At 65.1% G+C, this 57,671-nt stretch carries 42 protein-coding genes and 1 pseudogene (2 of these 43 running past the window's edge); 20 read left to right on the forward strand and 23 right to left on the reverse strand.

Annotated features, from left to right (window positions below; translation table 11 throughout):
* A protein-coding gene (locus tag WBP07_RS25860; protein WP_395397944.1) for a TonB-dependent receptor crosses the window boundary here: on the forward strand, positions 1-2,272 show its 3' portion. Its footprint begins 5 nt before the window's first position; the window shows 2,272 of its 2,277 coding nt (coding positions 6-2,277); its start codon lies off the left edge, out of view; the stop codon is at positions 2,270-2,272.
* A 53-nt stretch (positions 2,273-2,325) separates the two neighbouring features.
* Here the strand turns inward: WBP07_RS25860 and WBP07_RS25865 are convergent, their stop codons facing one another.
* Positions 2,326-3,657 carry an ATP-binding protein gene (locus WBP07_RS25865; RefSeq protein WP_395397945.1) on the reverse strand — a complete coding sequence of 444 codons (1,332 nt, stop codon included), beginning with the start codon at positions 3,655-3,657 and terminating at the stop codon, positions 2,326-2,328.
* Positions 3,650-4,324, reverse strand: a complete 675-nt coding sequence (locus tag WBP07_RS25870) for a response regulator transcription factor (protein ID WP_395397946.1) — start codon at positions 4,322-4,324, stop codon at positions 3,650-3,652. The genes WBP07_RS25865 and WBP07_RS25870 overlap by 8 nt, the downstream gene beginning before the upstream one ends.
* 150 nt (positions 4,325-4,474) lie before the next feature.
* On the opposite strand from WBP07_RS25870, the gene WBP07_RS25875 reads away from it, so the two are divergent.
* Positions 4,475-5,476, forward strand: a complete 1,002-nt coding sequence (locus tag WBP07_RS25875) for a YncE family protein (RefSeq protein ID WP_395397947.1) — start codon at positions 4,475-4,477, stop codon at positions 5,474-5,476.
* 108 nt (positions 5,477-5,584) lie between these two features.
* Positions 5,585-6,445 carry a formyl transferase gene (locus tag WBP07_RS25880; protein ID WP_395397948.1) on the forward strand — a complete coding sequence of 287 codons (861 nt, stop codon included), beginning with the start codon at positions 5,585-5,587 and terminating at the stop codon, positions 6,443-6,445.
* Here WBP07_RS25880 and WBP07_RS25885 read toward each other — a convergent pair.
* The 8 genes from WBP07_RS25885 to WBP07_RS25920 all read right to left on the reverse strand — a co-directional run bounded on the left by WBP07_RS25885 (position 6,411) and on the right by WBP07_RS25920 (position 16,148).
* Positions 6,411-7,511 (reverse strand): glycosyltransferase, encoded by a 1,101-nt coding sequence (locus tag WBP07_RS25885; protein WP_395397949.1) that lies wholly within the window; start codon positions 7,509-7,511, stop codon positions 6,411-6,413. The two genes, WBP07_RS25880 and WBP07_RS25885, sit on opposite strands and share 35 nt — an antisense overlap.
* The gene (locus WBP07_RS25890) at positions 7,508-8,890 is read right to left on the reverse strand and encodes a lipopolysaccharide biosynthesis protein (protein WP_395397950.1); all 1,383 of its coding nucleotides are present in this window, start codon (positions 8,888-8,890) and stop codon (positions 7,508-7,510) included. Before WBP07_RS25890 ends, WBP07_RS25885 begins: the two co-directional genes overlap by 4 nt.
* Entirely contained in the window at positions 8,887-10,080 is a 1,194-nt protein-coding gene (locus WBP07_RS25895; RefSeq protein WP_395397951.1) for a hypothetical protein, read from the reverse strand. The genes WBP07_RS25890 and WBP07_RS25895 overlap by 4 nt, the downstream gene beginning before the upstream one ends.
* Positions 10,081-10,193: 113 nt before the next feature.
* The gene (locus tag WBP07_RS25900; protein ID WP_395397952.1) at positions 10,194-11,360 is read right to left on the reverse strand and encodes a glycosyltransferase; all 1,167 of its coding nucleotides are present in this window, start codon (positions 11,358-11,360) and stop codon (positions 10,194-10,196) included.
* A gap of 54 nt (positions 11,361-11,414) precedes the next feature.
* Positions 11,415-13,796: a TonB-dependent receptor domain-containing protein gene (locus tag WBP07_RS25905; protein ID WP_395397953.1), complete on the reverse strand. Its 2,382-nt coding sequence runs from the start codon at positions 13,794-13,796 to the stop codon at positions 11,415-11,417.
* Positions 13,774-14,772: a FecR family protein gene (locus tag WBP07_RS25910; RefSeq protein WP_395397954.1), complete on the reverse strand. Its 999-nt coding sequence runs from the start codon at positions 14,770-14,772 to the stop codon at positions 13,774-13,776. The genes WBP07_RS25905 and WBP07_RS25910 overlap by 23 nt, the downstream gene beginning before the upstream one ends.
* Positions 14,756-15,349, reverse strand: coding sequence for an RNA polymerase sigma factor (locus WBP07_RS25915; protein ID WP_395397955.1), 594 nt, complete (start codon positions 15,347-15,349; stop codon positions 14,756-14,758). The genes WBP07_RS25910 and WBP07_RS25915 overlap by 17 nt, the downstream gene beginning before the upstream one ends.
* Positions 15,350-15,434: 85 nt before the next feature.
* On the reverse strand, positions 15,435-16,148 hold the full coding sequence (locus WBP07_RS25920; RefSeq protein ID WP_395397956.1) for a hypothetical protein: 714 nt from the start codon (positions 16,146-16,148) through the stop codon (positions 15,435-15,437).
* A gap of 139 nt (positions 16,149-16,287) precedes the next feature.
* On the opposite strand from WBP07_RS25920, the gene WBP07_RS25925 reads away from it, so the two are divergent.
* The gene (locus tag WBP07_RS25925; protein ID WP_395397957.1) at positions 16,288-17,322 is read left to right on the forward strand and encodes an endonuclease/exonuclease/phosphatase family protein; all 1,035 of its coding nucleotides are present in this window, start codon (positions 16,288-16,290) and stop codon (positions 17,320-17,322) included.
* Between the two features lie 18 nt (positions 17,323-17,340).
* On the opposite strand, the gene WBP07_RS25930 is transcribed toward WBP07_RS25925, so the two are convergent.
* From WBP07_RS25930 to WBP07_RS25960, 7 genes are all read right to left on the reverse strand, one after another.
* Positions 17,341-18,699, reverse strand: a complete 1,359-nt coding sequence (locus WBP07_RS25930; RefSeq protein ID WP_395397958.1) for a sensor histidine kinase — start codon at positions 18,697-18,699, stop codon at positions 17,341-17,343.
* Position 18,700: 1 nt separating this feature from the next.
* Positions 18,701-19,375: a response regulator transcription factor gene (locus WBP07_RS25935; RefSeq protein ID WP_395397959.1), complete on the reverse strand. Its 675-nt coding sequence runs from the start codon at positions 19,373-19,375 to the stop codon at positions 18,701-18,703.
* Positions 19,376-19,427: 52 nt separating this feature from the next.
* On the reverse strand, positions 19,428-20,813 hold the full coding sequence (locus WBP07_RS25940; protein ID WP_395397960.1) for an efflux transporter outer membrane subunit: 1,386 nt from the start codon (positions 20,811-20,813) through the stop codon (positions 19,428-19,430).
* Positions 20,810-23,914, reverse strand: coding sequence for an efflux RND transporter permease subunit (locus tag WBP07_RS25945; protein ID WP_395397961.1), 3,105 nt, complete (start codon positions 23,912-23,914; stop codon positions 20,810-20,812). The genes WBP07_RS25940 and WBP07_RS25945 overlap by 4 nt, the downstream gene beginning before the upstream one ends.
* Entirely contained in the window at positions 23,914-24,903 is a 990-nt protein-coding gene (locus WBP07_RS25950; RefSeq protein ID WP_395397962.1) for an efflux RND transporter periplasmic adaptor subunit, read from the reverse strand. Before WBP07_RS25950 ends, WBP07_RS25945 begins: the two co-directional genes overlap by 1 nt.
* 261 nt (positions 24,904-25,164) lie before the next feature.
* Entirely contained in the window at positions 25,165-26,673 is a 1,509-nt protein-coding gene (locus WBP07_RS25955; protein WP_395397963.1) for an arylsulfatase, read from the reverse strand.
* 200 nt (positions 26,674-26,873) lie between these two features.
* On the reverse strand, positions 26,874-28,166 hold the full coding sequence (locus tag WBP07_RS25960; RefSeq protein WP_395397964.1) for a dicarboxylate/amino acid:cation symporter: 1,293 nt from the start codon (positions 28,164-28,166) through the stop codon (positions 26,874-26,876).
* A gap of 427 nt (positions 28,167-28,593) precedes the next feature.
* Here WBP07_RS25960 and WBP07_RS25965 point away from each other — a divergent pair, with 427 nt between their 5' ends.
* The 3 genes from WBP07_RS25965 to WBP07_RS25975 all read left to right on the forward strand — a co-directional run bounded on the left by WBP07_RS25965 (position 28,594) and on the right by WBP07_RS25975 (position 30,397).
* Positions 28,594-29,247, forward strand: a complete 654-nt coding sequence (locus WBP07_RS25965) for a peroxiredoxin (RefSeq protein WP_395397965.1) — start codon at positions 28,594-28,596, stop codon at positions 29,245-29,247.
* Positions 29,248-29,272: 25 nt separating this feature from the next.
* Positions 29,273-29,998, forward strand: a complete 726-nt coding sequence (locus WBP07_RS25970; RefSeq protein ID WP_395397966.1) for a glutathione binding-like protein — start codon at positions 29,273-29,275, stop codon at positions 29,996-29,998.
* A 123-nt stretch (positions 29,999-30,121) separates the two neighbouring features.
* Positions 30,122-30,397, forward strand: coding sequence for a hypothetical protein (locus WBP07_RS25975; protein WP_395397967.1), 276 nt, complete (start codon positions 30,122-30,124; stop codon positions 30,395-30,397).
* Between the two features lie 55 nt (positions 30,398-30,452).
* Here WBP07_RS25975 and WBP07_RS25980 read toward each other — a convergent pair whose 3' ends face one another.
* The gene (locus tag WBP07_RS25980; protein WP_395397968.1) at positions 30,453-31,628 is read right to left on the reverse strand and encodes an ROK family protein; all 1,176 of its coding nucleotides are present in this window, start codon (positions 31,626-31,628) and stop codon (positions 30,453-30,455) included.
* 210 nt (positions 31,629-31,838) lie between these two features.
* Here WBP07_RS25980 and WBP07_RS25985 point away from each other — a divergent pair, with 210 nt between their 5' ends.
* The 6 genes from WBP07_RS25985 to WBP07_RS26010 all read left to right on the forward strand — a co-directional run bounded on the left by WBP07_RS25985 (position 31,839) and on the right by WBP07_RS26010 (position 42,349).
* Positions 31,839-34,523, forward strand: a complete 2,685-nt coding sequence (locus WBP07_RS25985; RefSeq protein ID WP_395397969.1) for a TonB-dependent receptor plug domain-containing protein — start codon at positions 31,839-31,841, stop codon at positions 34,521-34,523.
* An 84-nt stretch (positions 34,524-34,607) separates the two neighbouring features.
* Positions 34,608-36,761, forward strand: a complete 2,154-nt coding sequence (locus WBP07_RS25990; RefSeq protein WP_395397970.1) for a PKD domain-containing protein — start codon at positions 34,608-34,610, stop codon at positions 36,759-36,761.
* Between the two features lie 107 nt (positions 36,762-36,868).
* Positions 36,869-37,342: a Cys-tRNA(Pro) deacylase gene (gene ybaK, locus WBP07_RS25995; RefSeq protein WP_395397971.1), complete on the forward strand. Its 474-nt coding sequence runs from the start codon at positions 36,869-36,871 to the stop codon at positions 37,340-37,342.
* 183 nt (positions 37,343-37,525) lie between these two features.
* Positions 37,526-40,459, forward strand: coding sequence for a TonB-dependent receptor plug domain-containing protein (locus tag WBP07_RS26000; RefSeq protein WP_395397972.1), 2,934 nt, complete (start codon positions 37,526-37,528; stop codon positions 40,457-40,459).
* Positions 40,460-40,551: 92 nt separating this feature from the next.
* Positions 40,552-41,475, forward strand: a complete 924-nt coding sequence (locus WBP07_RS26005; protein ID WP_395397973.1) for a glycoside hydrolase — start codon at positions 40,552-40,554, stop codon at positions 41,473-41,475.
* A 97-nt stretch (positions 41,476-41,572) separates the two neighbouring features.
* On the forward strand, positions 41,573-42,349 hold the full coding sequence (locus WBP07_RS26010; RefSeq protein WP_395397974.1) for an SDR family NAD(P)-dependent oxidoreductase: 777 nt from the start codon (positions 41,573-41,575) through the stop codon (positions 42,347-42,349).
* 12 nt (positions 42,350-42,361) lie between these two features.
* On the opposite strand, the gene WBP07_RS26015 is transcribed toward WBP07_RS26010, so the two are convergent.
* Positions 42,362-43,183, reverse strand: coding sequence for a sterol desaturase family protein (locus WBP07_RS26015; protein ID WP_395397975.1), 822 nt, complete (start codon positions 43,181-43,183; stop codon positions 42,362-42,364).
* A gap of 123 nt (positions 43,184-43,306) precedes the next feature.
* Here WBP07_RS26015 and WBP07_RS26020 point away from each other — a divergent pair, with 123 nt between their 5' ends.
* The 5 genes from WBP07_RS26020 to WBP07_RS26040 all read left to right on the forward strand — a co-directional run bounded on the left by WBP07_RS26020 (position 43,307) and on the right by WBP07_RS26040 (position 50,864).
* Complete coding sequence (locus tag WBP07_RS26020) at positions 43,307-43,867, forward strand: TetR family transcriptional regulator (RefSeq protein ID WP_395397976.1); 561 nt, start codon at positions 43,307-43,309, stop codon at positions 43,865-43,867.
* Between the two features lie 92 nt (positions 43,868-43,959).
* Complete coding sequence (locus tag WBP07_RS26025) at positions 43,960-44,922, forward strand: DUF4424 domain-containing protein (RefSeq protein ID WP_395397977.1); 963 nt, start codon at positions 43,960-43,962, stop codon at positions 44,920-44,922.
* Positions 44,923-45,098: 176 nt separating this feature from the next.
* Positions 45,099-48,191: a response regulator gene (locus WBP07_RS26030; RefSeq protein ID WP_395397978.1), complete on the forward strand. Its 3,093-nt coding sequence runs from the start codon at positions 45,099-45,101 to the stop codon at positions 48,189-48,191.
* A gap of 2 nt (positions 48,192-48,193) precedes the next feature.
* Positions 48,194-49,048 (forward strand): CheR family methyltransferase, encoded by an 855-nt coding sequence (locus WBP07_RS26035; RefSeq protein WP_395398250.1) that lies wholly within the window; start codon positions 48,194-48,196, stop codon positions 49,046-49,048.
* Positions 49,038-50,864: a response regulator gene (locus WBP07_RS26040; protein ID WP_395397979.1), complete on the forward strand. Its 1,827-nt coding sequence runs from the start codon at positions 49,038-49,040 to the stop codon at positions 50,862-50,864. The genes WBP07_RS26035 and WBP07_RS26040 overlap by 11 nt, the downstream gene beginning before the upstream one ends.
* 145 nt (positions 50,865-51,009) lie before the next feature.
* On the opposite strand, the gene WBP07_RS26045 is transcribed toward WBP07_RS26040, so the two are convergent.
* The gene (locus tag WBP07_RS26045) at positions 51,010-52,056 is read right to left on the reverse strand and encodes a phosphatase PAP2 family protein (RefSeq protein ID WP_395397980.1); all 1,047 of its coding nucleotides are present in this window, start codon (positions 52,054-52,056) and stop codon (positions 51,010-51,012) included.
* Positions 52,057-52,308: 252 nt separating this feature from the next.
* Complete coding sequence (locus WBP07_RS26050) at positions 52,309-52,776, reverse strand: hypothetical protein (protein ID WP_395397981.1); 468 nt, start codon at positions 52,774-52,776, stop codon at positions 52,309-52,311.
* Between the two features lie 261 nt (positions 52,777-53,037).
* On the opposite strand from WBP07_RS26050, the gene WBP07_RS26055 reads away from it, so the two are divergent.
* Entirely contained in the window at positions 53,038-53,367 is a 330-nt protein-coding gene (locus WBP07_RS26055; protein ID WP_395397982.1) for a hypothetical protein, read from the forward strand.
* Positions 53,368-53,662: 295 nt separating this feature from the next.
* Here WBP07_RS26055 and WBP07_RS26060 read toward each other — a convergent pair whose 3' ends face one another.
* Both WBP07_RS26060 and WBP07_RS26065 read right to left on the reverse strand, forming a co-directional pair.
* Positions 53,663-55,024, reverse strand: a complete 1,362-nt coding sequence (locus WBP07_RS26060) for an ATP-binding protein (protein WP_395397983.1) — start codon at positions 55,022-55,024, stop codon at positions 53,663-53,665.
* Positions 55,021-55,734, reverse strand: a complete 714-nt coding sequence (locus WBP07_RS26065) for a response regulator transcription factor (protein WP_395397984.1) — start codon at positions 55,732-55,734, stop codon at positions 55,021-55,023. Before WBP07_RS26065 ends, WBP07_RS26060 begins: the two co-directional genes overlap by 4 nt.
* Before the next feature lie 203 nt (positions 55,735-55,937).
* On the opposite strand from WBP07_RS26065, the pseudogene WBP07_RS26070 reads away from it, so the two are divergent.
* Positions 55,938-57,671, forward strand: a pseudogene (locus WBP07_RS26070) (TonB-dependent receptor); it runs 1,084 nt beyond the window's last position.

The following is a 57,671-nucleotide window of genomic DNA, read 5'->3' on the forward strand; positions in this document are numbered from 1 at the left end:
CAGCAAGACCGGGGCGCATCTGCGCCTTCTCGGGGTGAGCCTGCTCGCCCTCTCGATACCGATGCTTTCCGGCGTGGCCCATGCGGAAGATGCGTCGCCAGGCGCCTCCACCAGCGACGAAGCCAGCGCCCAGGCAAAGAGCGGTATCGCGGAAGGTTCGGACATCCTCGTCACCGCCACGCGCGCAAACGAACTGGCGCCGGTAACCGCATCGCTCCAGGCGACGCAGCCGCAATCGATCATCTCTCGCTCGTTCATCGAGGATTCGCTGCCCGCCACGGCCGATTTCAACCAGATCGCCCTGATCTCGCCCAGCGTCTCCAACTATGGCGCGGCGAACGGCGTCGGCCTGTCCGAATCCAAGGCCCAGATCCGTGGCTTCCAGGACGGCGAATACAACGTCACGTACGATGGCGTGCCTTTCGGCGACACCAACGATCCCACGCACCATTCCAACACGTTCTTCCCGTCGAACACGGTGGAAACGCTGATCGTCGATCGCGGCCCCGGCAATGCCTCGCAGCTTGGGCAGGCAACGTTCGGCGGCAATATCAACATGTTCTCCCGCGCGACGCGCGAGGATGCGAGTGCGGAGATCAAGGGCAGCTACGGCAGCTACAACACCTGGCTGCTGCGCGGCGTGCTCCAGTCCGGCGCGATCCGGCAGTTGGGCGGCGCGGAAGTGGTATTGAGCGCCCAGCACATCGGATCGGACGGCGCGCGCACCTATAGCCCGTTCAAGTCGAACAACGTGTTCGGCAAGATCATGATCCCGATCGGCCCGGACGCGAAGCTGACGATCCTAGGCACCTACAACGAGAACAGCTTCAACCAGCCCGACAAGGACGGCGCCACGCTTTCGCAGATCGCGCAGTACGGGAAGTATTTCAGCCTCAACAACGATCCCAACTCACAGACTTACTGGGGCTACAACCACACCCACAAGACCACCGATTTCGAGATCGTGAAGTTCGAGGCCAATCTTTCCCCCTTCGCCACTTTCGACAACCGCGCCTATACCTACAGCTATGATAACGAAACGCTGAGCGGCAGCGACGTGACGCTCTATGCCACGGCAAGCGCGGCCGATATCGCCAAGGCCAACATGGTCACCCTCACCCCGGGCGGAGCCAAAACTGTGGGCGTGCCGGGCTACACCAAGACCAACAAGTACCGCGTCTACGGCGATATCGCCAAGACGCGCGTGGACTTCGGCTTTGGCGCGATCACCGCCGGCGCCTGGCTGGAATGGTCCGACACCTATCGCCAGCAACGCGACGTGGACCTGCTCACCGGCAATCCCAATTACGTCGAAAAGGCGGTCAAGGATCCCGTCACCGGCATCGCCACACCGGCGAACATCAAGTTCGACCAGAATTCGAACACCAACCACACCGAAGTCTTCGCCGAACTGGAACTGCGCCCGATCGCCGGGCTGAAGATCACGCCCGGCTTCAAGCACGTCAACTTCAACCGCAGGATCGACGCGGACTACAACCAGACGACGCGCTATCCGCAGAAGCTGAGCAACACCTACACCGTCAACCTGCCCTTCGCGACGGTCAACTACGAGGTGAACCCGGCGCTTTCGGTCTACGGCCAGTTCGCGCGCGGCTTCCTGGCGCCGCCGCTCAGCTACCTCTACGTCGCCGATCCGAGCTTCTCGACCATCAAGCCCGAACGGTCGACCAACTATCAGGCCGGCGCGGTCTACCACGGCCACAACCTCAGCATCGACGCGGACGTCTACAAGATCGACTTCAGCAACAAGTTCGCGCAGGACCTGACGGCGCCAGCCAGCCAGGGCGTGGTCTACTACAACCAGGGCGCGGTGCAGTACAAAGGCATCGAGGGACAGGTCACCTACGCCTTCACCCAGGCGATCGCCGTCTTCGCCAATGCCTCGCGCAACTATGCCAAGACCCGCAATCCCGGTGAGGCGCGCACGCAAGTGGCGAATGCGCCCGAATACACCGCTGCCGGCGGCATTCTCTACAAACAGGGCCCGATCCGCTTTTCGCTGATCGACAAGTACATCGGCCGCCAGTGGTTCGCGGAGGGTGAGCCCGATGCCTACAAGAGCAATGGCTATAACACCGCGATCCTCTCCGCCCGCTACGAAATCGGTCCGGTACGTATCGGCCTCGAGGTCAACAATCTGTTCAACGCCAAGCCGGTCACCAATATCAGCCCAGGCAAGACCACGCTGTTCGACCAATATTACTACCAGACCGGACGCGCCTTCACGGGCGATGTCACGCTGACGTTCTGATTGCGCAGCTTGTCATTGCCGCGGCGGCATCGCTGCCGCGGCAATGATCCGGCTTAGAGACTGTTTGCCAGTGGGAGAGGCAGCGAAAGCGTTACGCGCAGCCCGCCTTGATCACCGGCGATCCCGACATCACCGCCATGGGCGGCGGCCACAGCCGCGACAAGGCTGAGCCCAAGACCGTTCCCCGGCGTCGTCCGGCTGGCCTCTCCGCGAAAGAAGCGCTGTGTAAGCCTGGCGCCGTCGGCGGCCGAAACGCCGGGTCCATCATCCTTGACGACGATCACCGCCTGCTCTTCGCGCGCCTCCAGCGTCAGCGTAACGGCAGTGCCCGCCGGCGTATGAACGATCGCGTTGTCCAGCAGATTTGCGAGCGCCTGCGCCAGCAGTTCGCGATCACCCAGCACCGTGATGCCCGGCATCGCGCGGGTGTCGAGGCTTCGCCCGCTATCCACCACGGCCGGCAGGAAGCTGTCTCCCACATCCTCGACCAGTGCGGACATGTCGATGGCGGTGAAGGTATGCGCCAGCCCGCCCCCTTCCACCTCGGTAATGCGCAGGATCGCGGAGAACAGCTTGAGCAGGTCGTCGCCCAGTTCCACGGCCTTCTCCGCCGCGCCATCGACACTGCCGACAAGCTCCAGCTGGTTTCGCAAACGGAGCAGCGGCGTGCGCAGGTCATGCGCGACATCGCTCGATACCTGCCGCAGATTGTCCATGAGCCCGGCGATACGATCGAGCATGGCGTTAAGGGCCAGGGCCACTTCGTCGAATTCGTCCCCATGCGGGCCGACCGGCACGCGCTGGCCCAGACTGCCGGCCACGATCCCGCGCGCGGTTCCGCTGATGGCGCCAAGCCGGCGCCGCAGATAGTTGCCGAACAACAGCGCGCCGGCAAAGCCGATGCACAAGACCACGACGAAAGCGGCGCCGAACAGGGCCAGGATCGTTGCGTCGATCTGTTCCACCGTCTCGGAATCGATCGCCACCACCAGCCGGCCGCCGTCCGCCAGTTCGACCGTCTTGGCGCGGGCGACATCGGGCCCTTCCTCCGGGTCCTGAAAGACGACCATGCCGAACCCCGGATCGGGCCGGGCGATATCGAGCGCGCCCGCAATGCGCCGGCCGGACGGATCGAACAAGGCATATCCGAAGGAATCGGTGGCCTTCGCAGTCTCCCGCTCATGCACTTCGGCGGCCATGTTGCCACGGCTGCCTTCGTGCAGAATCGCGGTAACCTCATCTGAAATGGCGCGATCCCGCGCGCGGCGGAATTCCGCGTCTGCCGCAAAGTAGACGGCCACGCCAAGCAGCATGATCGCCAGAGCAAATGCGGCGGAATAGACGAAGGCGATGCGATAGGCCGCGCTGCGGCGCCGTTCAGCCATCGGGGCGCATCCGGTATCCCGCACCGCGCACGGTTTCGATGGGATCGTCGGCGAAACCTTCGCGCAATTTGGCACGCAGCCGGCTGAGATGGCTTTCGACTATGTTGGTACGCGGGTCGAAGTGAAATCCCCACACCAGTTCCAGCAGCATCGTGCGCGTGACGATGCGGCCGGCATGGCGCATCAACTGCTCTAGCAGGCCGAACTCGCGCGGCTGCAGATGGATCGTCCGCCCGCAGCGCGTCACCTCGCGCCGCAAGATGTCCAGCACGATGTCGCCCACTTCGTAACGCGTCACCACGTCAACGGTCACGCGGCGCATCAGGGCATTGATCCGGGCGGCAAGCTCCGCCAGCGCAAACGGCTTGACGAGGTAGTCGTCCGCGCCCGCGTCCAACCCGGCGACACGATCGCCGATCCCGCCCAGCGCGGTCAGCACCAGAACCGGCACGCGAACCGATGCCGCGCGCAATCGGCGCAGCACTTCCAGCCCCTCAAGCCCCGGCAACATCCGATCCAGGATGACAAGGTCGAACGCGGTGCTCCCCGCCACGCGAACCGCGTCGTCCCCCGTCGCCACGCGGGTGGTCAGATGGCCCAACTCGGCAAGGCCGCGCGCGATGAACTCGGCGGCTTCGTCATCGTCTTCTGCAAGGAGGATATTCATCCGGCGGGTCTGTTTCCTGACATTGAAGCGGCTTGCAACGCGTTAGAACGGGAATCCGTGCCGGCCGCATTATGATTTCCCAATGTTGGGTTCCGCCGCTGGCGCCGCCGTCCCGATCAGCGCAAATGCATGCCAACGAGGAGAAGTGCAATGCGCCTGCCAACCGCTTTACTGGCTGCTTTACTGTCCACTGCCGCCGCCGCTGCTACCGCCCCTTCACCGGCTCCCCAATATCGGGTCGACGGATCCATCGCGGGCCCTGACGGGGGATGGGACTATGCGCGGGTCGATGCGGCGAAGCACCGGCTTTATGTGGCCCGTGGCGGATCGATAACCGTCGTGGATCTGGCGCCTGGCCACGGCGTAACCTCTATCGGTGACGTCCAGCGCGGTCACGCGGTTGTGCCGTTGACGGGCGGGCGCTTGCTGGTGACCAGCGGCACCGACGGTACTGTGCGGTTTCTGGACGCTGCCGATGGCCACGAACTGGCCAAAGTGCCGGTCGGCAAGAAACCCGACGCAGCGATACTCGATGCGAACGGCGCCCATGCCTTCGTCATGAACGCGGACAGCGGCTCGGTTTCGGTTATCGACAGCGCCGCGATGCACGTAATGCGCACGATCGCGGTGAAGCCCGCGCTGGAATATGCCGCCCTCGACGGCAACACCCTGTTTATCAACGATGAGGATCTCAGCGAGATCGAAGTCGTCGACGTCGCGCACGGCACCACTGGCAAGCCGATTGCGCTAACGGGGTGCGAGGGGCCGACCGGCCTGGGCTACGACGCCGGCCACCAACGGCTGATCGCCGCCTGCGCCAACGGCAAGGCCGCGATCGTCGATGCAAAGGCGCGCAAGCTGGTCCGCCTTATCGATATCGGTCAAGGCCCGGATGCTGTCATTCTCGATGCCGCGCGCGGGCTTGCGTTTATCCCCTGCGGCGGTGACGGCGTTCTGGATATCGTTTCGCTCAAGTCCTTCACCCGCGTGGGGCGCGTGAAGACCGAGGTAGGCGCTCGTACCGGCGCGCTGGATCCGGAAACGGGCGATATCTATCTGCCCACGGCGCGATTTGCCCCCATCGCCCAGCCCGGCGGAAAGCGTGCGCCGGTGCCCGGCTCGTTCCACATCCTGGTCGTCAAGAAAGTCTGACAGCCGGGCCTGGAAACGCCATCGTGGGGGCATGCCATGTTGCCATGGCCAAGTCTGCGGCTATGACGGCGCATGCCCCGGCGAAAGGACATCTGGCACTGCGGAATCGTGCAGCGCCCCATCGAATGCGTGCTGACCGGCGATTACGGTGCGCAGGATATCGTCTGGCTCCCCCCCGAACCGAAGTTCACCTTCCTTGCCGATCCGTTCGGATACGACGATGGATCGCATCTCCACATCTTTGCCGAGCAATACGACTATCGCACGCGCCACGGGGTTATCGAGCGGCTGACGCTCGATCGCGAACACAGGCTGGTCGACCGGCGGCAAGTGCTGCGCGAACCGTGGCACTTGTCCTACCCCCAGGTCTTTCAGGGCGAAGGCGCGGTCTGGATGCTGCCCGAAGCGCATCGCTCGGGCGGCCTTACGCTCTATCGCGGCGATGCGATGCTGGAGCGCTGGGCGCCCGAATGCCAAATCGAGCTGGACTGCGTGCCTGTGGACGCGTCGATCCTTCATCACGATGGCCTTTGGTGGCTGTTCTACTCCTCAGCCGAAAGCCGCGCCAGCAAAGTGGAAACGCTGCACGTGGCCTGGTCGGAACGGCTTGCCGGGCCGTGGACGCCGCATCCCGCAAATCCGGTGCGTCTGGACCGACGATCCTCGCGCCCCGGAGGGACTCCCGTCGTGATCGATGGCCGGATCATGCTGCCCATGCAGGATTGTTCGGCCACTTACGGCGGCGCGATCCGCCCCTTGTGGGTCACGCGATTGGATGTTGAAGGCTTTACCGCGCAGGCCGGCGGTCCGCTTGCCTTTCCAGCAGGCAGCCCGCGCCGGTGCGAGGGCATGCATACTCTGTCCGCTTGCGGCGCCGTGACGCTGTTCGATGTGAAGACGATCGACCGGTCGCTCTCCGGCCTCCTGCTCGAAATCAGGCGGATGCTCGGGCAATACGCTCCAGAATAGCGGTTCCGGTCTGTGCGAAGCGCTGCTGGGAGAAGTTCTCCAGCATGTCGCCCCGCGCGGCCCGGCCCATTTCCGCAAGGCGGTGCGGATTGCTCAGCGCGTGATGCAGGCACTCCGCAAGAGTGGCTGGCCTGTCGGGCGAGCATAGCCAACCGCTCTCGAACGGCCGGATCGAATGCTCCAGCTCGCCCACGCGAGAGGCAATGACGGGAAGCGCCGCCGTAAGCGCCTCATGCGCGGCGATGCAGAAACCTTCGGAGCGCGAGGGTTGGAGGTAAAGATGCCGCGTGCCGAGGAATTGCCGCGGATTGTCGACATATCCTGGAAAGGCGATCTGGCTAACCCCGGCGTCGCGCGCCAGCGCCTCCAGCCTGTCCCGCTCATCGCCCTCGCCCGCGATCTCGACACGCCAGGGGACGGAGGGCGCGGTGAAGCCATTGCGCTGCAACCGGGAAAGCGCCTCGATCAGAACGTCGTATCCCTTCACCGGGTGCAGGCGGCCCAGGCTGCCCATGCGCAACGTCTCGCCCGGTTGCCACGGGCGGGCGATCGGCATTCGCGGGTCCACCGCGTAGATCGGCCAGGTCGCCAGCCGGCGCTGCGGTATGCCGAGCCTGGTCGTCGCGAACCGCGCGACTGTGCTGGAATCCGCCACCCACAGCGCCGCCCGCCCCTGCATCAGACGCAGCAGCCGCTGGTTCCATGGCTTCAGAAAGGCGGCGTGCTGCCATGAGATCACCGGCAGGCCCAGCATCGGCCCCGCCGCCAGCCCCAGCAGGGTGGCCCGGCTGAGCGAAGTCCACAGGTGTGTCGCCTTCCAGGCCCGCACTTCGCGGATCAGCCACCGCAGCGCCGCCGCATGATCGCTCAGCCCGCCATCGCGCACGCTTGGATCGAGGCCGGCCTCCTCCATGGCGGGCAACGCGCGCCCGTCCCGCCGCGTCAGCGCGAAGACGCGCACTTGCGCGCCGCCCTCTTCCAGCACGCGCGCGATAGCGGGCACCGGCAGCGCCGCTCCTCCGCCCTCCACGGAGTTGATCACATAAGCGATGCGCATCGGTTTCATCGCGCGAGACTGCTGCGCCAGACGAGGAAAACGAGCAGAGCGCTGGCGAACACCGCCTGCCCCAGCGCCTGGATACCGGCGCCCATCAGCCCGAAGCGGATCAGCAGCCAGGGCATCGCGGAAAGGCACAGGAGGCTTGCCAGAAGGTTCGCCATCATGGACCGGCCGGGATGCCCAAGCGCCGAAATCGCCGAACTGCACGGCGGGCCGATCAGGGCGATCGCGCGCGCCAGCACCAGCACGATCATGACGGTGGCCGCCTCGGTATAGGCCTTGCCCGCCAGCAGATGCAGGATCTGGTGCGGAAACAGCGCGACCACGAGGACCACCGGCGTCGCCGCAAGCAGGCCGATGGCCACGATCTTGCGCAGGATCTTGCGAAGTGCCTTGCCGCCGCGTCCTTCGGCAACGATATGCGCCAGTTCCGCATAGGCGGTATTGCCCAGGATTTGTGCGGGTTGCGCGATGATCACCGTCGCCCGCTGGGCCACCGAATAGAGCCCCGCCATCGCCGGTCCCAACACCCAGCCCACCACCAGCGGCGCGGCACGGCCTGCCAGTTCGCTGAGTGTGATGTCGGCATTGCTGGCAATGAGGAAGCGCCAGATGCCGGGGTTCTCGCGGGCGACATCGCCCGGTTCCGGGCGCCACAGCGCCGAGCCCAGATTGCGCGCCGCCAGCCATATCCCCATCGCCCAGAGCACGGCGAACTCGGCCAGCGCCGCGATCAGCCACGCCAGCAGGAACGAGCGGATCCCCCAACCAAAGGCGATGACGATCAGCGCGCCGCCCAGCCGAACCACCGGCTGCACCAGATTGTGAAGCCCCAGAAGGTCGAAGCGGCCGCACAGTTGCAGATAGCCGGCCGGGGTCGATCGCACCGATCCCAGAACCGCAAAGGCGTAGAATGGCGCGAAGGCCATGGCCTTGGGCGGCCAGTCCAGATGCGGGCCCACCAGCGGAACCAGCAGCACCGCCGCCACGATCGCCAGCAAACCGCCGACCAGCTCCACCTTGGCGCCGAAGCGCAGGAGGCGGCCCAGCCGGTGCGGCTCATCCTGCCGCTGCGCCTCCGCACCATAGCGTACGATCGCCTGCCAGGACGGGAATTCGATGATCCCGCAAACGGTGGTGATGTAGGCATGGACCAGTACCAGCACGCCGTACTCGGTCGGCCCCAGAAACCGTGTCGCCAGCAGCAGGTAGGCAAGGCTGATGAGCCCGGCCCCGGCCTTCCCGCCCATCACCATGCCGAGCGAGGCGAAAATGCGGCCCACGTTCCTGCGCGAACCATGGGCGTGATGCTGCGCCGTTTCCGGCTGGTCCGGTTCTGGCTTGCGGTTCTGATAACGGGCAGCAAACACTGTATTCTGCCTCATGCCGCGGCAAGCGTCCGCGATGTTACCACGCCGGATCGCCGCTCCACGAAGGCAACGATCGCCTCCGCCGCGCGAACCGAAGACGGTGTCGTAGTCAGATCGAAGCTCTGCGCAAACAGATCTTCCTGCACCTGCCGATAATGCCGTGCATGCAGCCCGCTCGCCCGCTCGATCGCATCGGGCAATTCGTCGGGGCTGCCGATCACCTCGCCCGCGTTCCAGTGAAGGAAGTTCGGATCGTTGCGCCACGCGTGCCCGTGGCTGTTGAGGAAGATGCAGGGCCGGGGCCGCAGCAGGAATTCGTAGATCTGGCTGCTGGCGTCGCCCAGGTAGATGTCGGCGGCCAGCGTATAGGTCATGTCGGTGGAGGCGCGGCTGCCAAGGTCGATCTTGATGTTCTCACCCCGCAGGAAGCGGGGCGGAATGGCGCCCGGCTTGTCGATCCGCAGTCGATCGATGGTGAAGACAAGGTCGCGCTGGAACAGCATGACGTGCGGCGCGAACAGCAGGCCGACCTTCTGGTCGCCCAGGAAGTGTTCGAATACTTCATGCCCGTGCCGATACCACGATGACAAGTGGGGCGAGCAATGCGGATTGTAGAGCACGACTTTGTCGGCCGCCGGCAGGAACCGCTTCGGCTCCCGGTCCCGCACCACGTCGAACTTGGGATAGCCCACCACGCTGATGCGGGCGGGATCCAGCCCCGCCTCCGCCACCAGCCTGTCCCTGATCTTGTTGCCCGAACAGAGCACGTGATCGAAGCCGGCGCTGGCCTTGTCGAAGCCGATCGCGCGATCCCCGGCGCCATGGCGGGTGTGGATGATGGCAAGATTGCTCAGGCCATAGCGCTTGCGCAGGATGAGCGAAGTCTTCTCGGCCACGACGAGAACGTCCAGGCTGCGGAAAAATCCCAGATTGTCGCGATAGATCAGCAATTTCGCGGCCGGAACCACCTTGCCCAGCACCGCATCCATCCCGCGTGACAGCGCGGAGGGCGCCAGTTCGATGTGCTGGATCGTGGTGCCGATATGCGCCCCGCCCAGCCGGCGCACTTCCTGCGCCAGCGCCGGTGTCGTCGTCGCCACGATCAGTTCACCGGGATAGCCCCGCTCCGCCATTGCAAGGGCAATCGGCAGGCTATGGGCGACCTGATGGATCTGGTCGTGGTTGAAAAGAAATCCGATGCGCATGATGCATGGACTCCGTGCCCCTGCCGCACCCACACCCCGGTCTTCCACTTTTATTGCCGCCTTCGTGCAGCACGGCGGCGGCACTGCGGCGCCATTGCAGCGACACAGCCCGGCTACCGGCCCGCAACCTCCAAAGAATCAAGGTTTTCCGCCGCCTGTGCATCGGCAATCGTCGCCTGCATAAGGCGGAGATAGGATTGCGCGGCGTTCTCCAGCGTAAATCGCGCGGCAAAGCTGCGGGCCGCGGCATCCAGCACCGGCAGCCGTTCCGGGCAGGCAATCGCGGCAGCCAGCGCGTCGACGTCGCTCACCGGCACCAGCATGCCGCGCGTGCCATTGCCCAGCAACATTGCCATGGACACAGCGCAATCGGTGGCGACGACCGGCAATCCTGCCGCAATCGCCTCGATCACGACGGCAGGTACCCCTTCAAAGCGTGACGCGAGGAGCAGACAATCGGCGTCCTGATAGTGGCGATCGGGCGAGGCGACATGCCCGGCGAAAACCACCCGATCGCCAATGGCAAGGCGCCGCACCTCAGCCTCCAGCGCCGCGCGATGGCAGCCGTCGCCCACGATGGTCAGCCGGTCTGAGGGACGCGAACCGGCGGCAAAGGCGCACAGCAGCATCGGCAGGTTCTTCTGCCTCGCCAGCCGGCCGACCGCCAGATAGCGCATCGGGCGATGCCCCGGAATTTCGCGGTCCAGCGCCAGCAGCCGGTCCAGCCGATCTCCATCGAGCGCCGGGTCGTGAACCGTCGAAACCCGATGCGCCGCCACTCCCATCCGCTCGATGATTTCGTCCGCCATCGGCTCTGCCAAGGCAACGAAACGGTCGAGGGCAAAGCCGTTTATTTTCAGCCATTTCCCGTACCATCTGCGGCGTAGCGGAGACTTGTCCGCGCGGACGAGGTCGTTGCTCACCTTAACGATCACCGGTGGACATCGCCTGCCGAACAACGCCTTCATCAGCACGCAAACGACCGTGTAGGTATTGCCCGGGCAGAAGATCACGTCCGCCTCGTCGCGCAGGAGGAAGCGGAACATGCTCCACATCATCCAAATGGATTCGAACCGGGCTGTCGGGATCATGCTGCGAAGGCAGCGGTAATTCAGCGTGCGCGGCGCATTCTCGCGGTCCAGCCCCTCGTCGCGGCCCAGCACGATGACCACATCGTGGCCGATCTCCTGCCATTTGCGGGCGAGGTTCAGCGCCACGCGCTCAACGCCGCCGGGTTCGAAGCTGTGAATGGGGATCGCGATCCTGAGAGCACCTGTCATGACGATGAGACACCGCGACCGGCACCTAACCGCACATGGACGGCACCTAAACCGTCAGAACGCCGCGTCGACCCCGATCCTGACAGAGCGCGGCCGCATCGGCGTCTGCTGGAGGCCGTCGGCAACCGTGAACGGGTTGCCGAACGCGAACGTATTGCCCCGATCGTTCAGCGCATTGTCGATATCCATCGAGAGACCGAAGCGCCCGAAGCCGAGCCGGAAACCGGCGGTGAGGTCATAGTACCGCCCCTGCCCCAGCGCGAAGGGGGCAAGGATCGCCAGCTTCGAATGGCCGACATAGCGCAGCGCGCTGTCCGCCGTCAGGTCGGCCCATCCCAGATCGTGCGTGTACTTCGCGGCGATCCGCCAGCCCTCGTCGGCGATGTTGGGCAAGTCGCGGTCGTCGATGTTGTCGTATCCCGGCGCCGGATCGGAAAGGCTGCTGGATGCCAGGAAACCCGCCGCTTCCAGCGAGAGCGCGTCCACCGGATGCCACGCCAGCGAGACGGCGATGTTGCGCACGCGGCCCGATCCGATGTTGGCCACATAAGGCAGGCCGTCGATATCGATAAGGTCGGCCTGGATATCGCGCCAGCGGGCGGTGGAGGCGGCAAGGCTGCCGCTGAAGCGCGCGCCCTTTTCCATTCCGAACCGCAGGCCCAGTTCGAAGGTCTCGATCCGGTCGGACACGAAGCGATCGGCGCTGGGCGCGCTGGCCGATCCGGTCACCTGCAATCCGCCAGGCCGATAGCCCTGCTGGTATCGGGCGTAGAGCAGCGCCCCGGTCATCGGTTTCCAGGCGAGCGCCGCCGAAGGCAGGAAGCGGTGCTGGCTCCGCTCCGGCTCGTAGTCGAGGTCTTCCTCGTCCATGAACCTGCTGGTCTGGCGCACGTAACTGAACCGCCCGCCCAGCGTCAGCATCAGCCGGTCGAGCAGCGGGACGCCCACTTCGCCGAAGACGGCAGCGTCGAGCGTGGAGGTGGAAATGTCGGACAGCACGGCCGGATCGTCGGGATCGCCCAGTTGGCGCTCGGCATGATCGACATTGTGGATGAAGCCCACACCGGCCAGCCAGGTGCCCCCGCCGCCCCAGTGGCCGGTCAGCCGCGTCTCGTGCGAGATCAGCCGGACCGCAACCTCTTCCTCATATTCGCGCGGCGTTGTGTCTGCCGCCCCGGTCGCATCGAACACCGTGTCGATGTTCTGATGGGCGTAGCCGGTGGCTGAAACGAGTTCCATGCCCGAGGCCCAGCTGCGCGAGACCGTGAGGCCGACAAGCCGGTAATCGTTGTCGAACGGCTGCGCGATCGCGGAGGAGCGGGTGAGATCCGGATCGCCCTTCAGGGTATATTGCCCGTCGCGCGAAACCAGATCCTGCTGGACCACGGTGGCGTCCACTTTCCACGCGGCATCGGGCGCCCAGCGTAGCGTCGCGCGCAATCCGGTGACCAGATTGCGGTTCACATCCTTCAACCCGCGACTCGTATCGTCGATGTAGCCGCCCTCTACGGAGCGATAGACCACCGCGCGCAGACCCAGCTTGTCCGCGATCAGGGGCAGGTTGCCCATCACCGCTCCGTCCCCGCCGGGCGCGCCATCCTGCGTCAATCTTGCCCCCAGCGATGCCTCGACGGCGGTTTCGCCCAGGTCCGGGGGATTGGGCACCAGGCGGATGATGCCGCCCAGCGTGCCCGCGCCGTACAGGGTGCCCTGCGGCCCTTCCAGCACTTCCACCTGCTGGATGTCGTAAGGCGCCAGATCGGGATCCGGCGCGCTGTAGATCAGGCGCAAATCGCCCAGATACTGGCTGATCGTGGCCTGGCTGGTGCCGTTGAAGCTGCTGTCCGCGATGCCGCGGATGAAGATCTTGTTTCGCCCCCGGCCAAGGTTGGTCGACGAGAGTTCCGGCAGCTTGCCGAGGATATAGCCGGTGCCCCGCGCGCCGGCGCGTGCCAGTTCCTCACGCTCCGGCTTCACGACCGACAGGCTGGCGGGATAGTCGCCCAGCCCCAGATGCTGCTTGGTCGCGGTTACCACGATATCGGGGCCGACGCTTTCCTGAACCGGTGCCGGACGGGGCGGCCTGGCCGGCGCCCGGCGCGGCCGCGCATCGACCGGGTGCCGCACCAGCCGCACGGTGCGCGCATCGAGCAGAACGAAGTCGTAACCGCTGCCCTTCAGCAGCAGCCGCAGCGCCTCGGTCGGCTCCAGCCGGCCGGAGACGCCCTGCGTGCGAACGGCCCCGACGCCCGGATCGGTGATCGCGATCGAGATGCCGGCCTGCTGCGCCCATGCCAGCAGCGCGTCCGAAAGGCTGCCGCCCGGGACCGAGAAAGAACGCGTCTCCCGCGCCAGGGCGGGAGCGATGTGCAGGCAATTGACCGTGACCGCGACCAGCGCGGGAACAAACCAACTAACGCGTGATCGACCAGCCATCCCCGGTTTCGGCTACCTTCGCACCAATCAGGGCCTCGACACGTCTGCGCAGGGCGGCATTGTCGCCGTCCAGCTGTATCACCCCCGTGAATTTCCTCTGCGATAGGTCCGAACCCAGTTCGATGGCAATCCCCCGCGCTCTGGTAATGTCGCCAACCACTTCCACCAGCGGCGCATCGCGGTAGACCAGCTTGCCGCGCGTCCACGCGCCGATATCGCTGGGTGGCCGGCGATCCTCCACCAGGCGGTCGCCGCTGGCGCGCAGGGTGTCCCCCGCGTTCAGCCGCAGGCGGATAGTGCCGTCCTCATAGCGCACGGCGCCTTCGGCAACCTCCACTTGCAGGCCCATGGTGCTGGATCGCACGTTGAACACCGTGCCCACATCGACGACACGCTGGCTGCCGACCGTCAGCGTGAATGGCCGCCCGGCGTCATGATGCACGGAAAACTGGGCCTCGCCCGAACGCAGTTCGGCCACGCGCGGGTCGGACTTCCGCAAGACCAGTTCGGTCCCGCCGTTCAGCATGATCCGGCTGCCGTCCGCCAGCGCCACCGAACGCGTCTCGCCCGGCGCGGTGACGATGGAGTACTGCTGGCCGACCCCGGCCATGATCACCCAGGTCCCCGCCGCCGCCAGCGCGACCGAAGCGGCCATCGCCGGCCACATCCAGCGCCGACGCGGCGATGCCCTTGGCTCGATCACGTATGTGCCGCTGCGCTTCTCCGCCGCGCCGCCCTGCCGCGCAGCCGCGGCATCGCTCAGCAACGCCCGCGCCAAGCTGTCCTGCCGCGCGACGGCAATCGCCGGATTCAGCGCAAGATCGGCATCGTGCACGGCTTCGTAAGCCGCATTGTGCCGGGGATCGGCGGCAAGCCAGGCGGCAAATTCGTCCCAGGCCGCGTCATTTTCATCGTCAAGCCGCAGATGCCATGCGATGGCCTGGGCCTGGATGTCCTCCTTATCGGGATAGGTCATCGAACCCTCCTTTCGTGCCGTCATGGCCTTGCGGGCCCATCTGGCCTCCAAGCCTGCCGCGAATGTCCAGAATCGCGCGATAGGCCCGCTGCAAATGCTTCTCCACCGCGCTCAAGCTGATCCCCAGATCCAGAGCAATCGCCTTTTGCGAAGCGCCTTCGATCCGGAACTGGCGGAATACGTGCGCCGTGCGTTCGGGCAGGCGGTCCAGCTGCGCCTCCACCCGCGCCAACTGGTCACGCGCCAGCGTCACCGTTTCCGGGTCCGGCGCATCGTCGATCCGTTCATCGGCATCGTCGGGCCCGATCCAACTGGCATCGCGGGCCTGACGCCGGCCTTCGGCGCGGCGCAGCGTATGCGCCATGTTGTTCGCCATCTGGTAGAGATAGGCACGCGGTGATCGGATCGGGCCGGTTTCCGCGCTTTGCAGGCGGATGAACATGTCCTGCAACACGTCCTCCGCATCCGCCTCCCGCACGCCGCGCGCCATCAGGAAGCGGCGCAGTTCCGTCCTCATTTCCAGCGAAAGCTGCCGCAAGCCGCCATCGGCCGGCACTTCCTGACCTTGCGAGGTCATAGCCCGTCCCTCTTGCGCAAAGGTTCCCCCATCTATCGAGCAAAGCAAATGATCGGTCGTTCTGCCAGCGATTGTCATGGCAGCCTCAAAAATTTTCCGTCAGCACCAAGCTGACGTCGTTGCAGTGGCGCATGGCCTGCCCAAGCCCCGCGGCCCGGCTGCCATCGTGCGCCTCCAGCCCAAGCCAAGCGGAGCGGCCGTCCGATCCATCCCGCGCAAGGGCGAAACGCAAGGCCGCATGCACGCCCTTCGCCGCAGCGGGTTCGCCATTCTCGAGATGGAGCACATCGGTTGCAAGCGACCGACCGCCCCATCCCCCCTGGCGGTAGTACCCGGCCGAGACGGACCAGTCCCGGCCATGCTCCCAGGCAAGATCGGCCGCCGCGTAACCCGTGCGGGTCTTGAACGGCAATATCACGGCATTGGCGGCACGGCGGCTGACGCGGCCGGCACTGGCCGTAAGGCGCAGCAGATCGTCCGCGCCTACCGTGTGCCACACCCCGATCTGCGCGGTCTTGCCGCGAAACCGCGCATTGTCCGAATCCCCGGCAAGCTCCGCCGGTTCCAGCGAACGGATGGCGCTGAAGTTCACCTGCCATCCCGCGTTGCCCGAATCTCCGTCGAACTGCACGGCCCTGACCTGATCGGGCCGGGATTTGTCCGACAGCGACCAGTCCACGGCGCCCGGAAGATAGGCGAAACCCGGCGCCCCCTTCGATTTTTCCGTTCCGGCCTCGGCACTGGCGGGGACGAGCGCGAGCCATATGCAGGCAATACCAGTCATCTTGGATCGTCCCATCGGTGCTGCTCCCTTCCGGTTCCCGGAGGCCGGGATATCGATGGGACTCCGGGACACGGGCCGACCCGCATCGGAAAAAACCCGGTGCGGGTTGAACCTGAACGCGGCGTCTTGCGGGCATCGAAGCAGGAGTTCCCGCTTGGCCCGTATCCATTTGGTCGTTACCGCAGTCCTGGGGACTCTGGTGATCGCCAACGTCGCCCGTCCGCTGCCCGCCGCCGAATTCCCGGCGCATTTCATCCCGCCCGCGGGCCCGCGATCGGACCTGACCGTGATGACATACAATGTGAAAGGCCTGCCCTTTCCCGCAGCCTTCAACCGGGCCAGCGCGCTGGCAAGGATCGGCGAAAACCTGGAAGATCTGGCGCTGACCGGCCATAGGCCCGACGTTGTGGCCCTGCAGGAGGCGTTCATTCCCGAAGCCAAGGCGATCGCCGGGCAGGCCGGATACAAATACCTGGCCATCGGCCCCCGCCAGGCCGACGCTGCACCCTCCCCCGCCATGGCGGATCATGATCGCGGCGCGTCGGACCTTGCCCGCAAAGCATCGTGGTTGAAGGGTGAGACCGAGGGCAAATGGGTCGACAGCGGCCTTGTCATCATGTCCGATTATCCCATCGTTGCGACCCGCAAGATGGCCTTCCAGCAAGACCTGTGCGCCGGTTTCGATTGCCTGGCCAGCAAAGGCGCGCTGATCGCCTGGATCCGCATACCGGGTCAGCCGCAGCCCGTTGCCGTTGCCGACACGCACCTCAACGCGCGCAGTGCCTCCGGAGTGTCCGTTGCCAGGGCGAATGCAGCCTACGGCCTGCAGCTTTCCGCGCTTCGCACTTTCATCGCCCGGCAGGTCGATCGCAATACCAGCCTGATCTTCGCGGGCGATTTCAACGTCGGCCATGATCCCGATCGCATGGCCGCAGCCCGCGCGGAGATGGTGACCGCAATCGGATCCTCCGAAGCGACCGCACTTGCGGGACTGGCTCAACCCGGAACCGAAACCACGTCGGGCGACCTCGCCGCGATCATCAAGCGTGGGAAGGACAAGCAGTATTTCCGTGCGGGTATGGGCCAGCGGCTGCGCTACAACGGCATCGGTGTCCCCTTCGGCCTTGCCTCCAAGGCCAGTTCGCTGTCCGACCATCTTGGCTACGTCGTCCGCTATTCGCTGAGATGACGCGGCGCCCTTGATGGATCAGGTTTCGGCCGGGTGAAGCGGTATGCGCAAGACGACCGCGAAACCCGCTTGTTCGGGCAGAATGTCCGCCACGCCGCCATGTGTGTTTGCAATCGCCTGAACCATGCTGAGGCCGAGGCCGTGCCCTTGCATATGCCTCGATCGATCGGCGCGGACAAAGCGCCTGAACAGCCGCGCCGGTTCTTCCTCCCCCACGCCGGGGCCATCGTCGGACACCGTCAGAACAAGCTCATCCTGCTCCTGCCGCGCCGCCAGTTCGACGCTCGTTCGGCGCGGCGTATGGCGCAGGCAATTGTCCAGCAGGTTCGCGACGGCCTGGCTCAGTAATCGGCGGTCGCCATCGACGGTCAGCCCCGCCGGTATCGAGCAAACGAGCGTCCGCCCACTATCCTCGAAATCGGGCGTGTAGGTTTCCGCCATCTGCGCCAGCAGCGCCGAAAGATCGACGCGGGAACGCGGCAGCCGTTCGGCCAGTCCCTCGATCTCCGCAATCCGGAGCAGCGAGGCGAATATCTCCAGCAATTCGGACGCCTGCCCGCGGGCCTTCTCGATCAGGCCGGACCGCGCCGCCGCGTCGGTCTCGCCGGCCGCCAGGTCAAGACTGCCGTAAAGCCGCGTCAGCGGCGTGCGCAAGTCATGGGCGATATCGCCGGAGACTTGGCGGAGATTGTCCATCAGCCCCTCGATCCGGTCGAGCATGTGGTTCAGGGTTTCGGCCAGCCGGTCGAACTCGCTTCCGGATCCATCGCGGACGATCCGGCTGCCAAGGTTCCCGGCGATGATGGCCTGTGCGGCGGTATCGATCCGGTTCAGCCGTCGCTGCGTCAGCCATCCGACAGCCGCCGCTGCCATCAGCCCAACGATCAGCACGGCGGCAAGCGATCCGATGAAAAGGCCCGCCAAGGTCCGGTCGATCTCGTCCAGATCGGAACGATCCGCCGCAACGACGAGCATACCGCCCGGAACGCGCGTGGTCAGTGCCTGGGCAATCCCCGCTTCGGCCGATCCGGGACGGCGGTAGTGGAGGAACTCCTCAAACCCTTCGCGTGACGGGACCTGCGCCTCCAGCGATCCCGCCAGCCGCCCGCCTCGCGCGTCCACCAGCAGGTAATCGAGGCTGGAGGTGGAACGCGACGCTTCGCGTCTGGCTATGGCGGCCACGAGCGCGGGCAATCCGTCGCGGTGCGTTTCTGCCATGAGCCCGGCCGTTTCCGCCGCGATGCGGTGATCGAGCTGCTGCTCAAGCGCCTCATGCGTCACTTCGTAAGCGACGACGCCGATCGCCAGCGTCGCCAGCGCCAGCATCAGCGCCACGATCGCGACAAGGCCGGACGTCGTCCGCCAAAGCCTGCGCATATCAACCACCCCGGATCATATAACCCGCGCCGCGCACGGTCTCGATCGCGTCCTGCTCGAAACCCGCGTTCAGCTTGGAGCGCAGGCGGCTAAGGTGGGTTTCGACGATGTTGGTCTTCGGATCGAAATCGAAATCCCAGACGCGTTCCAGCAGCATCGTGCGCGTCATCACCCGCTTCGGATTGCGCATCAGTTCGGCCAGCAGCGCGAATTCGCGCGGTTGCAGCGCGATGCGGGTGCCCGCACGCTCCACCGTGCGGCGGTGCAAGTCGATCGCGAGGTCGCCCACTTCCAGCCGATGCGCTTCGCTGCGTACCGGCGGGCGGCGGCCCAGGGCGCTGACCCGCGCCGAGAGTTCGGAGAAGGCGAAAGGCTTCACCAGATAGTCGTCGGCGCCCGCCTCCAGCCCCTCCACCCGATCCGCAATCCCGCCGATCGCGGTCAGCATCAGCACCGGCGTCGCGTCCGATGCCGCGCGCATGGCCTTGACCAGCGAGAGCCCGTCCAGAGCGGGGAGCATCCGGTCCACAACAATGACATCGAAGCCGCCGCCGGTGGCCTGGAACAGCCCGTCGCGGCCGTCGGGGCTGAGTACGACCGCATGGCCGGCCTCCTCCAATCCGCGCGTAACGAAGCGGCCGGTTTCCTCGTCATCCTCGACGACCAGGACTCTCATGGCAGAACTCTCATCGCAGGATTCTCATGGCAGGATTCTCATCGCGCGCAGCCTAGCCCGGTCCGCACCCGCTGCGCCAGCCACCGCCTAGGGCGCGGAACAGCGCGACTTCGGCGGCAGAGACCGCGAGATCGCTGCGCGCCTTGGCAAGCCGGGCGCTGGCAAGGGTGCGTTCGGCATCGACTTGCAACAGGCCGGAGGCATCGCCCAGCCGCACCCGCGCGGCGGCGCGACGCGTATAATCGCCTGCCTCTGCCACGGAAGCGGTCAGATCGCGGTTGCGGCGGACTTCGGCGTCATAGGCCGCCAGCGCGGTTTCCACCTCACGCAGCGCTTTCAGCACGGCGGCGTCCCAACCGGCCAGCACCGCCTGCTCGGTCGCGCGCGCCTGCGCCAACTTCGCGCGGGCAGGCCCCTGATTGGGGAAAGCCCAACTGACCAGCGGCGAGGCGGCGGCATCGAAACCGCCTGCAAGCAGCCCCAGCGCCCCACCCAAATTGACGCGCGGGTAGAGGTCGGCGCGCGCCACACCGATCCGCGCGGCGGCGGCGGCCAGCTTGCGCTCCGCCTCGCGAATGTCGGGCCGCCGCAGCAGCAGCGCGGTACCATCGCCCACCGGAGCTGCCGTTTGAAGTCGCGGCGCGGTGGCACAAGTGAGCATAAAGCCCAGCGCCTCCGCCGGCGGACGGCCCTGTAAAGTGGCGATACGATAAAGCGCATTGGCGCGCTGCGCCGCGAACGGGGCGATCTCCGCGCGGGTGGAGGCCGCCAGCGCAGCCGCCTGCGAAACTTCGAGCGGGGAAATCTCGCCCGCTGCCAGTTGCTCGCGCACCAGCGCCAGCGAACGTTCCTGCGCGGACGCCACGGCCTGCGCCTCGCCCATGGCCTGCGCGGCACCGCAGAGGTCCACATAGGCCTGCACGGTATCCGCCACGACCGCGACCTTCACCGCATCGGTCGCCGCCGCTTGCGCCGCTGTATCCGCCTGCGCGGCCAGCGCGCCTGAGCGCAGGCGGCCAAACAGGTCGATGTCCCAACTCACCGTCGCCGCCACATCCCAGTCGCTGGCCGAGACCGAAGCCGCGCTCGGCTGGTTGCTGGGATCGTCGACCGTCAGCGCACTCTCGATGGTCGTGGTCGGCAGGCGGGCGGCCTTGGCCCCGCGCAAGGCTGCGCGGGAGGCATCGAGATTGGCGTAGGCAATCCGCAGATCGACATTCGCGGCAAGACTCGCCTCGACAAGCGCATCGAGCTGCGGGTCCTGGTATAGCCGCCACCAGTCGTCCGGCACCGGGTCGATCGAGGCCACCGACAGCGCCGCGAAGGGGCCCCTGGCCGAGGCCGGTGCCACGGTCGGCGGCGGTGCCGGCGCAGTCATGCAGGCAGCGGTAGCCAGCGCTATCAGCGGCGCGGCGGCGCGAAGAAGGCGGCGCATCATGCCAGTGCCTCCTGCGCCGGAGCATCGGGTGTTGCCGCGCGCTCCTCCCCAAAACGGGCATAGAGCGCGGGCATCAGGAACAAGTTGAGCACCGTGGAGGAGATCAGCCCGCCAAGGATCACGATGGCCATGGGATGTTCGATCTCGTGCCCCGGCGCATTGCCTGCTACGATCAGCGGCACCAGCGCCAGCCCCGCGCAGGCCGCCGTCATCAGGATCGGCACTAACCGCTCCTCGGCCCCGCGCAGCACAAGTTCGCGGCCGAAGGGCATGCCTTCCTCCCGCTGAAGGTGGCGATAGTGCGACAGCAGCATGATCCCGTTGCGCGCGGCAATGCCGATCACCGTCACGAAGCCGACCAGCGACCCCAGCGAGAGCACGCCGCCTGTCAGCGCCACCGCGACGACGCCGCCGACCAGTGCGAACGGCAGGCTGACGCCGACCAGCGCGGTGATCCGGCGTGAGCGAAACTCGATCCACACCAGCAGCAGCACGCCGATCAGACAGAGCCCGCCCATGGTCCAGAGCCGCTGGCGCGACTCCTTCAGCGCGGCATATTCGCCCAGCACTTCGGGATGATAGCCCGCCGCGAAAGGCACTTTCGCAACCGCCGCCTCCACCGCGCGCGCCACCGTGCCAAGATCGGCGCCGGAGACATTGAGCGTCACGTCGAGGCGGCGCTGCCCGTTCTCCCGCTTCACTTCGTTGGGTGCAGGCACGACCTCGATCCGGGCAATATCGGACAGGCGGACAGGCGCGCCGGTGGGCGACTGGATCATCAGGTCGCGCAACGCATGGATATTGCCGCGCACCGCCGGTTCGCCCCAGACGGCGACGTCGAAAGCCTTCTGGTCGCGGTAGATTTCGCCCACTTTCTGCTGGGCGACCAGCGTCTGCGCCTGTCGCCGCACTTCGCCCGCCGTCAGGCCTAGCCGCGCCAATTCTTCCGGTTTCGGGCGAATACGCAATTGCGGCACGAGGACCTGGCTCTCCAGCTTGAGGTCCGCAACGCCGTCGATCCCGGCGACCGCATCGCGCACCCGCTGGCCGGCGGAACGCAATTCCTCCTGATCGGGGCCGTAGATGCGCACGACCACCGTGGCGCCGGCGCCGGTCAGCACTTCCTTGATGCGTTCGCGCAAGTACGTCAGCACGTCGCGGAACAGGCCGGGATAGCCGTCTATCACCGCCTTGATGCGCGCGACCGAGGCGTCGTAGTCGGCCTTCTCGTCCAGGCTGATCCACAGTTCGGTGAAATTGGGGCCGACCACTTCGTCCGCCTGCTCCGCACGGCCGATGTGGGCACCGAAATTGCGCACGCCGGGGATCGCGCGCAGTTCTTTCGAGGCGCGGATGGTCACACGGTCCATCGCCTCGATCGAGGTGCCCGGCTTCTCCACGAAATGCATCAGGAAGTCGGTCTCGCGGAAATCGGGCAGGAACTGGTCCTTGAAGCCGGCATAGCCCAGCCCCGCCAACAGCAGACCGCCCGCGACCACCGCCATCGCGCCGCGCGGCCGCGTGACCGCGCGCGGCAATAGGCGGATGTACCCGCGCTTCAGCCCGCTCACGAGGCGGGTATCGCGCTCCGGCGCGAGCGGCGCATTCGGAAGCAGCAGCAGGCAAAGCGCGGGCGTCACCGTCAGCGCCACCAGCAGCGATGCGGCGATCGCCAGCACATAGGCCACCGCCAGCGGCTGGAAGAACGTGCCCGCCACGCCGCCAAGGAAGAAGATCGGCAGGAACACCAGCATGACGATCAGCGAGGCGAAAACCACCGCCGAGCGTACTTCCAGCGAGGCGGCAAGCACCACCGCGAACGGCGATTGCGGGCTTTGCGCCTCTCGGTTGAGCCGCAGCCGGCGGGCGATGTTCTCGACGTCGATGATGGCATCATCCACCACTTCGCCCAGCGCGATCACCAGCCCGGCGATCACCATGACGTTGATCGTGGCCCCGCTCCACAGAAGGACCAGCCCGGCGCCCAGCAGCGAAAGCGGGATGGCGGTGAGGCTGATGACCGCCTGCCGCCAGTCGCGCGTAAACAGGAACAGCACCGCCGCCACCAGCGCGCAGCCGATCAGCAGGGCGCGCGTCAGGTTATCTATCGAGCGTTCGATGAACGTCGCGGGGCGGAAGATCGTGGTGTCCACCTTCACGTCGGCCAGCCCCGGCTTCAGCTCCGCCAGCGCCGCTTCCACGGCCCGGGTCAGTTCCAGCGTGTTGGCGGTCGGCTGCTTCTCCACGATCAGCATGATGCCGGGCACGTCGTCGATGATGGCATTGCCGATCGGGGCAGCATGGCCGTCCACCACCCGCGCCACATCGCCCAGCCGGATCGGGGCATCGCCCGCCTGCTTGACCAGCGCCTGCGAAAGTTGCGCTGCATCCTGCACCATGCCCGCCTGCTGCACCGCCAGCCGCTGGTTCGGCGTATCGATAAAGCCGCCGCCGCCGACCGGCACGGCATCGCCCGCCGCCGCGCGCACTTCGGCCAGCGTCACGCCTGCCGTGCGCAACCGGTCGGGATCGACCAGAACCTGAAGCTGCCGATCGCGCTGCCCCCATACGGCGACATTGGCGACGCCCGGCACCGCCATCAGCCGGGGCCGGATCGTCCAGCGCACCAGTTCGGACAGCTTCATCTGGTCCAGCTTCGGCGAGGTCAGCCCGATCTTCATCGCCCGGCTCGTCGAGGATAGCGGCGGCATCAGCACCGGCTGGCGCGCGGCAAGCGGCAGGCGCGGCTGCACTTGCGCGATCCGTTCGCCCACCATCTGCCGCGCACGCATCACGTCCGTACCGCGCGCGAACAGGATCTGGACCGAGGACAGCCCCAGCACCGACTTGGAACGCAGCGTCATCAGGTCCGGCACGCCGTTCACCGCCGTCTCGATCGGCACGGTGACAAGGCTCTCCACCTCTTCGGTCGAAAGGCCCGGCGCCTCAGTCTGGATCTCGACCATCGGCGGCGCGAATTCGGGGAAGACGTCCAGCGGAACGTCGCGCCCGGCACGGATGCCGAGCACGACCAGCACCGCCGCCAGTGCAAGGACGAGGACGCGCTGAACGAGCGCGAAGCGAACGAGCGAGGCCAGCATCAGTGCGCCGCCCCGAACTCGGTGCCGAACAGTTCGGCCGCGCCGACGGTGACGACTTCCGCCCCCGCCTCCAGCCCGCGTGCGAGCAGCGCCTGCCCGGCACTTTCCGATGCGACTTCGATGCGCTGGCGCAGGAAGGTGTCCTTCGACAGCTTGCGATAGACCCATTCGCCGCCATCGATATCGCGCACGATCGCGGACGAGGGGATGGAAAGGCCCTCTGTTCGGCCGGCAAGCGGCAGGTCCACCGATACGCGTTGACCGACGCGCAGCGCGCGGTCGCGGTTGTCGATGGCGTAATAGAGATCGACGGTTCCGGCCGCGCCATTGGCGGAGGGCGGCGCCTGTACCGGCCGCGCACCGCGCGCCGCGCCGCCGCCGAGCGGCGCCACCGTCACCGCGGAACCGCGCGCCAGCCCGGCAAGATCGCCCGCGAAGACGGAAGCTCGCACCCACAGCGTCCCCTGATTGCCAAGCGCACCGACCGCCGGGCCCAGCAGGCCCCGCTGCTGCCGCGCCGCATCGGCGGCGGCCTGCGCTGCCGCCAGCGCCGCTGCGGCCTCATCCCGCGCACGGATGCTGCCGGCTTCCTCACGCACCAGGTTTTCGGCACGCGTCAGCGCGATCCGCGCCAGCCGAGCCTGCGCCTGTGTGCGGGCGACTTCACCGTCCGCGGCGGCCTGCTGCGCGCCGATCTGCTGGAAATTGGCAAGCGAGCCCGTTGGCACGCCATTGGCCGAAGTCGGCGGAACGACGATTTCCCCCGCCACCTGTCGAACCGCCTGCGCGGAACCACCGCCAGCCCGCACCGTGGCGATACCGAGCCGTTGCTGCGCCTGCGGCGTCAGGGTCAGCTTCAGCAATTCGCTTTCGTGGGCGACCGGCTCGGCATGGGCCGGGCCTTGAGCGGACGGAGTGGGCGACTGCGGCGAGGGCTGGCTGCAAGCGGCGAGGCCGATCGGCAGGACAAGGCGAAACAAGTGGCGCATGCCCCCGCCCTAACCGGCGATGGTTGGGACAAGCTGGAAGCGACTATACAATTTCCCAACGTTTACGGCGTGACGCGGCCGCGCTTTCCGAAGCTGAAGAGCTGCCTTTGCGCCGGCCGAATGGCGGCTTGCGATTACAGCCCCCAAGCGCTCTCGACTGAATGGTTCCAACCAAGGGTCCCTGTCCGGCTTTCCTGACGGGAAGCACCAACACGCCCTGCGATTGTCCTTTCACAATCGGAGGGCGGGCTGGCGCCTTTGTCATGACCCCGGGTGGATGGATTCCAGGTCTTTCAAACGCTTCAGGGCATCGGTCTGCCGCAGGAGGGCGTAACCAATGCCTGCAGCGTTGAGCGAGCTGCCTTCCTGATAAGGGAAGTCGCCGAAATCGCTGAAGAACTGCTTGATCTTCCCCTGCACGGGCACGAGCAACCACATCTGTTGCGCGAAGAACTTGGTTGCCTCGCCGCCCTCGGTCGAACCGCGCTCGTATGGGTCCATCCGCAGGTTGCTGATCGCGGCCCAGTTGGTCACCTTTCGGGTGCCGAAGGCGATATTGCCGTCGACCTGCGCGAAACTCACTTTCCAGTCCTGCACGCGCACCGCGTTCAGATTGCCGGACTGTTCGAAATAGAAAATGGAATCGCGCGGCCCCTTGTCGATCTCGCCCCGGAAATAGGGGCCGAAGTCATGGCCATCGAGATGCACCTTGAAAGTCTTTCCGCCCGCCTTGTGCCCCTCCCGCATCTTCCCGACGATGTCGCCAACGCCGGCGGCGGCGGACAGTGTGGGGAACCAGTCGATCAGCGAAATGATCTCGTTGCTCTCCGTTCCCGGCTTGATGACCCCCGGCCAACGGGCCAACATCGGAATGCGCAGGCCGCCTTCCCAGGTGGTGCCCTTCTCGCCGTGGAAGGGCATCATTGCCCCATCGGGCCAAAGCGCGATTTCAGCGCCATTGTCGGTCGTGTAGACAACGATCGTGTTGTCGGCGATGCCCAGCTGGTCGAGCTGGTCGAGCAACTGACCGACATGGCCATCGTGTTCCGCCATGCCGTCGGCATGGATGCCCTTGCCCGTAACCCCGACGGATTCATCCTTGAGATGGGTGAAGACATGCATGCGGGTGGTGTTCATCCACACGAAGAAGGGTTTGTCGTGTTCCGCTGCCCGGCCGATGAATTCCTGGGCGGCGGCCAGGAATTCCTCATCGACGGTGGGCATTCGCGCCCGGTTGAGCGGCCCGGTATCCTCGATCCTCTGGGTGCCGTCAGGCTGAGCCCAGCTATGGATCACCCCGCGCGGACCGTACTTCTTCTTGAATTCCGGATCCTTGGGATAGAAGTAGCCCTCGGGCTCCTCCTCGGCATTCAGGTGGTAGAGGTTTCCGAAGAACTCGTCGAACCCGTGGTTGGTCGGCAGGTGCTCGTCCCGGTCTCCGAGATGGTTCTTGCCGAACTGGCCGGTTGTATAGCCCGCTTCCCTCAGGACATCGGCAATGGTCGGCATCCAGTCGGTAATGCCGTGCGGATCGCCAGGCATGCCGATCGTCAGGAGGCCGGTGCGAAACGGCTCCTGCCCCAGAATGAAGGACGCGCGCCCCGCCGTGCAGCTCTGCTGCCCGTAGGAGTCGGTGAAGATCACGCCCTCATTGGCGATTCGATCGATGTTGGGCGTGCGATAACCCATCAGTCCGCGTGTGTAGGCGCTGATCTGCGATTGACCGATGTCGTCACCAAAGATGACGAGAATATTGGGTTTATCTGCCATCAACAGTCTCCGGGGGGCTTCGAGATGGCCGCGAGACTAAGCATTCCTCGGCAAATTGGCCCTCAGGCATTCTCCGCAAACCGGATGAGAAGATACCCGAGGGGACTTCCTGCCTAGGCCGATAAACACGCGGAGTCGGATCTCCGGCGCGATTGGCATGATCGTCTCAAGCCTCTCCGACCACGGTAATCTGGCCAGCGCTAGACAGCGGCGGGAACCGGCGTCAGCCCCTCTCTCCGGGCGACGATCGCCGGCACGACCAATTGCCCGGCCACGTTCACCGCAGTGCGCCCCATGTCGAGGATAGGGTCGATCGCCAGCAGCAGGCCCGCGCCTTCCAGCGGCAGTCCCAGCGTGGACAGGGTAAGCGTCAGCATCACGACGGCGCCGGTCATCCCCGCCGTCGCCGCCGAACCGAGCACCGAGACGAGCACGATCAGCAGGTAATCCAGGCCGTGAAGGGGCACGCCGTAAAAGTCCGCCACGAAGATCGCCGCAAGCGCGGGGTAGATGGAGGCGCAACCGTCCATCTTCGTCGTCGCCGCCAGCGGCACGGCGAAGGCGGCATAGGCGCCGTCGATGCCCATGCGTTCCGCCGCAAGCTCGGTCACCGGCAGCGTGCCGATAGATGAGCGGGAGACGAAGGCCAGCTGGATCGCCGGCCAGGCATTGCGGAAGAACGCCGAAGGCCTGATGCCGTTGAGCATCAGCAAGGCCGGATAGACCACGAAGAGGACGAGCCCGAGGCCGAGGTAGATGGCGATCGCAAAGCTGCCGAGCTGGTGAAGCGTGCTCCAGCCATACGTGGCGACCGCCGTGCCGATCAGCGCGGCCGAGCCGATGGGCGTCAGCGCGATGATCCAGCCGAGCACTGTGCGCACCACCACCAGCAGCGATCGCACGAAGCCGATGAAAGGCTCGGCCCGGTCACCCGCTTTGAGCGCAGCGAAGCCGACCGCGAGCGAAATCACCAGGATCTGCAATGTGCTGAACGAGAGGCCCGTGCTCACCGTGCCGTCCGCCGCGACCTTGGTGGAAGCGGTGAGGCCCAGGAAATTGGCGGGGACCAGTCCCTTCAGGAAGTCCAGCCAGGTGCCCACGGTCGTCGGCGAATGGGCGGCAATGTCCACCGCATGAACACCAAGGCCCGGCCGGATCAGCAGGCCGACGCCGATGCCGATCACCACCGCAATCAGCGCGGTGATGGCGAACCAGGCCAAGGTCTGGCCGGCCAGCCGCGCGGCGTTTTCCAGCTGCCGCAGGTTCGCGATGGAGCTGACGATGGCCGCGAAGATCAGCGGCGGCACGGTCGCGCTCAGCAGGCTGACGAAGATCGATCCGGTGGTCTTCAACGCGACCGTCAAACCATTGGGATCGCCCTGGCTTCCGGGGCCGAGCAGTTGGGCAATGAAGCCAAGGCCAATGCCGAGGGCCATGCCGACCAGAACCTGGAATCCGAAACTGCGATGGTTCGGCGCTTTGGACGGGGACATGCGGCGTGGACTCCGTTGTGACGGTCGTTTGCGATCCTGTCAGCCCCTGCCAGTTGTCTGCTCGGAACCTGCAGCCGCCCTTGGCAAGCGCTGGCGACAGGCCAGTCGTTGCGAGGCGATGTGCATTGTCTACTAAATCAATTGAGTTTAGGTTCAAGAGCCAATCTGCAAGGCCTGGGCCAGTTGTAGAGAACCATCGCTTGCCGTCACCGAAGCAAATCTTGTGGTTGACTCGCATTCTCTATCAAATACGTTGAGAATATCGATGCCGCCCCTGCGAGCTGGGTTCAGGACCGGGTTCGAGGCGGGGCTGACATCGGATGCCCGGACGACAGCGTCACGCATTCCACACCATCCACAGCGCGTTCCCGCCGCCCGGAAAGGCGCGCGCTACGGATCGCGCTCCGTCAGGCAGAAGGATTGATCCATGTCCCTGAAACTCTCCGACACCGTGCCCGATTTCACGCAGGATTCGACCGAGGGCCGGATCGACTTCCACGACTGGGCCGGCGCGAACTGGGTGGTGCTGTTCTCCCACCCGAAGGATTTCACGCCGGTCTGCACCACCGAACTGGGCACCGTCGCAAGGCTGAAGCCGGAGTTCGACCGGCGCGGCGTCAAGGTTCTTGGCCTCTCGGTCGATCCGGTGGAGAGCCACCATGACTGGGCGCGGGACATCGCGCAGACGCAGGGCACCGCACTGAACTTTCCGCTGATCGCCGACCATGATCGCACGGTTTCCACCCTGCTCGATCTGATCCACCCCAACGCTTCCGACACAACCACCGTGCGCACGGTGCTGGTGATCGATCCCGCGAAGAAGCTGCGCCTGACGCTGACCTATCCCGCGTCCACCGGGCGCAATTTCGAGGAAATCCTGCGCACGATCGACAGCCTGCAGCTGACCGACCGGCATAAGGTGGCGACGCCCGCCGACTGGCGCCAGGGGGAGGACGTGATCATCGTCCCCTCGCTGGACGATGCGGCGGCGGCGGCGCTTTTCCCGCAAGGCTGGACCACCGTGAAGCCTTACCTGCGCGTCGTCGCCCAGCCGGGCGACGAAGCGACGGCCGAGGCCTGATCCCCTTTCCCGAAAGGTCCGCGCGATGATCGATCTCTACTACTGGACCACGCCGAACGGCCACAAGATCACGATGTTCCTGGAAGAGACCGGGCTGCCCTATCGCATCACGCCGGTGAACATCGGCAAGGGCGAGCAGTTCCTGCCCTACTTCCTGGCGATCGCGCCGAACAATCGGATTCCGGCCATCGTCGACGATGATCCCGCCGATGGCGACGCCCCGCTTGCCGTCTTCGAATCCGGGGCGATCCTGCTCTACCTGGCGGAGAAGACCGGCCGGTTCCTGCCGTCCCACTTGCGCGGGCGGAGCGAGGCGGTGCAGTGGACTTTCTGGCAGATGGGCGGCCTTGGCCCGATGGCCGGCCAGAACAACCACTTCCGCCATGCCGCGCCGGAACAGATCCCCTACGCCATCGACCGCTACACGCGGGAGACCAACCGGCTGTTCGGCGTGCTGAACAAGCAGCTGGCGGACCGCCCGTACCTGGCCGGCGAAGACTATTCGATTGCGGACATGGCCAGCTATCCGTGGATCGTGCCATGGCAGCGCCTTGGCCAGTCGCTTGCCGATTTTCCGAACCTGCAGCGCTGGTTCGAAGCCATCGCCGCGCGCCCGGCAACGCAGCGCGCCTACGATCTGGTCGCGGAGGTCAATCCCGACGCCGGAACGCCCCTCAGCGACGAGGCGCGCCGGGTACTGTTCGGCCAGACGGCGGAGAGCGCGAACGCCCCGCAAACCGCGTCCCCTTAGGATCATCATCGGGTCGCCGGGGATTTATCGACAAATCATTCGGCTCACCCCTACCTCGATAGCGCAATTGCAACCTGGGCGGAGGCCGAGCATTTTTCCTTGTGGCAAACAAGGAGACGGCCAATGGCAAACGAATGCATCGCGTATCGCGATTCCAAGGGCGGCCTCCACGGCAGCGCGGAAAAGGCCACGCTGGAAGATCTGGCCGGGGTGCTGGGCCGGGTCGGTGACGAGGGCGGGATGACTGCCGGCGTCGCCCGGATGATCTTCGACAAACGCGCCGAGATCGAGCGCGTCTTTGCCGAGCATGACTCCATCATGGCGTCCGCCAATGCGCGCGCGCCCGAAGAAGAGGAAGTGCCGCACCCGACCACGCCGGCCATTCACGTGGTGAATTGAACGCTCTAGAGCAGTTTCCGAGTCATCAGGTGATTCCACCTGATTAGAAAACGCTCTAGCGCTCCGCGAAAACCCGTTCCAACGCCAGGGCAACGGCGCCCCGCGCATAGTTCTGATCGTCCTTCACCCGGAAATGGACGCGGGTGCGGCGGCGGAGCGATGGATAGACGCTTCGCGACAGCGACGATGCAAAAGCGCTGCGCAGCGCGGGGAAATTGGGCAGGTCCGGCCCCAGGACGACGATCGTTTCGGGGTCCTGCATGGTGATATGGTTGGCCACCGCGATCCCCAGGTAGCGGCATGCTTCCATGAGAAGTGATTCGATCGTGCGGTCCCCCGCCGCATAGCGGACCATCAGTTCCCGGAAGAAGCCGCGCATCGAGAGGATACCCGGCATCTCCACGCCTTCGCGCAGGCAATACTGTTCGATCACCGCGCTTATCGAACAGTATGTCTGCAGGCATCCCGCCCCGCCGCAGTGGCACGCGCGCCCCGCATCCGGCACGATCTTGATATGCCCGAACTCGGCTTCGATGCCGTGCGCGCCGGTGACCAGCTGGCCGGACTTGTAGAGCGCCGCACCGATCCCCAGGTCGACGGCAAGCAGCGTGAAATCGTCCGACAGTCCGCCGGCGCCGAACCAGTATTCCGCGCGGGCAAGCAGATTGGTGTTGTTGTCGACCAGCGTGGGAATTCCCAGCGCGCTTTCGACCGCCGCGGCAAAGGGAAATGCGCCGGATTCGAACGAGGCGATGTAGGTCACCACGCCCCGGTGATGATCGACCACGCCGGGAAGCCCCACGCCGGCGCGATAGATCGCGCCTCGCTGCACCCCGCTCTTTTCCAGCACCCCCGCAAGGGCGCGTGCGACGTTCGCGGCAAGATCGGCGAACCGTGTAGCGGGGGGCATCTCGTCAACGTGGCTTTCGATGCATTCGCCGCGCAAGTTGACGATCTGGGTTAGGAGCTTTCCCTCCGCCGTCAGCGTGGTGCCGATGACGTAGCGATCGCGCGGGTTCAGCCGCAGGTCCATCCGCGGGCGACCGGTGCCGCGATCGGGCGAGCGCTCCTCTATGATCAGGCCTTGGGCCAGCAATTGCGCGGTGATCGCCGTGATCGTTCCCCCGGTAAGCCCGGTAAGCCCGATAAGATCGGTGCGCGACACAGGCTCATGCGCGCGCAATTTCTTCAGCAGCAGCAAGCGGTTGTATTCGTGGTCGGTCAGTCTCATCCGCTCCGCTCGGGGGCTCCTCGTTATCCAGAAGCAGTTACTCCGGATTGGTTATTTTAGCGACTAAATTAATGAAAGACAGGGCTGGAGAAATGTGTCATCCAGTTCATGCGGGCCTTGCGGAACAGGTTTCCAACGGGCCCGCACCGGGAAGTGACGGCGCACGGCACCACGCACGAATGCACCGCACGGGAGGGGAGAAAACGGATCATGACCATGAGGTCTGCGCGTCGGCATGCATTGTCCGGCGCCACTGCCATCGCGCTTGTTCCCATTGCGGCCTTCGCGCAGGCCGGAAGCAGCCAGGACCAGCAACCACAGCTTAGCGACAAGCAGATAGAGGAGATCATCGTCACCGGAACCTTGCTGCGCGGCGTTGCGCCGGCAGGTTCGGAAACGGTCTCCATCAGCAGCGAGAACATCACGGCTGTCGGTGCCAATTCCACCGCGCAACTGCTGGCCAGCGTTCCGCAGACGGCATCGTTCAACGCCGCGCCGATCGTCTCTGCCATCAGTTCCTCGCAGATCACCATCAATCGTCCGAACTTGCGCAACCTGCCCGGCGCATCGGGCGGCGGATCGTCCACGCTGGTGCTGGTCGACGGGCATCGCCTGCCCGGCATGGGCGTGCGCCAGACCGTGCCCGACCCCGACGCCATCGCGCCCGGCGCGATCGAGCGCGTTGAGATCGTGCTGGACGGCGGCTCCTCGATCTACGGCGCCGATGCCGTGGGCGGCGTCATCAACTTCATCACCCGCAAGCGCTTCGACGGCATAGAGGCCAAGGGCCGCTACGGTTTCGGCGACGATTACCAGAGCGCCAATGCCGGAGTGACCGTGGGCAAAGCCTGGGATTCGGTCTCGGTCTATGCCTCCTACGACTATTCGTGGCACGATTCGCTCTACGGGCGTGACCGCGATTACGTGCGGCGGCTCGATTACACCACCGGCCTGCCGTTCGACCTTACCTGCGGCGCCGGGAACGTCTCGATCGGATCTTCGATCTATGCCCTGCCCGATCTCACGCTGGGCAACGGCAATCGCTGCGACCTGAGCGACAACCGCACGTTCTATCCCAGCGAGCGGCGCCATTCGGTTTTCGCCGGACTTTCGGTGGATACCGGCGGCCCCGTCACGTTCGACATGCGCGCCTTCTACATGAACCGCGTCAACAAGGGCGACGGCGGCCCGCTGACGGCCACGGCGACGATCGCGCCGGTCAATCCCTATGCACCGACGCTGGTGCCCAATCCGTTCTACCGCAACACCGGCGATGCCAACAGCTTCCAGCCCCAGTCGGTATCCATGGATTTCTCCTCGATCCTGGGCACGCACAGCAGCCAGAGCACGCGGCTTGAAACCTGGGGCTTCACGCCCAGCTTCACCGCCGATCTCGGCGGCGGCTGGCAGGTGCGCTGGCTGGGCAACTATGGCCGCGGCATCTCTAAGGTGGAAAACGACAAGATCGACGACGGCACGCTCTCGACACTGGTGCTGACGGGGAATTTCAACCCCTACAACCTGTCCGATCCGGCCAATGCGGCAACTATCCCGCTGATCTCCAACTTCCTGGACTACGGCCTGGGCAAGAACGAGCTGATCAACACGCGCGTTGTCGCCGATGGAACGCTGTTCGCGCTTCCGGGCGGGCCGGTCAGGATCGCGGTCGGCGGCGAATACAGCCACGAGAACTACAAGTCGCAGATTTCCGGGACGGTCGCCGCCAGCGCGGCGGCGGACCTGCCGATCAACAGCGCCAGCCGCGAGATCGCGGCCGTGTTCGGCGAAGTCCAGGTGCCGATCTTCGGAGAGGGCAACCGCACGGGCGGCCTCTATGCGCTGAATCTTTCGGCATCCGGCCGCTATGACCACTACAGCGACTTCGGCGGCACCTTCAATCCGAAGTTCGGCCTGACTTACGAACCGTTCGACGGGCTCAAGATCCGGGGCACCTGGGGCAAATCGTTCCAGGCACCCAGCCTTGCCGACGGGGCGGAAGCGGCACCGCCAACGATCTTCGCCTTTCCCTTCGTGCTGTTCGCCAATCCGGCCGTCGCCCCGATCCCCGGGCAGGCCCAGATCTTCCTTGGCGGCGGCGGCGTGGATCTGAAGCCCCAAAAGGCGAAGACCTGGTCGGCGGGCTTCGACCTGACGCCCCCTTCGCTGCCGGGCTTCGCGCTGACGGTGAACTACTACAACATCCGCTTCAAGGATCTGATCGACATTCCGCCGGTGTTCAATCCGGCCACTTACTATGCGCTGTTCACCGGCAGCTACACGATGAATCCCACCGCCGCGCAAGTGAATGCGCTGGCCGCGCAAGTGCCGGGCGGGCTTGCCCAGGTCTCACCCTATACGGTGACCGACGGCCAAGTCTATTCGATCGCCGACGGGCGCCGAACCAACCTTGCCGCCGTCAACACCGACGGCATCGACTTCTCGCTGAACTACGATCACGCGACCGGGTTCGGATCGGTCTATACCCAGATCAGCGGCAACTACGTGCTGAACCGCAAGGAGCAGTCGGTCGCCGGGGCGGATTTCGTGAACACGGTGAAGGCGCAGACGCGGTTCGTGATCTCGGGAACCCTGGGTGCCGTGGTGGGCAACCTGCGCGCACAGGCGACGTTGCGCCATCTGGGCGGCTGGGAAGTCGCGCCGCTCGCCACCAATCTCAACCAGTCGAAGATCAAGTCGTTCAACGTGATCAACCTTTTCGCCCAGTATGACTTCAAGGGTTCGGGCGTGATGCAGGACCTTTCACTGACATTCAATGTCGACAACCTCTTCGACAAGGATCCCCCGCCCTACAACGGCACGCTCAATTCGCTGGACGGGTACGCCGTCACCAGCATCGGCCGCGTGTTCCAGTTCGGCATCGCCAAGAAGTTCTGATCCACCATTTCCGAGCCGCGCCCCATCCTTGCGGATGGGCGCGGCCCGTTCGTTCTTTCCAGGCTCTGCATTACCAAGGACATCATGATGACGAACACGCCCCCGCACCGGCTGACGGCAGTCCGGACCGCAGCATTGCTTGCCAGCTGCGCCGCCGCACTGCTGGCCGGAAAGCTGGCCGCGCAAAGCGGATCGCCCGCCGCGGCAGGCCCCGCGCCTACTCAAGCCGCGTCCGCCGAAGACGCAACGTTCGCGCAGCCCTACATCGATATCGACGAATGGCGCGATGCGCCGGTGCGGCATCGCTATGTCCATGGCGGCTTCAAGGGCACCGACACCCGCTTCTCGTTCTATTTCCCGACCAAGGACAAGTATCAGGGCCGCTTCTTCCAGCACTTCACGCCGGCCCCGGATAACGAGAATCTTGCGCAGCACCCCGCCTCCCCGGCGGAAGACCAGATATCCTTCTCGGTCGCCAGCGGCGCCTATTTCGTGGAGACCAATGGCGGCGGACCGGCCTCCGGCGGCTTCGGATCCAAGGACCCGACCATCGGCGCCTACCGCGCGAACGCGGCGGCGGCGCGCTATTCGCGGGTCGTCGCGCAGCAGATGTACGGCGGGAAGCGTCCTTACGGCTATGCCTATGGCGGCAGCGGCGGCGCCTATCGCACAGTCGGATCGATGGAGAACACGCGCGGCGTGTGGGACGGGGCAGTGCCTTATGTGCTGGGCTCCAGCATGGCGATCCCGAACTCGTTCACCGTGCGCATGCATGCCATGCGCCTTCTGGACAAGAAGTTCCCCCAGATCGTCGACGCGCTCGAACCGGGTGGCAGCGGCGATCCCTATGCCGGGCTGAATGAAGAGGAAGCTTCCGCCCTGCGCGAAGTGACCCGCATGGGCTTCCCCCCGCAATCGTGGTTCGGCTGGAAGACCATGGGCATCCACGGCTTCGCCGCGCTCTACGGCGGGGTGGTCATGGCCGATCCGGGCTATTTCACCGATTTCTGGACGAAGCCGGGCTACTATGGCTTCGACCATCCGGAAAGCTTCGTCGGCTATCGCCTTCAGCACAAATCGACCATCGCGGCGCCCATCACTGCGCGTGAGGCAGCGCAACGCAAGCTGCCGGTCGGCATCGTCAACGGCACGGCCAAGGGGAATGTCGACGACAGTTACGCCGCGCTTCAGGGCAAGGCGGCTGAAAACATCGTCGCCGTCCGCCTGGCTTCCGCGCCGCCCGCCGTGCAGTTCCTGGGCGGGGACCTGATCGTCAATTCCGGCGCCGCCAAAGGCGCGCGCCTCACCGTCAGCCGTATCGAGGGCGATGTCGCGATCCTTGGGATCGTCGATCCGGCCATCGCTGCGAAGCTGGCCGCGGGCGACGAGGTCGACCTCGACAACTCGAACTTCCTCGCCGCGCAAACCTACCACCGCCATCAGGTGCCCGAACCCGAGTTCAAGGTTTGGGACCAGTTCCGTGGGCCCGACGGCAAGCCGCTCTATCCGCAGCGGCCGATGCTGCTGGGCCCGATCTTCACCAAGGCGACGGCCGGCTCGGTGCCCGAAGGCAATTTCGAGGGCAAGATGATCCTGGTGGAATCGCTGTGGGATCGGGAAGCTTACCCGTGGTCGGCCGACTGGTATCGCGCCCGTGTGGTCAAGCATTTCGGCGCGGCGGCGGACGACCATTTCCGCCTCTGGTACACCGATCACGCGCTTCATGGCGACGCTGAGACGCAGGAAGACGCCAATCACACCATCAGCTATGTGCCGGTGCTCAACCAGGCGCTGCGCGATCTGGCCCGCTGGGTGGAAAAGGGCGTCGCGCCGCCGGCCTCCACCAGCTACCGCTATGACGATGGGCAGATCCGCATCCCCGCCACCGCGGCGGAGCGGCGCGGCATCCAGCCGGTGGTGACGCTGAAGGCGAATGGCGCCGCGCGCGCCGATATCGCTGCCGGCCAGACGGTGACCTTCACCGGCACCATAGACGTGCCGCCGGGAACCGGCACGGTGATCGCCGCGCAATGGGATCTGGAAGGCACCGGCACGTTCAGCGAAAGCTCGCCCATCAAGCCGGGGGCAAAGTCGGCCACCGTCACGATCACCCACCGCTTCGACAAGCCGGGCACGTATTTCACGGCCCTGCGCGGCATTTCCCAGCGCGATGGCGACACCGCAACGCCGTTCGCGCGCATCCAGAACCTCGATCGGGTGCGCGTTGTCGTGAAATGACCGCGATCGGCGGGCCCGCATGGGCCCGCCGCTTTCGCCTTCTCCGGCAATCGCTTGGCTCCGGCCGGCGACGCGGCTAGGCGCGGGTCTCACAGGAGACCCATGCGATGGCGCAATCGACCCGCGCAACCCGGATGCTGGAACAGGCTGGAATTGCCTTCAGCCTTCACACTTATGACTACGATCCTTCGGCGGGCAGCATCGGCCTTGCCGCCGCCGCCGCGATCGGCGCCGATCCCGGGCAGGTCTTCAAGACGCTGATGGTGCTGGCCGATGGCAAGCCGGCCTGCGTGATCGCGCCCAGCAGCGGCGAAATCTCCATGAAGAAGGCGGCTGCCGCGCTGGGAGCAAAAAGCGCCACGATGATGAAACCGGCCGACGCCGAACGGCTCAGCGGCTACAAGATCGGCGGAATCAGCCCCTTCGGGCAGATGCGCAGCGTGCCTGCCGTCATCGACGAGACGGCGATCCTGTGGGACGCGATTTTCATCAACGGCGGCCAGCGCGGCCTTCAGATCAGGCTGAAAGGCGAGGATGCCGCGCAAGTTCTGGGCGCGAAACTGGCCGACGTTTCCGCGTGACCGCACGGACGGGCAGGTAGCCACGATCAAGGCACGCCGCAGGCGCGGCAATAAAGTTGCAAACGTTTGCCACACCCCAGACTGGATCACTGCAAACGCGAAACATGCTTGACACAAAGTGATTTAAGATATCGTATACCGTGTACCACGCGGGGTGATTGCGTGGAACAGGGAGCCATATCAATGATCTTTCAGAGGTCCTCCGCAGCGCGCCTGCGGACGCTTTTGATGCTGAGCAGCTTCGGCATCAGTACAGCGGCATTTGCCCAGACAGTGCCCAATGACACCGACGACAAGCCTGCCGCCGCGCAGGCGAACGACATCGTCGTCACCGGTTCGCGCATCCGCCGCGCGGCTGCCGACAGTCCGTCCCCGATCGCGGTGGTCGATGCGGAGCAGATCAAGGCCGCCGGCACGCAGAACATCGTCGATGTCGTCAACCAGCTGCCCGCGCTGGCGGTGACGCAGACCAACCAGACCAGCAACCTGGCCGGCAATGCGGGCATCAACGCACTCGACTTGCGCGGCCTGGGCACGCAGCGCACCCTCGTCCTCGTCGATGGCCGCCGTCAGGTCGCAGCGATTCCGGGCACTTCGGCGGTCGACCTCAGCAACATTCCCTCCAGCCTTGTCCAGCGCGTGGAAGTCATCACCGGCGGTGCTTCGGCACTCTACGGCGCGGACGCGGTGGCCGGCGTTGCCAACTTCATCCTGAAGAAGAACTTCTCCGGGATCGAGGCCAATACCCGCTACAGCGCATCGACGCGCGGCGACATGGATACCTACGGGTTCGACCTGCTGGCCGGCGCCAATTTCGCGGACAACCGCGGCAACGTCACGCTGTTCGGCTTCTTCGAAAACACGCCTGGCACCGTCAGCGGTTCGGACCGGCCGTGGACGGCGGACGGCTATCCGATCTACGCGCGCACCAGCAGCAGCACGCCCTATTACGTGCAGGACCACGTCCGCAACATCAACACCTCTGACTCGGCGCAGCTGGTGCTGGGCGGCAAGCTCTACGCGGTCGATCGCACCACCGGCGCGCTGCGCGATCCGATCCTTGGCCCCGGCGGCTTCGTCAATGCGGTGCCGACCAACCTCAACACCTCCACCGATCCGCTGGGCACGCTGCTGACCGACGGCGGCGAGTACAATGGCCGCTATGACGGCTGGTTCCTCTCGGTCCCGTCCGAGCGCATCAACACGCGCGCATCGGCCAGCTTCGAGGTGAGTGATGCGCTGAAGCTCTATGCCAACGCCACTTATGCGCACAACAAGTCGCAGGCGGGCTACCTTCAGATGACGGCCTTCGGCACCGACGTTGTCCCGGCCGACAGCCCCTACATCACCGACGAGATCCGCGCCGCCAGCGGCGGCTCCGTGCCGGACGGCGGCGTCCAGTTCGCGCGGCGCTTCATGGAACTGCCGGCACCGCGCACCGACTATGACCGCACGCTGTTCCAGGCGGTGGCCGGTGCGGACGGCGACTTCACGCTGTTCTCCAAGCCGTGGAACTATTCGACCTACTACTCCTACGGCAAGACCACCCAGCGCGTGCGCGACGTCAATTCGACCGCTTACGATCGCTGGTACAACGGCCTGGACAGCACGACCGACGCCAACGGCAACGCCATCTGCCGCAGCACGCTGGACGATCCGGGCAACGGCTGCGTGCCGATCAATCCGCTCGTCACGCTGACGCCGCAGATGATCGACTACATCACCTATACCTCGCACTGGTCGAAATCGACGCTGACCCAGCAGGTGCTTTCGGGCTACGTCTCGGGCGGCCTGTTCGATCTGCCGGGCGGCGCGGTGCAGATGGTGCTGGGCGCGGAATACCGCAAGGAACGCAACGACATCGGCGCGATCCCCGAATACAATCCGGACAGCCCGCTCTACGATCCCACCATCGGCACCACCGCCAGCACGCTGGTCGGCAAGTATTCGGTCAAGGAAGTCTACGGCGAAGTCCACGTGCCGATCCTGAAGGCCACGCCGTTCTTCGACACGCTGTCGGTCGACGGCGCGCTGCGCCTGTCGGACTACAGCACTGCCGGTTCGACCACGACGTGGAAGGTCGGCGGCGAATGGGCGCCGATCCGCGATATCCGCTTCCGCGCCACCTACGGTCAGGCCGTGCGCGCGCCGAACATCGGTGAACTCTACACGGCCAACAGCATCTCCGGCCTGTGGGTGACCGACCCCTGCAACACCTACAACCTGGCCAACCGCTCGACGCGTACGCAATATACCGCGGCCAACTGCGCGGCGATCCACCCGGCAGATACCGCCAGCTACTGGCTCTATCGCGACATCATTTCAAGCGGCAACCTCGACCTGAAGCCGGAAACCGCCAAGACGCTGACCCTGGGCGCCGTGTTCCAGCCGCGCTTCGTGCCCGGCTTCTCGTTCACGGTGGACTACTACAACATCGATTTGCGCAACGCGATCGATGCTTTCGGCGCGCAGACCCTGATCGAGAAGTGCGTGGACCAGTCCACGCTGGACAACATCTTCTGCCCGCTGATCCAGCGCGATGCCAACGGCAATCTGGAATCGGTGAAGACCCAGAAGCTGAACCTGGCGCAATACCTGACGCGCGGCATCGACTTCGGCCTTGCCTATTCGTTCCCGCTGGAACGGATCGGCCTTGGCGCCAATGCGGGGCGGATCTCGATCGACGCGAACTACACGCGCCTGCTCAACCGCCGCTACACGCTGGATCCCAGCGATCCGAACTCGATCACCGAATATGCCGGCGTGTTCGGTTCGCCCAAGTGGAAGGGCGTGGTGCGCACGAACTATTCGCGCGAAGGGTTCAACTTCACCTGGACGCTGCGCCAGTTCTCGCCGATGCGGTCCAGCACCACGATCACGCCTGACAAGTACAGCAAGATCTGGACGCCGACAGTCTTCTACAACGACTTCTCGGCATCTGTCCCGTTGACGGGCTTCCTGGAACTGTCAGGCGGCCTCAACAACGCCTTCGACCGTCAGCCGCCGCGCATTCCGGGCGCAGAGGCGGGCGGCGCGAACTTCGAACTGAGTTCCCAGTCGGGCGTCTACGACGTGATCGGGCGGACGTTCTTCCTCAGCCTGCGTTTCCACCGCTGATCCGCACGGAAGCATCAATCGAAGTCCGGACCCGTCCTCGCACGGGTCCGGACTTTTCCTTTTCTCGTCTTCGTCTTCAGGAGCCTTCGCGCGTGACTGCCAAGCCTTCGCTGCGCCTTGCACTGGCGCTTTCCATCTGGGCCTTGTCCGGCGCCGCCGGTCCGCCCGAAGCGGGCACCAAAACCGGCCCGGAAACGGGCAACCCAGCGGTCGAGCCAGTGCCGCCCGCGCTGGGCCTCGATCCGTTCTATCGCAAGTTCGTCGATGCGGACGGGATCCCCGTCGTTTCCTCCGGCAAAGTGCCCGATCGCGCGCTGATGATCGCGCGGGACATCGTCCTTGCCGAAACCGGGGAGCGCCCGGACATCCGGCACAAGCTTGTCCGCAGCGGCGCCCGCGTCGGCATCATGGCCATCGACGAAGGCACGATGGACCTGCCCGAGCAACGCGACTGGAAGAAGCCGGCGCCGGACGACGAACGCCTCACCCCGTGCGAGCGCAAGAACTACGCCCGGATCGCCGCCATGACTGATGCGGAATACTGGAACAGCCGCGCGCGCGGCATGGGCGGGCTCTATACGACCGGCGCGGCGGAAAACCTCCTTGCCGTTCCGGGCACGCGCTATTTCGGCGAGAATATCCTGGTGCACGAATTCTCGCACAACATCCTCTCGGCCATCGAAAGGGTCGATCCCGCGCTCTACGCAAGAGTGGAGGCCGCCTACCGCCATGCGCTGGATCGGGGGCTATGGAAGGACAACTACGCCTCCGTAACCGTGCAGGAATACTGGGCCGAAGGCACCCAGTTCTGGTTCAATTCGAACATGGCCTTCCGCACTGGCGACAAGGTCATCGTCTCCTCTTCCGACTTGCGCAAATACGATCCGCAGCTCTACGCGGTGCTGGGCGAAGTCTATTCGTCCAGCCACCGGATCGCGGCGGACGCCTTCTACAAGCACCCCGCGCGTCTGGCGGTGCCGCCGCAAAAACCGCAGGCGCCCAAGAACGCCTGCTGAGCGGCCCCGCCCTCACCCCGGTCTCCGTTCCCGCGTCGATTGACACGCCGCATCGCCTCGCTACCAATATGACGAACAAGCGGAGCGGGAGAGCGCTGTGGGCGGATTCCACGGAACGTCGGCGCCGGAGGGCAAGGTCGCAGTCGTGACCGGTGGCGGATCGGGCATGGGCGCAGCCACCAGCCTGCGCCTCGCCCGCGAAGGGCGCGCGGTGGCGGTGCTGGATATCGATGCCGATGGTGCCGAGACCGTCGCGGAACGGATCGTCGCGGCGGGCGGCAAGGCCCTGCCCGTCGCCGCGGACATTTCCAATCGCGATCAGGTCCGCGCCGCGCTGGCGCGGGTGCGCGCGGACCTCGGCCCGGTCACGATCCTCGTCAACAATGCCGCGGTCGAGAACTTCTGCCCGCTGGGCGGGCTGGACGATGCGACCTGGGACCGGCTGATGGCGGTGAACCTGAAAGGCTGCTTCATCGTCACGCAGGAAGTATTGCCGGATATGGAAGCGGCCGGCTGGGGCCGCGTGGTCAACATTTCATCGTTCGGCGCCCAGACCGGCGCGCCAGACATGGCGGCCTACACCGCCAGCAAGGGCGGAGTGATCGCGTTGACGCGTTCGCTGGCGGTGGAACTGGGCCGCAAGGGCATCACCGTCAATTCGGTCTCCCCCGGCTTCATCGATACGCCCATGGCCCGGCGCGCGATTGACGGAAATCTCTTCCCGGTCCCCTTCGAACAGATCGTCGCGACTTATCCGATTCCGCGTCTGGGCCGGGCCGAAGAGGTCGCGGCGGCCTGCTGCTTCTTCGCCAGCGAGGATGCAGGCTACGTCACCGGGCAGGTTCTGGGCGTCAATGGCGGCACCGCGTTCTGATCCGCGCGCGGCTTACGGCTGGCGCGAACCGCCTTCAGCCGCAGGCATTCCGCGCAAGACCGGCTCCTTACCGGCGCGATCGTCCTGCCCATGGTCGAGCGTTCCGAACAACCAGTCGTAGAACAGGGAAATAGTCGCGAAATTGCCACCGTTGAAACTGGCATGGTGGTTGTGGTGCATCCGCGACATCGTGTTGAGATAGCGGAACGGGAAGCGATCCACCTCCCACAAGTCGTGGTTGTGGAGGTTGATCTCCATGAACGCGATCCATGTCACCACGATGGTCACGATATGGAATGGCCCCATCGCCAGCGAGAGCAGGAGGATGGTGAAGATGTAGAGTCCCAGTCCGATCGCCACTTCCACGGGGTGGATGTAGCTGGAATCCATGCGGCAGGGATTGTGCTGCCGATGGTGCACGGCGTGGATCGACAGCAATGGCCCGCCCAGCAGCGCGCTGTCGTGAAACAGGAAGCGGTGGGTGAAGTAGTAGAAGAAGTCGTAGACCATCAGGATCACGGCGATGTCGCGGACCGCCTGCCACCACGGTTGCGGGTCGGCGGTGATGCAGAACGGCATGATCAGCCCGAAAATGATCGCCAGGAAGAACACGCCCCACTTGCGGTTCCAAGCCTGGTTCTTCGCGTAATAGGCCTTGGCCATCTTGTCGCGAAAGGCGGTCCGGTTGGCGCTGCTTGCCCGCGCGAAAGTCGGCACCAGCAGCACGGCAAGGCGCTTGCCCACCACTGAAACCAGGAAGATCGCCGCGCCTGCCGCCAGTGAAAGCTGCCACTGGTAATGCGCGGTCATGCTCGCCAGCCATTGAGAAAGCATAGGGCCTCCCGCCTTCGCCTCGCCATCGGAAACGCCGTTTCAAGCGGCCGAGTCCAACTTGTCATCACTTGATGACTTAATCGCGGCTTGCTCCCCTGTCAATCGTGGGCAATGAAGGGGGCGATGTCTGAAGAGAAGGAAATCCGGCGCAGAAATCCGGAACGGACCAAGGCGCGCATCCTGGCCGCCGCGCAGCGCGCCTTTGCGGAAACCGGCTATTCGCGAACCGGAATCCGGCAGATCGCCACGCTGGCCGACATCGATTCCGCCCTGATCCAGCGCTACTACGGCTCCAAGGCGGGGCTGTTCGAAGCCGCGCTGACCGACGCGATCCCCCGCTTCGAGGATTTCGACACCGAGCGCTCGACGCTGGGCGCGCGGCTGACGACCGAGTTCCTTGCCAGTCTGTTCGACTTGCGCGCGCATTCGATGATCGTGCTGTCGACCAGCGACGCCGAAGCCTGCGCGATCTGCGAAAGGGTGCTGGAAGCGAAAGCGATCGTGCCGCTGATGGAATGGCTGGGCCCGCCGGACGCGCGCACCCGCGCCGTGCGCCTTGTCATGCTGGCCACCGGCTTCATGCTGTTCACCCGCCAGGTCCAGCTGATGACGCCGGAAAGCGCGGTGGAAACCGGAACTTCCGGCTGGCTGTCCGACTTGTTGCAGGACATCATCAGGACATAGGGCCGACGGGGCATTACCGTCCCCTGCCAGCGCGCGCCAACCGATTGAAAAGCCCCCCCGTGACGCGCTACCAACGCGGCATGTGGAGACCCGTGCCTACCCCCCTGCCTGCCCTCCTGATGTCCCTTGCGGCGATCTCGTCCTGCCTTCCGGTCGTGGCGGCCGCCAACGATTCCTCCGCCCAGCTGGCGGCGGGCGGACTGGTACTGACGCGCAGCGACGCCATAGAAATGCAGACGGAGGATCTGGCGATCTCCCGCTCCGCCGTCAGCGTGCGCTACACTTTCGTCAACACCAGCGGCAAGGACGTGGTCAGCCGCGTCGCCTTCCCGCTGCCGGCCGTCGGCGGCCGAGAGTTCTTCGAGATGGACGTTGCGATCCCGGTGGGTTCGCCGTACAACTTCCTGGGTTTCCAGACCCGCGTCGACGGGAAGCCGGTGGCGATGGAGATCGAGCAGAAGGCGATGGTGGGCAACGTGGAGCGCACAGCCTGGCTGCGCGCCCATGCCATTCCGCTGGCCCCGCACCTTGGCCCCGCGCAGGAAGCGCTGGAACACCTGTCTCCCGCTGCACGCGCCGAAGCGGAGCGGCTGGAACTGATCGATGGCGACGGCTATCCCGCCTGGAAGCTGGAGACGACCTACCACTGGCTCCAGCGTTTCCCGGCAGGCGTGCCGGTCGTGGTCGAGCATCGCTACCAGCCCTCGGTCGGCGGCACGGTCGCCACCATGCTGGGCAGCGATCCGGAGCCCGAAACGGTGCGGCAGTACTGCGTCGAACCCTCTCTGCTTACCGCCCTGCGCCGGGCGGAGGCGCAGAACATCGTCTATTCGGAAAACTGGCTGGACTACATCCTGGTGACCGGCGGCAACTGGAAGAAACCGATCGGCAAGTTCCGCCTCGTCGTCGACAAGGAACGGGCGCAGGATCTCGTCAGCTTCTGCGGCGATGGCGTCCGCAAGATCGGCCCGACCCGGTTCGAGATGACGAAAACCAACTGGCGCCCGGAAAAGGACCTCTCGATCCTGTTCCTGGAGAAGCGCACCGGCGAATAGGGTGTACAAGGCGGAAGAGACCGCCGCTGTCCATCGCTGGACAGAAAACGTGAAATACGTCCGCCACTTGCCGGAACCGATCCGGATTTCGTTCGTTAGAGGTTCTGATCCGGGGGCCGCCTTGTTGGGGAGAGAGCGGTCCAGCCCCTGCCTGTCTTCCGCCCCTGAGATCGCAGATGAATTCCAGTAACGCGTTGAATCCCCAGTCACAACTGGCGCTTGCCATTATCGGCGTGCTGGCGCTCTGCCTGATCGCGGACATCCTGGTGCCGCTGGGCACGGGCGTAAGCGTGCTGTACTTGCTGCCCACCGTGATCGCCTATGTCGCGCGCCGGCCAGTCACGCCGCTGCTGGCTGCCTGCGCCGGCATCGGCTGCGCGTTCATCGCATACTTCGTGGCGCCGCAGGGGCTCGGCCCCGAAGTGGCGCTGACCAACCGGTCGCTCTCCGGCCTTACCAACCTGCTGATCGCCACCATCGGCTTCGTGCTGATCCGTTATCGCAATGCCAACCGTCATCAGCAATGGCTGCGCGAAAGCGAAAGCGAACTGGCGCGCGCGACCGCCGGCAGCCTGTCGCTGGACGAGCTGGGCAACCGCATCCTGGCCTTCATGGGCGAACGCTTCGGCGCGATTGCCGGGGCCGTCTATGCAGAAGAGGACGGCGGCTTCGTGAAGGTCGCCACCTGGGGCGTACCGGCGGAGGCCGAACTTCCCGCGCGCGTGGCACCGGGTGAGGGCCTGCTGGGCGGCGTTGCGCGTCATGGCCGCACCACCAGTGTCGACAATCTGCCCGGCGGCTATCTGGCGTTCGGTTCCGCGCTGGGGCGCGCCACGCCGGCACGGCTGGTGATCGGCGCCACCCGGTCCGAGGATCGCATCAACGCGGTCATCGAACTGGGCTTTCTGGACGACCCCGACGCGCGGCCGCAGGACCTTGCCACATTCCTCGACATTGTCGGCGCCTCACTGGGCATCACCTTGCGCGCGGCCCGCTATCGCGCGCGGCTGGAACAACTGCTGGCCGAAACCCAGCAGCAGGCGGAAGAACTGCAGAACCAGAGCGAGGAACTGCGCGCCACCAACGATGAACTGGAAGCGCAGAGCAAGCTGCTCCTGCAATCCCAGGCGCAACTGGAGGAACAGCAGGCGGAACTGGAACGCTTCAATTCGCAACTGGAGGAGCACAGCCAGTCGCTGGAAGCGCAGCGCGACGAACTCGCCCGGTCGCAGACGCAGTTGCGCAGCCAGGCAGAGGAACTGGAACAGGCCAGCCGCTACAAGAGCGAATTCCTTGCCAACATGAGCCACGAACTGCGCACGCCGCTCAATTCGCTGCTGATCATGGCGCGCCTGCTGGCGGACAATCGCGGCGGCAATCTGACCGAGGAGCAAGTGCGCTTCTCGGAAACCATCGAATCCTCGGGCAACGACCTGCTCACGCTGATCAACGACGTGCTCGACATCTCGAAGATCGAGGCCGGCCATCTTGAGCTGGAGCCGGAACACGTGCCGGTCGGTTCGCTGCTCGCCAAGCTGGAGAACGCCTTTGCCGCTTCCGCCACCGGAAAGGGGCTGACGCTTTCGTTCGCGGCGGCGGCCGATGCGCCTGGGGAAGTGCACACCGATCCGCTGCGGCTGGAACAGGTGCTGCGCAACTTCCTCTCCAACGCCATCAAGTTCACCGACGTGGGCGAAGTGGCGCTGACCGTCGATCGCGGCGCGCCTGGCCGGGTGGCCTTCTCCGTCCGCGACACCGGCCCCGGCATCGCGCCGGACCAGCAGGAAGCGATCTTCGAGGCGTTCCGGCAGGCCGATGGCGGCATTGCCCGCAAATATGGCGGCACCGGCCTCGGTCTCTCCATCTCGCGCGAGCTGGCCCATTTGCTGGGCGGCACCATCTCGCTGGACAGCACGCCCGGTAAGGGCAGCACTTTCACGATCGAACTGCCGCTGGAATTGAGCGCCACGGCCGCTGCGCCGCCGCCGCGTCCGGCTGTGCCGGCGCCGCCGCCGCAGGCTTCGTCGGCCACGCGCAAGGGGCCCGTCCCGCAGGACGATCGCGAAACGCTGACCGGCAGTTCACGGGTGATCCTGATCGTCGAGGACGATCCCGCCTTCGCCCGCATTCTGGCCGATCTGGCGCACGAACTGGGCTTCCAGTGTCTGATTTCCGGCACTGCCGACGAAGGCGCCCTGCTCGCCCGGCAATACCTGCCGCAAGCCGTGATCCTGGACATGCACCTGCCCGATCACACCGGCCTTTCGGTGCTGGACCGGATCAAGCGCGATACCCGCACGCGCCATATTCCGGTGCACATCGTCTCGGCCGATCATGACGATCACGGCGCGCTGGCCAGCGGCGCGGTGGGCTACCTGTTCAAGCCGGTCAGCCGCGACACGCTGGTGGACATGCTAGAAGGGCTGGAGGCCCGCATGGCCCAGCGCCTGCGCCGCGTGCTGGTGGTGGAAGACGATGCCCGCCAGGCAGAGGCGATCCATCACCTGCTCGCCTCCCGCGATGTGGAGACGGTGGACGTGCAGAGCGCCGCCGATTGCCTTGCAAAGCTGGGCGAGGAAACGTTCGATTGCATGGTGCTGGACCTGAACCTGCCCGACATGTCCGGGCTGGACCTGCTCGAACGCCTCTCGCACGATGAAAGCGTCGGCTTCCCGCCGGTGATCGTGTACACCGGCCGCGAACTCTCCGAAGAGGAGGAGATGCGGCTGCGGCGCTACTCCAAGTCGATCATCGTCAAGGGCGCCAAGAGCCCCGAACGCCTGCTGGACGAAGTGACGCTGTTCCTGCATCAGGTCGTCTCCGAACTGCCGCAGGAAAAGCAGCAGTTGCTTGCCCGCTCGCTGGGCCGCGACGCTGCGCTGGAAGGCCGCCAGATCCTGATCGTCGAGGATGACATCCGCAACATCTACGCACTCACTTCGGTGCTGGAACCGCACGGCGTTTCCGTGCGCATCGCCCGCAACGGGATCGAGGCGCTGAACGAACTGGCCCGCGCGGCGGACAGCGACGGATCGCCGGTCGATCTGGTGCTGATGGACGTGATGATGCCGGAAATGGACGGCCTTGCCTGCACCCGCGAAATCCGCAAGCACGCGCAGTGGAACACGCTGCCGATCATCGCGCTGACCGCCAAGGCCATGGAGCGCGACCATATCGAATGCCTGGACGCGGGCGCCAACGACTATCTGTCGAAACCGCTGGATATCGACAAGCTGCTCAGCCTCGTGCGCGTGTGGATGCCGCGATGAAGATGGTGCCCGAAACGCTGGAGAATATCGAAGTCGACCTGCTGGTGGAGGCGATCTGGCGGCGTTATCAATACGATTTCCGGGACTATTCGCGCACGTCCCTGCTGCGCCGGCTGCAACGCGCGCAGTCCCATTTCGGCTTCGCGCACTTGTCCGGCCTTCTCGACCGCATCCTGCACGATCCGGACAGCCTGAACGAGCTGATCGGCTTCCTGACCATCCAGGTCAGCGAGATGTTCCGCGATCCGGAATATTTCCGGGCAGTGCGCGAACGCGTGATCCCCCACTTGCGCACCTGGCCCTCGATCAAGGTCTGGGTCGCCGGCTGCGCCAATGGGGAGGAATTCTACTCGCTCTCCATCCTGTTCCGCGAGGAAGGCCTGGCCGAGCGCACGCTGTTCTACTGTACCGACATCAATCCCGCCGCACTCACCCGCGCCGAGGCCGGCGTCTACGAGATCGACCGGCTGGCCGGCTTTTCGCGCAATTACCGCGAAGCGGGCGGCAAGGGTTCGCTGTCGGACTACTACACTGCCAACTACGGCGTCGCCCGCTTCGATCCGGCGCTGCGCCGGCGCGCGGTCTTCGCCGATCACAACCTGGCGAGCGATGCCGTGTTTTCCGAAGTCCAGTTCGTGTCCAGCCGCAATGTGCTGATCTATTTCGACCGCGCCTTGCAGGATCGCGCCTTGGGCCTGTTCGCCAGTTCGCTGCCCTCGGGCGGGTTCCTTGGGCTGGGATCGAAGGAGACCGTGCAATTCTCGGCCGAGGGCGACAGCTTCACCGATTTCGCGCCGATGGAAAAGATCTGGCGACGAACCACCCATCAGGCAGAGGAGATCGCCTTTGCTGAATGAACCACTGAAGATTCTGGCGGTCGACGACGTGCCGGAAAACCTCATCGCGCTTGAGGCGGCGCTCGACCAGCCCGGCGTGGAACTCGTCACCGTGGCGTCCGGTTTCGAGGCGCTTGAAGTGCTGCTGCGCGAAGAGTTCGCCCTGGCCCTGCTCGACGTGCAGATGCCGGGGATGGACGGCTTCGAATTGGCCGAACTGATGCGCGGGACGGAGCGCACGCGCGGCGTTCCGATCATCTTCCTCACCGCCGTCGCCACCGACGAGCGGCGCAAGTTCCGCGGCTATGAAACGGGCGCCGTGGACTATCTGCTCAAGCCGCTGGACATCACCGAACTCAATTCGAAAGTCGCGGTCTTCGTCGAACTGGCGCGGCAACGGCGTGAGATCGGCCGCCAGCGCGACGAACTCGGCCTCGCACTCGGCCGGCTGCGCGCGCATGGAGACAACTCGCCGCTGGCGGTGCTGGAAATCGACGCCAACTTGCGCGTGGTGAGCTGGTACCGCAGCGCGGAGCGCGAACTGGGCTTCGCTGCCGAAGATATTCTGGGCATCCGGATCGATGACGCACCCTTCCTCGTCGCGGCCGAGCGCCTGCATTTCCGCGAGCAGATGTGCGGCCTGCTCGGCGGCGGCGATCGGCGCGAGATGCAGGAACACCGCTTCGTCCGCGCCGACGGTTCGGTGCGCGAGGGCGAATGGTATTGCTCCTCGCTCGCTGGTTCGGGCCCCGGTTTAGGCGCCGGCTCAGGCGCGCGGCCGGGCAGCGTGATGATCGAACTGCTGGACGTCACCGCACGCCATCGCGCGGAAGAAACCCAGCGCCTGCTGATCGGCGAACTCAACCACCGCGTGAAGAACACGCTGGCCACGGTTCAGGCCATCGCCTCGCAGGGCCTGCGCCACGCCCGTTCGACGGAGGTTTTCCAGGATGCCTTCACCGGCCGCCTGCAAGCGCTGGCCCGCGCCCATTCACTGCTCAGCGCCACGACATGGGAAGCGGCAAGCTTGCGCCGCCTCATCGCCGATCAGGTAGCGATCGGCGCCGTTGCCGAGGATCGGCTGCTCTTGTCCGGCGCGGATGTAGACCTGCCACCGGAACTGGCGCTGCGGTTCTCGCTCATTCTTCACGAACTGACGACCAACGCGAACAAGTACGGCGCGCTATCCAACGAGACCGGCGTGATCGCGCTGGAATGGACGCATTGCGGAGACGTGCTGGACTTCCGGTGGAGCGAACGCGGCGGCCCGCCAGTCGTCGCCCCCGAACGCAACGGCTTTGGTTCCACGCTGATCCGCAACAGCATGACGGCGGACGGCGCCCAGATCACCGCCGATTTCGCGCCCGACGGGGTGCGCTGGAACCTCGTGCTGCCGCTGACCTGCCCCCCGCCCTTCGGCGAGACATCGCACCGCACCGCTCCACCGCCCCCCGCACCACGTCCGCAAGGGAGCGCGTTCAAGATCCTGATCGTCGAGGATGAGCCGCTGGTGGCCATGGAACTGGCGATGGAGATAGAGGAAACCGGCGCGGTCCCGTTGGGCCCGGCGGGCACCTGCGAACAGGCCGTAGCCCTCATCCGCGGGGCGTCGCCCGACCTCGCTCTGCTGGACGGCAACCTCAACGGCGAAAAGATCGACGCGGTTGCCGACGAACTGGCCGCGCGCGACATCCCCTTTGCATTCGTAAGCGGCTACGATCGCGCCCACCTGCCCCCCGCCCATGCGGGGCGCCCCATGCTCGGCAAACCGTTCCTGTCGGCCGAGGTCCGCAAGATCGTAGACCAACTGGCGGCGGAGATCGCCGGCGTCGGCTAGCGCATCGTCATTCGGGAGGATTCATCCGCCGATCTGGGAAATGCAGCGCCAGAGAGGCCAGAGCGGTTGAAGATACGCCCGAAGTGAACGAACGACTACTCTCGGAGCGCACGGAGATCGGACGGAATGGCAAGTGTCGGGATACTCACGCCGAAAGTGGACGTTTCACATGGCCTTTGTGTCGGTTCACGGGCCGCCAAGTGAATGGCCTTAGCCAATCAAGGACTGGTTCTACGCGATCAGTGATCCATCCCGCAACGGCTATGCCTGCAGCAGCGGCGATAACTCCCGCCAACAGATCGACGATATAATGCCCACCAATCGGCACTGCGGAGGCCAACATCAGCGTATTGAGAGTCACGAAAATCCATCGCATCGCTCGGATTGACCAAAAGCCATAAGCCAGCAAGACGGCGGCACCGGCATGAAAACTCGGAAAATTCACAATACCGGCCAGTGTACCCAGCGAAATCAGCCTCAGCGTCCCATTGCGCAGGCCATCCAAAAGCACGGGTTGGTTCCAAGGCGTGGGGTCAAGCATAGCTGGAACGTTGCCCGCCGCGATCCCGAAATAATCATAGGCGCCGAGTACCGGGTATAATGCGAAGACCCCGACAACGATGCACAAGGTTGTGATCCAAGACAGCAGGAAATGCCACACGCGACGATGGTTTGACATCAGCGCCAGAGCGAGGATCAGTAACTGCGGTTGCCATTTAATGCTTTCATAAACCCAATTGGCAATCCGAACCGGCAGCCCGGACCGCGAGAAAGAAAGCATCGTTCCGGGCCAGTCGAAGCCGGGCAGCAGTATTCGATCTGCGTACGCCAGCGGGCCATCGAAGAACGCTCTTTGGCTCGTCGCTGCGACAAACGTCATCAAAGAGACGGTGAAGCAGATCGTGTAGAACAATGTCCAGGCCTCGAGCACCGTGGCGACACGTGCCAATCCACGCCCGCGCAAACACCACGCGAGCCATAGCGCGAAAGTAAAGACGCATCCGACCATGCCAAATTCGTCGACCTCAATGCGCAATCCAGTCCTGGCCAGCGCCAATGGTATCAGTCCCCAGACTAAAATGAGAAATAGATATACGGGTGCGCTGTTGGCCATAAACAGCGACGGGCGTCGTCGCTCGGAGGACACGGCAGCAGGATGGTTAATAAGCATGCAAACGGAATGCAGTATCATTTCTTAAAGATTTGCAAACTCACTTGCCATCTCTTTTAGGAGAGTGAGTGACTGGTCTTGTGGGGCCCGCAATGTTGGCGCGTCCGGAAAGCCCGCTTCCGCATCAGAAATCGTGAAAGCCGCCATTTTCCTGCTTCTGGCGGCTCCGGAATGGCAGCTACGCCTGAGCAGCGCCCCTATAATGGTCATGGTCAGAGGCGACCAGCGAGCCTAGGCGCCGGACGGGATGTAAGCTGGACGTCTGCTAGCTATCTAGCAAGGCCGCGCGCGACTTCTGCCTGCTTCAAGGTTTGAATTTCCGGGCACCACTTTCACGCGCTTGTTACCGCCTAGTTGGCGTAGTTGTTGCGGAGTAGCGATGACGCAGATGCGGCCTCCGTCTTGTCCGCTGCCGTAGCCCTCCAGCATGTAGACTGCGGCGCCGTTATTGGGGCGATAGAAACCGTTGGGCCAGCGGCATCCGCCCGTGTTCCTGCCCTTTAGCCGCAGGCGATCGACTTCCCTCACTTGATTGAAGCCACCCAGCATCTTCATTTGCTCTTCGTTCTGCACACCGCAATAACGATTTTGCTCGTACTGATAATAGACGGTACGGTCCCGTTTTTCGCGGTAAAACCCTTCGCCATTGTCATAGCGGTTGTCGTAACCATTGCTGCTATGCTGCCCAACGGCTGGAACGGCGAATGCAGCAATCGACGCAATTGCGGCGAAGATGGACACTCTGCGCATATGCTCCCCCCTGGATGCCATATACAGGCTGCCACCGGGCAGCGGAACGGTCAACCGTGCTAGCGTCCAGATCGGCGATCCGGAATCGCGGCATTCGGATTGAAAAGCTGACGATCTGCCGTTGCCGTGAATGGCTGACCGCTTGCAGCACCGCGTCTCTCAGGCGACTGCGAGGTTTGGCTGGCAGCCGCCATTTCTCGAGGCTAAAATCCTGCCGTGCCAGTCTCTAAATCAGAAAATGATCGCGCCCGAATGCGCAACGAACTGGGCTTCCAGCGTTGGGAAGCGATCGACCATTTCCTTGGCTATGGTGACTATCTCAACCTCAATGAATTTGATTTTCGTGGTGCGATCGCGGAATATGAGAACGCTTGGGAACTTCTGGATACTCCCTGGCAGCAAGAGGTAGGTGGGGCCGATATCCTTGAAGGTATCGCAGATTTCGCCCTCAAGTCGGGGGATCCCAAATTGGCTGGGGAAACGCTCAGCCGCCTACTGCCTCGCGCCACTATGATGGCGAACTCTACACTTCGCGAAGCCTGTGAAAGGCTCGCCGAACAGGCGAGCCACTCGGACGACTGAACGTCTGCTTCTATAAGGCATCGCGGCTGTCAGGTTGGGGAAAGCGCACTGTCGGCTTTGGGTTATCCCAGCTGGCCAATGGAAGCGATGCAGGTAAAGGCGCTGGAGCAAAGTCCGAACACGGCGATCACCACCCGTACGAGCCAAATTTCAATCACTATTCCATCCTGGATGCGCCGCCCTCCGCCGTTGACGGTCGCTTCGGAACGGCCGCCAGGCGATCAGGAATAGCCAACATGTAGGCGTCTCCGGAAAGTCTGGTTTCGAGCAGCGACAGACCCTTTCCCACGCCGCCTTAACCGAGTGAGCGAGTGTCCAGGGGCTCGGCCGGGATGACCATCTCCACGCAGAGGCCCCTGCCCGGCAGGTTTGTGGCGGCAATGCGTCCGTTGCTGGCCGCCACCGCGCGGGATGCAATGGCAAGTCCCAGCCCAAGGCCCTGGCTGTCCGGCTGGCTGCGCACGAAGGGTTCGAAGATGCTGTCGACCATTTCGGCGGAAACGCCCGGCCCTTCGTCGCTGACCGTCACGCGGTAGCGATCGGGGCGGTGGAGCAGCTCGATGCCGACCGAGATATGCGATCCCTGCGGAGAGAAGCGCAGGGCGTTGCGCAGCACGTTCTCGATGGCGCGGTGGAGCAGTTCGCCGTTGCCGCGTACCGCCGGGGCATGGCTCAGGTCCGAATCTGCGGCATCGCCTTCGGTACCGATCCCGCTGGTGAAAAGAGCGATCTGCACCCCCTGCGGCTGCGCTTCGTAACGGGCATCGGCAACCACACCGGCAATTACCCCGACAAGATCGATATATTCGTCACCGCCGGCAGGCTCGTTCTCCGCCCGGGCGAGCATCAGCAACTCGCCAACGAGCGCGTCCAGCCGGTCGATCTCGTGCTCCATGCGGTCCATCGAACTGTCGAACCGCTCGGGCGACTGGCGGGCCAGCGCGATGGCAAGATGCAGCCGGGCGAGAGGCGAGCGCAACTCGTGCGAGACGTCGTGCAGCAGCCGGTCGCGGCTTTCGACAAGCTGTTCCAGCCGCCGCGCCATCGCGTCGAAATCGTGGGCGAGATCGGCCACCTCGTCACGGCGGGAGCCGATTGCGGGCGAGACGCGCGCTTTCAGGTCGCCGCGCGCCAACCGTGCGAAACCGCTGCGCAGATGGTTGATCGGCCGCATCAGATAGCCGGCGAGCAGCGCGCTGAAGACCAGCCCGGCCAGCACGCCCATGATCGCCAGTTCGGGCGGGATGTTCAGCCGCCAGATGCGCTGGTCGCTGTGATAGCGGAAGCGCAGCCGGTAGGTCTTTCCGGCAGGATCGCGCACTTCGCGCTCCATCACCGCGTTTTCCGGGTCGTCCGTACCGGGCAGCACCACGACTTGCCCGGGCGCGACGAGTTCCAGCCGCTTGCGCTGGTCTTCCGGCAGATTGTCCAGCATCGCCACATAGCGCGCTGCACCGCCCGCGCCGATCGCCTGCGCGCCGGCTTCGAGCAGAGCGGGCCCCACCTCATGCGTCATCAAGGCGGCGGGCGGTTCGCGGTTGGAACGCAGCGCGAAAAGCAGCCAGACCGCCTGCGTCATCACCACGAAGGTGACCAGGAACGACAGCAGGATCTTCCAGAACAGCCTGCGTCCGGTAATCGCGCTGGGCTCCTTCATGCAGCCCGCAGGCGGTAGCCGACGCCGCGTATCGTCTCGATCCCGGCGTCCCCCTGCGATGCAGCCTCCAGCTTGATGCGCAAGTTGCTGACGTGGACGTCCACGCTGCGGTCGTAGCTCTGCCGCGCCCGGCCTAGGCCGCGCAGCGACAGTTCGTCCTTGGTGGTGACGGCGATACCGGCGCGGGCCAGGACCATGAGGATGTTGAATTCCGAAGGCGTCAGTTCGATCGGCACCGTGCGCCACGCCGCCTTGCGCGCGGGTACCTGGATGTCGAGCCCACCGATCGTCAGAGCCTGCGCCGTCTGGGCCCGTGCGGTCTGCGCTGAACTGGCCTCGCGCGGCTGGTGGCGGCGCATGTTGGCGCGCAGCCGGGCGACCAGTTCGCGCGGATAGCAGGGCTTGGCCACATAATCGTCGGCGCCGAGTTCCAGGCCGATCACCTTGTCCACCTCGTCCCCGCGGGCGGAGAGCATGATGACCGGCACGTCGTTGGTATCGCGCAACTGGCGCAGCAATTCGATGCCGTTGAGCCGCGGCAGCATGATGTCGAGGATCACCGCGTCGTGTTCGCCCGAAAGCGCGCGGCGGATGCCCTGCACGCCATCGGTGGCCACTTCGACGCGGAATCCCTCGCTCTCAAGGTATTCGCCCAGCATCGCGCCCAGCTCAAGATCGTCGTCGATCAGCAATATGCGTTTGGGTTCCACGTCCACGGCGGCCCTGATGGCGCAGATCATAACGATTGTCAGCCGCCTGCGGCTGTCCTTACGAAAACTTTACGTTTTGCTTGCGAAGTCCTTACCCACAAAGCCGCCGCCGCGCGTCATATCGCATTACTCGGACAAATAAGCAGTCCAGTTAAACGATATGGGGCATGGTACGGGCCAGCCCCCACAGGGAGGGTTGATCCATGGCGCTCAGGCCATTCGCATTCTGCACAGCTTCCGTTCTCGCGCTCACGCTTTCCGGCGTCGCGCAGGCGCAGGATGCTGCGCCGCAGTCTACCGACACGACTACGGCCGATAGCACGCAGCCCAGCGCGGAAGACATCATCGTAACCGGCGTGCGCGCATCGATCGTCGGCGCGCTGAACGTGCGCAAGAACTCGGTGCAGATCGTCGACTCGATCGTGGCCGAGGACGTGGGCAAATTGCCGGACAATAACGTCGTCGAAGCGCTCCAGCGCGTGACCGGCGTCCAGATCACCGACCGCGCCGGCGGCGAAGCGGCCACCGTTACCATCCGCGGCCTTCCCGACGCGGCAACGACGATGAACGGCCGCAACATCTTCACATCCACCGGCCAGTCGTTCTCGCTCCAGGATATCTCGGCGAACCTCGTCAAGCAGGTCGATGTCTACAAGACGCGCTCGGCCGACCAGCTGGAAACCGGCCTTGCCGGCCAGATCGACGTGAAGACCCGCCGCCCGTTCGATTTCGACGGCTTCGCCATTTCCGGTCTTGTGCGCGGGACCTACAACGAGATTGCGGACAGCTTCAATCCGAACATGGCGCTGCTGGTTTCCGACCGCTGGGAGACCGGCATCGGCGATATCGGCATCCTGATCAACGGCAGCTACAGCAAGACCAAGTACCGCAACGAGTTCGGTCGCCGCCGGCGCGCTGGTGCCGTTCGCGACCGAGAATCCGCCGGCAGGCTCCGGCCTCACGTCGCTTGAGCGTATCTTCCCCGGCGACAATAACGAGAACTGGACGCCGGGCCTGAATGCGGGCCTGCCCACCACACCGGGCTCCACGCTGAACATCAACGGCGTCGATACGCCCTATTACCTCTCGCGCGACGCGATCTTCTCGACCGACCAGTACGGCACGCGCAAGCGCCCGTCGTTCAACGTCGCGCTGCAATGGGCGCCGAACAGCAGCTCGGTCTACACCGCCGAGATGTTCTACACCGGCTATCGCGGCACCCTCTACAGCGACATGATGTTCAGCTATGTCGACTGGTGGGGCAATCCCGGCGCGTTCGAGACCTACGACGGCACCAACATCATCAAGTCGCGCACGGTAGACGACGTCTACGGCTTCAACAGCGGCGACTATACGAAGAACAGCACCGACAGCTACGTCTATGCCCTGAACGGCCAGTGGGACGTGGGCGACGGCCACGGCAAGATCACCGCCGACCTTGCCTATCAGGACAGCACCTACAAGACCTCGTTCATCGCCATGCGCACCGATCGCACGGCCAGCCAGATCACGGCCGACTTCAATGCCGGCGGCGGCGTTCCGTCCTACCACTTCGACGACGATTCGCTGCTGACCCAGGCCTCCACCTGGAACGTCGCGCAGATTTACGACAATGCGGAGCGGGACAAGGGCAGCGCCGTCACTGCGCAGCTGGACGGCTATTACAGCTGGGACGATGGCTTCCTGCGCCGGATCAAGGCGGGCCTGCGCTACGACGACCGCAAGGCATCCAGCTATTCGCGCACCGGCGATGCCGACAGCCTTGGCGTCAGCCTGACCACCCTGCCCGAAGCGGCCTACTTCACCAATTCCGGCTTCATGAGCGGCGAGGCCGACGTGCCGCGCAGCTGGATGACGGTGGACGGATCGTGGCTCTACAAGAATGCCGATTATGTCCGCAGCCTCTATGGCCTGCCGACTTCGGACCAGCTGACGCT

The sequence above is a fragment of the Novosphingobium oxfordense genome, from assembly GCF_044029435.1.
Classification (GTDB): domain Bacteria; phylum Pseudomonadota; class Alphaproteobacteria; order Sphingomonadales; family Sphingomonadaceae; genus Novosphingobium.

Coding starts and splice junctions, on each gene's coding strand:
- WBP07_RS25865 (WP_395397945.1), bottom strand. CDS start 3,657: ATGGCTGAACGGCGCCGCAGCGCGGCCTATCGCATCGCCTTCGTCTAT.
- WBP07_RS25870 (WP_395397946.1), bottom strand. CDS start 4,324: ATGAATATCCTCCTTGCAGAAGACGATGACGAAGCCGCCGAGTTCATC.
- WBP07_RS25875 (WP_395397947.1), top strand. CDS start 4,475: ATGCGCCTGCCAACCGCTTTACTGGCTGCTTTACTGTCCACTGCCGCC.
- WBP07_RS25885 (WP_395397949.1), bottom strand. CDS start 7,511: ATGAAACCGATGCGCATCGCTTATGTGATCAACTCCGTGGAGGGCGGA.
- WBP07_RS25890 (WP_395397950.1), bottom strand. CDS start 8,890: ATGAGGCAGAATACAGTGTTTGCTGCCCGTTATCAGAACCGCAAGCCA.
- WBP07_RS25895 (WP_395397951.1), bottom strand. CDS start 10,080: ATGCGCATCGGATTTCTTTTCAACCACGACCAGATCCATCAGGTCGCC.
- WBP07_RS25900 (WP_395397952.1), bottom strand. CDS start 11,360: ATGACAGGTGCTCTCAGGATCGCGATCCCCATTCACAGCTTCGAACCC.
- WBP07_RS25905 (WP_395397953.1), bottom strand. CDS start 13,796: ATGGCTGGTCGATCACGCGTTAGTTGGTTTGTTCCCGCGCTGGTCGCG.
- WBP07_RS25910 (WP_395397954.1), bottom strand. CDS start 14,772: ATGACCTATCCCGATAAGGAGGACATCCAGGCCCAGGCCATCGCATGG.
- WBP07_RS25915 (WP_395397955.1), bottom strand. CDS start 15,349: ATGACCTCGCAAGGTCAGGAAGTGCCGGCCGATGGCGGCTTGCGGCAG.
- WBP07_RS25920 (WP_395397956.1), bottom strand. CDS start 16,148: ATGGGACGATCCAAGATGACTGGTATTGCCTGCATATGGCTCGCGCTC.
- WBP07_RS25930 (WP_395397958.1), bottom strand. CDS start 18,699: ATGCGCAGGCTTTGGCGGACGACGTCCGGCCTTGTCGCGATCGTGGCG.
- WBP07_RS25935 (WP_395397959.1), bottom strand. CDS start 19,375: ATGAGAGTCCTGGTCGTCGAGGATGACGAGGAAACCGGCCGCTTCGTT.
- WBP07_RS25940 (WP_395397960.1), bottom strand. CDS start 20,813: ATGATGCGCCGCCTTCTTCGCGCCGCCGCGCCGCTGATAGCGCTGGCT.
- WBP07_RS25945 (WP_395397961.1), bottom strand. CDS start 23,914: ATGCTGGCCTCGCTCGTTCGCTTCGCGCTCGTTCAGCGCGTCCTCGTC.
- WBP07_RS25950 (WP_395397962.1), bottom strand. CDS start 24,903: ATGCGCCACTTGTTTCGCCTTGTCCTGCCGATCGGCCTCGCCGCTTGC.
- WBP07_RS25955 (WP_395397963.1), bottom strand. CDS start 26,673: ATGGCAGATAAACCCAATATTCTCGTCATCTTTGGTGACGACATCGGT.
- WBP07_RS25960 (WP_395397964.1), bottom strand. CDS start 28,166: ATGTCCCCGTCCAAAGCGCCGAACCATCGCAGTTTCGGATTCCAGGTT.
- WBP07_RS25965 (WP_395397965.1), top strand. CDS start 28,594: ATGTCCCTGAAACTCTCCGACACCGTGCCCGATTTCACGCAGGATTCG.
- WBP07_RS25970 (WP_395397966.1), top strand. CDS start 29,273: ATGATCGATCTCTACTACTGGACCACGCCGAACGGCCACAAGATCACG.
- WBP07_RS25975 (WP_395397967.1), top strand. CDS start 30,122: ATGGCAAACGAATGCATCGCGTATCGCGATTCCAAGGGCGGCCTCCAC.
- WBP07_RS25980 (WP_395397968.1), bottom strand. CDS start 31,628: ATGAGACTGACCGACCACGAATACAACCGCTTGCTGCTGCTGAAGAAA.
- WBP07_RS25985 (WP_395397969.1), top strand. CDS start 31,839: ATGACCATGAGGTCTGCGCGTCGGCATGCATTGTCCGGCGCCACTGCC.
- WBP07_RS25990 (WP_395397970.1), top strand. CDS start 34,608: ATGATGACGAACACGCCCCCGCACCGGCTGACGGCAGTCCGGACCGCA.
- ybaK (WP_395397971.1), top strand. CDS start 36,869: ATGGCGCAATCGACCCGCGCAACCCGGATGCTGGAACAGGCTGGAATT.
- WBP07_RS26000 (WP_395397972.1), top strand. CDS start 37,526: ATGATCTTTCAGAGGTCCTCCGCAGCGCGCCTGCGGACGCTTTTGATG.
- WBP07_RS26015 (WP_395397975.1), bottom strand. CDS start 43,183: ATGCTTTCTCAATGGCTGGCGAGCATGACCGCGCATTACCAGTGGCAG.
- WBP07_RS26020 (WP_395397976.1), top strand. CDS start 43,307: ATGTCTGAAGAGAAGGAAATCCGGCGCAGAAATCCGGAACGGACCAAG.
- WBP07_RS26030 (WP_395397978.1), top strand. CDS start 45,099: ATGAATTCCAGTAACGCGTTGAATCCCCAGTCACAACTGGCGCTTGCC.
- WBP07_RS26035 (WP_395398250.1), top strand. CDS start 48,194: ATGGTGCCCGAAACGCTGGAGAATATCGAAGTCGACCTGCTGGTGGAG.
- WBP07_RS26045 (WP_395397980.1), bottom strand. CDS start 52,056: ATGATACTGCATTCCGTTTGCATGCTTATTAACCATCCTGCTGCCGTG.
- WBP07_RS26055 (WP_395397982.1), top strand. CDS start 53,038: ATGCGCAACGAACTGGGCTTCCAGCGTTGGGAAGCGATCGACCATTTC.
- WBP07_RS26060 (WP_395397983.1), bottom strand. CDS start 55,024: ATGAAGGAGCCCAGCGCGATTACCGGACGCAGGCTGTTCTGGAAGATC.